This is a genomic window from Methylobacterium sp. FW102-HT35C08 (genome assembly GCF_058790235.1).
In genome coordinates this window covers 6,138,731-6,193,797 of sequence record NZ_JBYTCL010000002.1, presented here as the reverse complement: position 1 = coordinate 6,193,797, position 55,067 = coordinate 6,138,731, and the positions used below count along the sequence as shown (strand labels likewise).

At 68.9% G+C, this 55,067-nt stretch carries 55 protein-coding genes, 1 tRNA gene, 1 other RNA gene and 1 riboswitch (2 of these 58 running past the window's edge); of the genes, 30 read left to right on the top strand and 27 right to left on the bottom strand.

The annotated features are described in order from the left end of the window. The 3 genes from AC3WSN_RS29660 to AC3WSN_RS29650 all read left to right on the top strand — a co-directional run. Window positions 1-347, top strand: the 3' portion of a protein-coding gene (locus AC3WSN_RS29660; RefSeq protein WP_492542840.1) for a hypothetical protein. 28 nt of this gene lie to the left of the window's left edge; 347 of the gene's 375 nt are visible here — the last part of the coding sequence; its start codon lies beyond the left edge, outside the window; it ends in the stop codon at window positions 345-347. 137 nt (window positions 348-484) lie between these two features. Continuing rightward, window positions 485-934 (top strand): hypothetical protein, encoded by a 450-nt coding sequence (locus AC3WSN_RS29655; protein WP_192706750.1) that lies wholly within the window; start codon window positions 485-487, stop codon window positions 932-934. Window positions 935-983: 49 nt separating this feature from the next. Continuing rightward, entirely contained in the window at window positions 984-1,703 is a 720-nt protein-coding gene (locus tag AC3WSN_RS29650; RefSeq protein WP_492542838.1) for a glutathione S-transferase, read from the top strand. A 12-nt stretch (window positions 1,704-1,715) separates the two neighbouring features. Here AC3WSN_RS29650 and AC3WSN_RS29645 read toward each other — a convergent pair whose 3' ends face one another. Then, window positions 1,716-3,476: a bifunctional protein-serine/threonine kinase/phosphatase gene (locus tag AC3WSN_RS29645; protein WP_492542836.1), complete on the bottom strand. Its 1,761-nt coding sequence runs from the start codon at window positions 3,474-3,476 to the stop codon at window positions 1,716-1,718. Beyond that, on the bottom strand, window positions 3,473-5,011 hold the full coding sequence (locus tag AC3WSN_RS29640; protein WP_492542834.1) for a YifB family Mg chelatase-like AAA ATPase: 1,539 nt from the start codon (window positions 5,009-5,011) through the stop codon (window positions 3,473-3,475). The genes AC3WSN_RS29645 and AC3WSN_RS29640 overlap by 4 nt, the downstream gene beginning before the upstream one ends. A gap of 146 nt (window positions 5,012-5,157) precedes the next feature. Here AC3WSN_RS29640 and AC3WSN_RS29635 point away from each other — a divergent pair, with 146 nt between their 5' ends. The 4 genes from AC3WSN_RS29635 (at window position 5,158) to AC3WSN_RS29620 (ending at window position 7,876) form a co-directional block, all read left to right on the top strand. Next, a complete protein-coding gene (locus tag AC3WSN_RS29635; RefSeq protein WP_492542832.1) occupies window positions 5,158-5,418 on the top strand; it encodes a PepSY domain-containing protein in 261 nt (86 codons plus the stop codon). 52 nt (window positions 5,419-5,470) lie between these two features. Beyond that, an RNA gene (gene ffs, locus AC3WSN_RS29630) (signal recognition particle sRNA small type) lies at window positions 5,471-5,569 on the top strand. A gap of 36 nt (window positions 5,570-5,605) precedes the next feature. Continuing rightward, on the top strand, window positions 5,606-7,471 hold the full coding sequence (locus tag AC3WSN_RS29625; RefSeq protein WP_492542830.1) for a DNA polymerase III subunit gamma/tau: 1,866 nt from the start codon (window positions 5,606-5,608) through the stop codon (window positions 7,469-7,471). An 81-nt stretch (window positions 7,472-7,552) separates the two neighbouring features. Beyond that, window positions 7,553-7,876, top strand: coding sequence for a YbaB/EbfC family nucleoid-associated protein (locus AC3WSN_RS29620; RefSeq protein ID WP_192706745.1), 324 nt, complete (start codon window positions 7,553-7,555; stop codon window positions 7,874-7,876). 240 nt (window positions 7,877-8,116) lie between these two features. Here AC3WSN_RS29620 and AC3WSN_RS29615 read toward each other — a convergent pair whose 3' ends face one another. Then, entirely contained in the window at window positions 8,117-9,736 is a 1,620-nt protein-coding gene (locus AC3WSN_RS29615) for a phosphoenolpyruvate carboxykinase (RefSeq protein ID WP_492542828.1), read from the bottom strand. Window positions 9,737-10,139: 403 nt separating this feature from the next. Here AC3WSN_RS29615 and recR point away from each other — a divergent pair, with 403 nt between their 5' ends. From recR to truA, 4 genes are all read left to right on the top strand, one after another. Then, a complete protein-coding gene (recR, locus tag AC3WSN_RS29610; RefSeq protein ID WP_492542826.1) occupies window positions 10,140-10,745 on the top strand; it encodes a recombination mediator RecR in 606 nt (201 codons plus the stop codon). Between the two features lie 104 nt (window positions 10,746-10,849). Next, complete coding sequence (locus tag AC3WSN_RS29605) at window positions 10,850-11,365, top strand: peptide deformylase (RefSeq protein ID WP_192706742.1); 516 nt, start codon at window positions 10,850-10,852, stop codon at window positions 11,363-11,365. Between the two features lie 7 nt (window positions 11,366-11,372). Beyond that, a complete protein-coding gene (gene fmt / locus AC3WSN_RS29600) occupies window positions 11,373-12,302 on the top strand; it encodes a methionyl-tRNA formyltransferase (protein ID WP_492542825.1) in 930 nt (309 codons plus the stop codon). A 220-nt stretch (window positions 12,303-12,522) separates the two neighbouring features. Then, entirely contained in the window at window positions 12,523-13,284 is a 762-nt protein-coding gene (gene truA / locus AC3WSN_RS29595; RefSeq protein ID WP_492542823.1) for a tRNA pseudouridine(38-40) synthase TruA, read from the top strand. On the opposite strand, the gene dapE is transcribed toward truA, so the two are convergent. From dapE to AC3WSN_RS29580, 3 genes are all read right to left on the bottom strand, one after another. After that, window positions 13,266-14,444 (bottom strand): succinyl-diaminopimelate desuccinylase, encoded by a 1,179-nt coding sequence (gene dapE / locus AC3WSN_RS29590; protein WP_492542821.1) that lies wholly within the window; start codon window positions 14,442-14,444, stop codon window positions 13,266-13,268. The genes truA and dapE overlap by 19 nt on opposite strands. A gap of 80 nt (window positions 14,445-14,524) precedes the next feature. After that, entirely contained in the window at window positions 14,525-16,870 is a 2,346-nt protein-coding gene (locus tag AC3WSN_RS29585; RefSeq protein WP_492542819.1) for an amylo-alpha-1,6-glucosidase, read from the bottom strand. 148 nt (window positions 16,871-17,018) lie between these two features. Further along, entirely contained in the window at window positions 17,019-18,149 is a 1,131-nt protein-coding gene (locus AC3WSN_RS29580; RefSeq protein ID WP_492542817.1) for a glycosyltransferase family 4 protein, read from the bottom strand. 469 nt (window positions 18,150-18,618) lie between these two features. Here AC3WSN_RS29580 and rpmI point away from each other — a divergent pair, with 469 nt between their 5' ends. The 5 genes from rpmI (at window position 18,619) to AC3WSN_RS29555 (ending at window position 23,872) form a co-directional block, all read left to right on the top strand. Further along, complete coding sequence (gene rpmI / locus AC3WSN_RS29575; RefSeq protein WP_007561407.1) at window positions 18,619-18,822, top strand: 50S ribosomal protein L35; 204 nt, start codon at window positions 18,619-18,621, stop codon at window positions 18,820-18,822. A 51-nt stretch (window positions 18,823-18,873) separates the two neighbouring features. Continuing rightward, window positions 18,874-19,251 carry a 50S ribosomal protein L20 gene (rplT, locus tag AC3WSN_RS29570; RefSeq protein ID WP_192706736.1) on the top strand — a complete coding sequence of 126 codons (378 nt, stop codon included), beginning with the start codon at window positions 18,874-18,876 and terminating at the stop codon, window positions 19,249-19,251. Window positions 19,252-19,407: 156 nt separating this feature from the next. Then, window positions 19,408-20,490, top strand: coding sequence for a phenylalanine--tRNA ligase subunit alpha (gene pheS, locus AC3WSN_RS29565; protein ID WP_492542813.1), 1,083 nt, complete (start codon window positions 19,408-19,410; stop codon window positions 20,488-20,490). Window positions 20,491-20,560: 70 nt separating this feature from the next. Beyond that, on the top strand, window positions 20,561-22,981 hold the full coding sequence (gene pheT / locus AC3WSN_RS29560; protein WP_492542811.1) for a phenylalanine--tRNA ligase subunit beta: 2,421 nt from the start codon (window positions 20,561-20,563) through the stop codon (window positions 22,979-22,981). A gap of 9 nt (window positions 22,982-22,990) precedes the next feature. Continuing rightward, window positions 22,991-23,872 (top strand): DUF1186 domain-containing protein, encoded by an 882-nt coding sequence (locus AC3WSN_RS29555; protein WP_492542809.1) that lies wholly within the window; start codon window positions 22,991-22,993, stop codon window positions 23,870-23,872. Here the strand turns inward: AC3WSN_RS29555 and AC3WSN_RS29550 are convergent. The 3 genes from AC3WSN_RS29550 to AC3WSN_RS29540 form a co-directional block, all read right to left on the bottom strand. Beyond that, window positions 23,861-24,646, bottom strand: a complete 786-nt coding sequence (locus tag AC3WSN_RS29550) for a HesA/MoeB/ThiF family protein (protein WP_492542807.1) — start codon at window positions 24,644-24,646, stop codon at window positions 23,861-23,863. The genes AC3WSN_RS29555 and AC3WSN_RS29550 overlap by 12 nt on opposite strands. Window positions 24,647-24,750: 104 nt before the next feature. Next, window positions 24,751-25,272 (bottom strand): translation initiation factor IF-3, encoded by a 522-nt coding sequence (infC, locus tag AC3WSN_RS29545; RefSeq protein WP_238194347.1) that lies wholly within the window; start codon window positions 25,270-25,272, stop codon window positions 24,751-24,753. Window positions 25,273-25,646: 374 nt separating this feature from the next. After that, complete coding sequence (locus tag AC3WSN_RS29540; RefSeq protein WP_492542805.1) at window positions 25,647-26,897, bottom strand: glycosyltransferase family 4 protein; 1,251 nt, start codon at window positions 26,895-26,897, stop codon at window positions 25,647-25,649. A gap of 143 nt (window positions 26,898-27,040) precedes the next feature. Here AC3WSN_RS29540 and AC3WSN_RS29535 point away from each other — a divergent pair, with 143 nt between their 5' ends. After that, window positions 27,041-27,808 (top strand): alpha/beta hydrolase, encoded by a 768-nt coding sequence (locus AC3WSN_RS29535; protein WP_492543322.1) that lies wholly within the window; start codon window positions 27,041-27,043, stop codon window positions 27,806-27,808. Window positions 27,809-27,837: 29 nt separating this feature from the next. On the opposite strand, the gene AC3WSN_RS29530 is transcribed toward AC3WSN_RS29535, so the two are convergent. Both AC3WSN_RS29530 and AC3WSN_RS29525 read right to left on the bottom strand, forming a co-directional pair. Beyond that, window positions 27,838-28,122 (bottom strand): BQ00720 family protein, encoded by a 285-nt coding sequence (locus AC3WSN_RS29530; RefSeq protein ID WP_192706729.1) that lies wholly within the window; start codon window positions 28,120-28,122, stop codon window positions 27,838-27,840. 109 nt (window positions 28,123-28,231) lie between these two features. Next, window positions 28,232-28,660, bottom strand: a complete 429-nt coding sequence (locus tag AC3WSN_RS29525) for an Hsp20 family protein (protein WP_192706728.1) — start codon at window positions 28,658-28,660, stop codon at window positions 28,232-28,234. Between the two features lie 405 nt (window positions 28,661-29,065). On the opposite strand from AC3WSN_RS29525, the gene AC3WSN_RS29520 reads away from it, so the two are divergent. From AC3WSN_RS29520 to AC3WSN_RS29490, 7 genes are all read left to right on the top strand, one after another. Beyond that, window positions 29,066-29,557: a hypothetical protein gene (locus AC3WSN_RS29520; RefSeq protein WP_238194346.1), complete on the top strand. Its 492-nt coding sequence runs from the start codon at window positions 29,066-29,068 to the stop codon at window positions 29,555-29,557. Window positions 29,558-29,633: 76 nt separating this feature from the next. Then, on the top strand, window positions 29,634-30,110 hold the full coding sequence (locus AC3WSN_RS29515; RefSeq protein WP_492542802.1) for a Tat pathway signal protein: 477 nt from the start codon (window positions 29,634-29,636) through the stop codon (window positions 30,108-30,110). Between the two features lie 132 nt (window positions 30,111-30,242). Next, entirely contained in the window at window positions 30,243-30,932 is a 690-nt protein-coding gene (locus AC3WSN_RS29510; protein WP_192706725.1) for a MotA/TolQ/ExbB proton channel family protein, read from the top strand. Between the two features lie 55 nt (window positions 30,933-30,987). Beyond that, the gene (locus AC3WSN_RS29505; protein ID WP_192706724.1) at window positions 30,988-31,461 is read left to right on the top strand and encodes an ExbD/TolR family protein; all 474 of its coding nucleotides are present in this window, start codon (window positions 30,988-30,990) and stop codon (window positions 31,459-31,461) included. A gap of 4 nt (window positions 31,462-31,465) precedes the next feature. Further along, on the top strand, window positions 31,466-32,464 hold the full coding sequence (gene tolA, locus AC3WSN_RS29500) for a cell envelope integrity protein TolA (RefSeq protein ID WP_492542799.1): 999 nt from the start codon (window positions 31,466-31,468) through the stop codon (window positions 32,462-32,464). A gap of 294 nt (window positions 32,465-32,758) precedes the next feature. Beyond that, window positions 32,759-33,088 carry a hypothetical protein gene (locus tag AC3WSN_RS29495; RefSeq protein WP_192706722.1) on the top strand — a complete coding sequence of 110 codons (330 nt, stop codon included), beginning with the start codon at window positions 32,759-32,761 and terminating at the stop codon, window positions 33,086-33,088. Between the two features lie 6 nt (window positions 33,089-33,094). Then, window positions 33,095-33,361 carry a BrnA antitoxin family protein gene (locus tag AC3WSN_RS29490; protein ID WP_192706721.1) on the top strand — a complete coding sequence of 89 codons (267 nt, stop codon included), beginning with the start codon at window positions 33,095-33,097 and terminating at the stop codon, window positions 33,359-33,361. A 22-nt stretch (window positions 33,362-33,383) separates the two neighbouring features. Here the strand turns inward: AC3WSN_RS29490 and AC3WSN_RS29485 are convergent, their stop codons facing one another. The 3 genes from AC3WSN_RS29485 to AC3WSN_RS29475 are packed head-to-tail and all read right to left on the bottom strand — an operon-like array spanning window position 33,384 to window position 35,139. Beyond that, a complete protein-coding gene (locus tag AC3WSN_RS29485) occupies window positions 33,384-33,866 on the bottom strand; it encodes a YaiI/YqxD family protein (protein ID WP_192706720.1) in 483 nt (160 codons plus the stop codon). Beyond that, window positions 33,863-34,066, bottom strand: coding sequence for a hypothetical protein (locus AC3WSN_RS29480; protein ID WP_192706719.1), 204 nt, complete (start codon window positions 34,064-34,066; stop codon window positions 33,863-33,865). Before AC3WSN_RS29480 ends, AC3WSN_RS29485 begins: the two co-directional genes overlap by 4 nt. Beyond that, complete coding sequence (locus AC3WSN_RS29475) at window positions 34,066-35,139, bottom strand: adenylate/guanylate cyclase domain-containing protein (protein WP_192706718.1); 1,074 nt, start codon at window positions 35,137-35,139, stop codon at window positions 34,066-34,068. The genes AC3WSN_RS29480 and AC3WSN_RS29475 overlap by 1 nt, the downstream gene beginning before the upstream one ends. Before the next feature lie 279 nt (window positions 35,140-35,418). On the opposite strand from AC3WSN_RS29475, the gene AC3WSN_RS29470 reads away from it, so the two are divergent. Next, a complete protein-coding gene (locus AC3WSN_RS29470; protein ID WP_492542795.1) occupies window positions 35,419-36,258 on the top strand; it encodes an aldo/keto reductase in 840 nt (279 codons plus the stop codon). A gap of 13 nt (window positions 36,259-36,271) precedes the next feature. Here AC3WSN_RS29470 and AC3WSN_RS29465 read toward each other — a convergent pair whose 3' ends face one another. From AC3WSN_RS29465 to AC3WSN_RS29455, 3 genes are all read right to left on the bottom strand, one after another. Continuing rightward, window positions 36,272-37,822 carry a GGDEF domain-containing protein gene (locus AC3WSN_RS29465; RefSeq protein WP_492542793.1) on the bottom strand — a complete coding sequence of 517 codons (1,551 nt, stop codon included), beginning with the start codon at window positions 37,820-37,822 and terminating at the stop codon, window positions 36,272-36,274. Window positions 37,823-38,098: 276 nt separating this feature from the next. After that, window positions 38,099-40,273, bottom strand: a complete 2,175-nt coding sequence (locus tag AC3WSN_RS29460) for a transglycosylase domain-containing protein (protein WP_492542791.1) — start codon at window positions 40,271-40,273, stop codon at window positions 38,099-38,101. Window positions 40,274-40,413: 140 nt separating this feature from the next. Next, entirely contained in the window at window positions 40,414-40,800 is a 387-nt protein-coding gene (locus tag AC3WSN_RS29455; RefSeq protein WP_192706714.1) for an ATP-dependent helicase, read from the bottom strand. A gap of 210 nt (window positions 40,801-41,010) precedes the next feature. Here AC3WSN_RS29455 and AC3WSN_RS29450 point away from each other — a divergent pair, with 210 nt between their 5' ends. Continuing rightward, a complete protein-coding gene (locus AC3WSN_RS29450; RefSeq protein ID WP_373622292.1) occupies window positions 41,011-41,412 on the top strand; it encodes a hypothetical protein in 402 nt (133 codons plus the stop codon). Between the two features lie 157 nt (window positions 41,413-41,569). Beyond that, on the top strand, window positions 41,570-41,779 hold the full coding sequence (locus tag AC3WSN_RS29445) for a pilus assembly protein PilZ (RefSeq protein ID WP_373622290.1): 210 nt from the start codon (window positions 41,570-41,572) through the stop codon (window positions 41,777-41,779). 9 nt (window positions 41,780-41,788) lie between these two features. Here AC3WSN_RS29445 and AC3WSN_RS29440 read toward each other — a convergent pair whose 3' ends face one another. The 3 genes from AC3WSN_RS29440 to AC3WSN_RS29430 form a co-directional block, all read right to left on the bottom strand. After that, window positions 41,789-42,859, bottom strand: a complete 1,071-nt coding sequence (locus tag AC3WSN_RS29440; RefSeq protein ID WP_192706711.1) for an acyltransferase family protein — start codon at window positions 42,857-42,859, stop codon at window positions 41,789-41,791. Between the two features lie 107 nt (window positions 42,860-42,966). After that, on the bottom strand, window positions 42,967-43,341 hold the full coding sequence (locus AC3WSN_RS29435) for a restriction endonuclease (protein ID WP_192706710.1): 375 nt from the start codon (window positions 43,339-43,341) through the stop codon (window positions 42,967-42,969). A gap of 24 nt (window positions 43,342-43,365) precedes the next feature. Beyond that, window positions 43,366-44,196: an alpha/beta hydrolase gene (locus AC3WSN_RS29430; protein WP_492542788.1), complete on the bottom strand. Its 831-nt coding sequence runs from the start codon at window positions 44,194-44,196 to the stop codon at window positions 43,366-43,368. Between the two features lie 112 nt (window positions 44,197-44,308). Further along, a riboswitch (TPP riboswitch) is annotated at window positions 44,309-44,414 on the top strand. Between the two features lie 71 nt (window positions 44,415-44,485). On the opposite strand from AC3WSN_RS29430, the gene thiC reads away from it, so the two are divergent. After that, entirely contained in the window at window positions 44,486-46,372 is a 1,887-nt protein-coding gene (gene thiC, locus AC3WSN_RS29425; protein WP_492542786.1) for a phosphomethylpyrimidine synthase ThiC, read from the top strand. Between the two features lie 22 nt (window positions 46,373-46,394). On the opposite strand, the gene AC3WSN_RS29420 is transcribed toward thiC, so the two are convergent. Next, window positions 46,395-46,577: a hypothetical protein gene (locus AC3WSN_RS29420; protein ID WP_492542784.1), complete on the bottom strand. Its 183-nt coding sequence runs from the start codon at window positions 46,575-46,577 to the stop codon at window positions 46,395-46,397. 325 nt (window positions 46,578-46,902) lie between these two features. On the opposite strand from AC3WSN_RS29420, the gene AC3WSN_RS29415 reads away from it, so the two are divergent. Beyond that, window positions 46,903-47,241, top strand: coding sequence for a hypothetical protein (locus AC3WSN_RS29415; RefSeq protein ID WP_492542782.1), 339 nt, complete (start codon window positions 46,903-46,905; stop codon window positions 47,239-47,241). Between the two features lie 10 nt (window positions 47,242-47,251). Here AC3WSN_RS29415 and AC3WSN_RS29410 read toward each other — a convergent pair whose 3' ends face one another. Together AC3WSN_RS29410 and AC3WSN_RS29405 are read right to left on the bottom strand one after the other, a co-directional pair. Beyond that, complete coding sequence (locus AC3WSN_RS29410) at window positions 47,252-48,076, bottom strand: class II glutamine amidotransferase (RefSeq protein ID WP_192706706.1); 825 nt, start codon at window positions 48,074-48,076, stop codon at window positions 47,252-47,254. Window positions 48,077-48,197: 121 nt separating this feature from the next. Continuing rightward, a complete protein-coding gene (locus tag AC3WSN_RS29405) occupies window positions 48,198-49,967 on the bottom strand; it encodes an N-acetylglutaminylglutamine amidotransferase (protein ID WP_492543320.1) in 1,770 nt (589 codons plus the stop codon). A 232-nt stretch (window positions 49,968-50,199) separates the two neighbouring features. Here AC3WSN_RS29405 and AC3WSN_RS29400 point away from each other — a divergent pair. After that, window positions 50,200-50,274, top strand: a tRNA-Gly gene (locus tag AC3WSN_RS29400). Between the two features lie 77 nt (window positions 50,275-50,351). Here the strand turns inward: AC3WSN_RS29400 and AC3WSN_RS29395 are convergent. The 4 genes from AC3WSN_RS29395 to AC3WSN_RS29380 all read right to left on the bottom strand — a co-directional run. Then, window positions 50,352-51,377 carry a cytochrome P450 gene (locus AC3WSN_RS29395; RefSeq protein ID WP_492542780.1) on the bottom strand — a complete coding sequence of 342 codons (1,026 nt, stop codon included), beginning with the start codon at window positions 51,375-51,377 and terminating at the stop codon, window positions 50,352-50,354. 311 nt (window positions 51,378-51,688) lie between these two features. Beyond that, entirely contained in the window at window positions 51,689-52,825 is a 1,137-nt protein-coding gene (locus AC3WSN_RS29390) for a helix-turn-helix transcriptional regulator (protein WP_192706703.1), read from the bottom strand. A 155-nt stretch (window positions 52,826-52,980) separates the two neighbouring features. Further along, window positions 52,981-54,774: a di-heme-cytochrome C peroxidase gene (locus tag AC3WSN_RS29385; protein WP_492542778.1), complete on the bottom strand. Its 1,794-nt coding sequence runs from the start codon at window positions 54,772-54,774 to the stop codon at window positions 52,981-52,983. A 221-nt stretch (window positions 54,775-54,995) separates the two neighbouring features. Continuing rightward, a protein-coding gene (locus tag AC3WSN_RS29380; protein ID WP_492542776.1) for a glucose 1-dehydrogenase crosses the window boundary here: on the bottom strand, window positions 54,996-55,067 show its 3' portion. It continues 675 nt past the right edge of the window; 72 of the gene's 747 nt are visible here — the last part of the coding sequence; its start codon lies beyond the right edge, outside the window; it ends in the stop codon at window positions 54,996-54,998.

Here is a 55,067-nt window from a genome sequence, read left to right as displayed (position 1 = left end):
TTGTCGCCTGTACGGTTCCCGCCGCGGCCGCGTCGCGCAGGCCGCCGGTTCTGGACCGGTTCGACGGCACGTGGAGCGTCGAGATCATCACCGAGGCGGGCACGTGCGACCGGGCCTACCGCTACCCGATCCGAATCGAGCACGGCCGGGCCCGCTTCATCGGCGCCGCCTTCACGGTTCAGGGGAGCGTCGCCGGAAACGGCGCTGTCCGGGGCTCGATCTCGAACGGTATGGCCACGGCCGTCGTCAACGGACGCCTCGGCGCGAGCGGGTTCGGCGCCGGGACCTGGGTCGCCTCCGGATCCCTTGAATGCCGGGGCCGCTGGAATGCCGAACGCCGGGGCTGAGCTCCGGTCGGAAGCCGTCGCAAAACGGTCTGGATCTTGCCCGGAATCGGGCACGCCGAAAGACCGATCAGCCCCGTTCCCGACGCAATCATGAGGGAATGCTGAACGTGGTTCGGATACCCGACGAGGCCGCCCGCATGAAGTCTTCGATCCTCGCCTCCCTCACCGTCCTCGCTCTCGTCTCGACGGCGCAGGCGCGCCCGCACCGGCAGCCCGCGGCTCCGGCGGTGAACGCGGCGGAGGCCGAGAAGGTGCTGGCGCCGCTGCGGCAGGCCGCCACCGAGTGCTTCGCCGATACGGTGCTGTCGAACCCGAAGGCGACCGCCGAGGCGCGGGCGGGCCACTGGTACGAGGCCGTCGGCATCACGGGCTTCCTCTGCCGTCCCGAAGTCGCCGCAATGATCAAGGCCCATGATCGGCTCTACGGTGCGAAGACCGGGGAGCGTTACTTCAAGGGCGCCTACGCCAAGCATCTCGATCAGCAGCTCGCCGAGCGGCTCCAGCCGATGCTGGCCCACAAGGCCGTGGCCAGTGCCGAGCCGCCCGCCGAGAAGGCGGCCGCCGAGGACGCCGCGGCCGGCAACTGACGCGGGAACGGCCTCTTCGGGTACCGTCTTCGCCTGCGAGGAGGCGGCTGTGGCCTACGAGCTTCATTATTGGCCGATGATCCAGGGGCGCGGCGAGTTCGTCCGCCTCGCCCTGGAAGACGCTGGGGTCGACTACGTCGATGTCGCCCGGCAGGACGACGAGGCCGGCGGCATCGAACCGATGCTCGGCCGCCTTTCCGATCCGGCGAACGCGCGGCCGCCGTTCGCACCGCCGTTCCTGCGCGACGGGGACGTGGTCGTGGCTCAGACGGCCGCGATCCTGCTCTATCTCGGCCCGCGTCTCGGCCTCGTCGGCGCGTCGGAGCGCGACCGGATCTGGACGCACCAGCTTCAGCTCACCATCGCGGACGCCGTGGACGAGGCGCACGATACCCACCATCCGCTCGGGGTCGGCCTGTACTACGCCGAGCAGAAACCCGAAGCCCTGCGCCGGGCCAAGGGTTTCCGCGCGGAACGCATTCCCAAGTTCCTCCGCTATTTCGAGCGCGTGCTTGAGGCCAATAATGGCGGCGGGCTGGTCGGCTCCGATCTGTCCTACGCGGATCTGTCGCTGTTCCAGCTCGTCGAGGGACTGCGCTACGCCTTCCCGAAGTCGGCGGGCGCGGCCTTGCGCGACACACCCCGGGTCGTGCGCCTCCACGAGTCCGTGGCGCAGCGACCGCGGATCGCCGCCTATCTTGCCAGCGAGAGGCGGATCCCGTTCAACGAGGACGGCATCTTTCGCCGCTATCCCGAACTGGACGCCTGAGGAGGCGGCTCCTCACCGAGGCGGATGGGCGACGAGGATGCCGGCGAGGATCAGGGCCACGATCCCCAGCGTCAGCGACAGAAGTCGCCAGAACAGCAGCGGATCCCGCTCCAGCAACGATGTCCGTCTCCCGTCCAAGAAGCCCGGGTTGGGATACCTGAGATCCTGGATGAACTCCGAGAGGGCCTGATAGCGCCGGGCCGGATTCGGATGAACGGCCTTCCGCAGAGCGCCATCGACCCAGACCGGCAGCAGCGGGCGCGTCGTCAGGGCCGAGACGTAGCGGAGCCGGCGCTGCGCCGCCGGCGTACGCGCCCGGGGCACCGCATCGCCGTAGGGAAGCCGGCCGGTCAGCATCTGGTAGGCCATGACGCCGACCGCGAACACGTCGGACCCGGCCGTTGACGGCACGCCCAGGAAGCATTCCGGCGCCGTGTACTGCACCGTGCCGAGGATCTCGGCCGGGTCGATCCGCGGATCGCCCTCGACGACGCCGGCAACCTTCGTGGCACCGAAGTCGATGACCTGAACGGTCCCCGAGGCGTCGATCAGGACGTTGTCGGGCCGCAGGTCCTGATGGACCATCTCCCGCCGGTGAAAAGCCTGGACGCCCTTCGCGAGCTGCTCGACGAGGCTCCGCACGGCTTCGAGCTCGGGCGCGGCGTGATCGCGCATCCACTGCGTCAGGGTCTGACCCTGGACGTAGCGCATCACCGTGTAGAGGTGACTGCGGCGCCGGTTCTGCGGATGGGCCTGGAGGACGTGCGGATTGTCGATCCGGCGGGCGATCCACTCCTCCATGACGAACCGTTTGCGCTGGGCGGGATCGTCGCGCAGATCCAGCGACAGGACCTTCAGGGCGACACGTGCCCCGGTCTCCAGATCCGTCGCGAGGTAGACGCGGCTCCGGGGACCGGAATGGAGCGTGCGCAGGAGGCGGTAGCCGTCGAACTCGGCAGGCGGGTCGAGCAGGGGCGCCGGGTCGAGACCCTGAACATCCTCGAGGAGATCGACGGCTTCACCCGCCGGCACCGAATCGACCCGAACGATCTGGATCGTCAGGTTATCCGTGCTGCCGGCGGCGAGAGCCGCCTCGACGATGGCCCCAGCGGCCGCATCGAGGTTCTCCGCCGACGCGATCGCCGAGACCATATCGCGCGGCGTGACATGCTCGTGCACGCCGTCCGTGGTGAGCACGAAGGTGTCGCCCACGTCGATGCTGAGCGTGTGGTAATCGATCTCGACTCGGCCGTTCACGCCCAGAGCGCGACCGAGATAGGATTCCGCCGCGGAGACGATGACGCGGTGGTCCTCGGTGAGCTGCTCGAGGGATCGTCCCGCCAGACGCCAGATCCGGGCATCGCCGGCGTGGAAGAGATGCGCGGTGCGCGACTTCAGGATCAGGACATCGAAGGTCGTGACGTAGCCACGGTCGGCATCGTTCGGATCGAGGCCGCGCCGGGTCTGGGCGTGGAGCCAGGAATTGGCCGCCGCGATCACCTTCTGCGCCGAGTTTTTCACCGACCACGTATCGGGGGTCGCATAGTAGTCGCTGAGGAAACTCTTGATCGCGGTCTCGCTGGCCGCAGCCCCCGCCGCGCTGCTGCTGATCCCGTCGGCCAGCGCCACGGCGATGCCTTTCAGGCCGAGCTCCGGCTGCTGCGGCACGAGGGCGCCGTGGAAATCCTGATTGGCGTCCTTGTGGCCGGCGGTGCTGTGCTGGCCGATCGATACGGCCAGGTCCGAACCCGGATTGCTGGGGGCCGTACTCAAGCCGCGACCGCCGTGCCGTCGCCGCGGCCGCGATACGAGAGGGCCTCGGCCAGATGCAGCCGACGGACCTGCGTCTCGCCGTCGAGATCGGCGAGCGTCCGGGCGACACGCAACGTGCGATGGAAGCCGCGGGCGGAGAGCCGCATGCTCTCGGCCGCCTGCCGGATCAGCGCTGTCCCGTCGGCATCGGGGCCGGCGACCTCTTCGATCAGGTTCGCCGGGCAGGTGGCGTTGGTGGTGGCGGGCGACAAACCCCGGCCGGCATAGCGGGCACTTTGCAGGGCGCGCGCCGCAGCAACCCGGGCGGCGGCCTCGGGCGACCCTTCCGCGGGCGGCGACAGGATCAAGTCGGCCGCCGTCACTGCCGGGACCTCGATGCGCAGGTCGATCCGGTCGAGCAGCGGGCCCGAGATCCGCGCCTGATACTGCGCCATGCAGCGGTCGTTCGGGCCCCGCCGGCAGGCGCAGCCCGGCTCCAACCCCTGGCCGCAGCGGCACGGATTCATGGCCGCCACAAGCTGGAACCGGGCCGGATAGGTAACCCGGTGATTGGCGCGGGCGATCATCACCTCGCCGGTCTCCATGGGCTGACGCAGGCTGTCGAGGACCTGCGGGGCGAATTCGGGAAGCTCGTCCAGGAAAAGCACGCCGCCATGGGCGAGGGAGACCTCGCCCGGGCGCGCGCCGAGCCCGCCGCCGACCAGCGCGGCCATCGAGGCGGAATGGTGGGGCTGTCGAAACGGTCGGCGGTTCGAGAGCGCGCCGTCCTTCAATTCGCCCGCGACCGACTGGACCATGGAGATGTCGAGCAGCTCGCGGGGGCCGAGGGGCGGCAGGATCGAGGGCAGCCGGGCGGCGAGCATCGACTTGCCCGAGCCGGGCGGCCCGTTCATCAGCAGATTGTGGCCGCCCGCGGCGGCGATCTCGAGGGCGCGCTTGGCCCCCTCCTGTCCCTTGATGTCGATCAGGTCCGGCAAGGGTCCCGCGAGACCGGCCACCGAGGCCTCCGGGCGCGCCATGACCTGGCTGCCCTTGAAGTGATTGGCGAGCTGGATCAACGAGCGCGGGGCGAGCACGTCGAGGTCGCCGCCGGCCCAGGCCGCCTCCGGCCCGGTCGAAGCCGGGCAGATCAGGCCGAGGCCGCGCGCGCCCGCCGCGATGGCGGCCGGCAGCACGCCGTTCACCGCGGTGATGCTGCCGTCGAGGGCGAGCTCGCCCAGGACGCAGTAGCCGGCGAGAGCATCCGCCGGAATCGCGCCGATCGCCGCCATGACGCCCAGCGCGATCGGCAGGTCGTAATGCGAGCCCTCCTTGGGCAGATCCGCGGGGGCGAGATTGACGGTGATGCGCTTGGCCGGAAGCGCCAACCCCGAGGCGATCAGAGCGCCGCGCACCCGCTCGCGGGACTCGGCCACTGCCTTGTCGGGCAGACCCACCACCGTGAACACCACCGAGCCCGGGATGATCTGGACCTGCACGTCGACCGCGCGCGCCTCGATGCCCTCGAAGGCGACGGTGGCGACGCGCGTGACCATAGGTGAAGAATCCTCGACGCCGCAGGCTTGGGCGTCCCAGATCTGCGGGAGAATTGTAGGGGACTCAAGAGGATCCACAGCGCGAGGGAACCCCTCTGCTGCATTCCTGTTCACAGCCGACAACTCGTGATGGATTGGAGACTGCCTTGCGCCTCGCCACGCCACTTCTCGCGCTGACCTTCGCTCTCGGCCTCGCAACCGCGGCCCAAGCCGATGAGAAGCTTCCGCCCGACCAGCAGGCCAAGGTCGAGGCCATGCTGAAGCAGGAAGGCTTCACCAAGTGGAAGGAGATCGAGCTGGACGACGGCATGATCGAGGTGGATGACGCGATCGACGCCAGCGGCAAGCAGTTCGACCTGAAGCTCAATCCCAAGACCCTGGCGATCGTGAAGCGCAAGGCCGAGTAGGCGGCGTAGAGGCAGCGCTTGCGTTCGGGCCGAGGCCCGGCCATATAGCCGGCGGGGGGTTGGCGAGGGACGTTTCACTCGCCAACCGGGTCAGGTCCGGAAGGAAGCAGCCCTAACGAGACCGAGCGGGTCTTCGTCCAGCCTCCCACCTCATTCCCTGCGCGCGGCAGCCCGATTCTGACACGGCATGGACGCTTCGACCGGCACGCCTGACGACGAGCCGGGCCTGCCCGGGTTTCCAGCGCCCGCAGCCGCGGCGACGCCCTATCGGGTGCTCGCGCGAAAATACCGCCCCACCAATTTCGGCGACCTGATCGGCCAGGACGCGATGGTCCGGACTCTGGCCAACGGGTTCGCGGCCAACCGCATTCCGCAGGCCTGGATGCTCACCGGCGTCCGCGGGGTCGGCAAGACCACGACGGCGCGCATTCTCGCCCGCGGCCTCAACTACGCCCGCGCCGGCCAGCCGGATACCGGCCCGACCGTGGCGATGCCGGAACTCGGCCTCCACTGCGCGGCGATCATGGAATCCCGGCACATGGACGTGCTGGAGATGGATGCCGCCTCGCATACCGGCATCGACGACGTCCGGGCGATCATCGACGGCATCCGCTACGGGCCGGTCTCGGCGCGCTACAAGGTCTACATCGTCGACGAGGTCCACATGCTCTCCGAGAAGGCGTTCAATGCCTTCCTGAAGACGCTCGAGGAGCCGCCGCCGCACGCCAAGTTCGTCTTCGCCACCACCGAGATCCGCAAGGTGCCGGTGACGATCCTGTCCCGCTGCCAGCGCTTCGACCTGCGCCGGGTTGAGGCGCCGACGCTGCACGCCCATCTCGCCAAGGTCTGCGCGGCCGAGGGCGTCTCCGTCGAGGACGAGGCCCTGGGCGCGATCGTGCGCGCCGCGGAGGGCTCGGTGCGCGACGCGCTCTCGCTGCTGGATCAGGCGATCGCCCACGGCGCCGGCACGATCACCGCGCAGAGCGTGCGCGACATGCTGGGCCTCGCCGATCGCGCCCGGATCCTCGACCTGTTCGAGGCTGTGATGCGCGGGTCGGTCCCGGCCGCCTTCGCGGAGTTGCGGGCGCAGTACGATTCCGGCGCCGACCCGTCGGTCGTCCTCTCGGATCTCGCCGCCTTCACCCATCTCGTCACCCGGCTCAAGGCCGTGCCGGAGACCGCGTCGGATCCGACGCTGAGCGAGACCGAGCGCGTCCGCGGCGCCGAGTTTGCCGAGAAGCTCTCGATCCGTGCGCTGTCGCGGGCGTGGCAGATCCTGCTCAAGGCCATCCCGGAGGTACAGGCCGCCCCGCGCCCGCTCGCGGCGGCCGAGATGGCGATCGTGCGCCTCGCCTACGCGGCAGACCTGCCCACGCCGGACGAGGCCCTGCGGCAGCTGAAGGCCGAGGCGGCCGCCGCACCACAGGACGATCCGCCTGCGCCGTCGGGACGTCCGCCTCTGCCACCGATCCCCGATCTGCGCGGCGGCGGCTCTGCGGCTCTCGCGGCTTCACCCCGAACCGAACTGGCACAGCCCATTCCCGCGGCCGTGCCGACGGCGATGGCCGTCGTGGCCCCGCGGCCGGCAGCCGTGGCGCCGCCGACGCCGCGTCTCGGCCGTTTCGAGGATCTGATCGCGCTGGCCGATGCCAACCGGGACATCCTGCTCCGCACGGCGCTGGAGCGGGACATCCACCTCGTGCGATTCGAGGAGGGCCGCATCGAGTTCCGGCTCGCGTCCGGCGGGCGTCCGAGCCTCGCCACCGACCTCGCAGCCGCCATTGAGCGTTGGACCGGACGGCGCTGGGTCGTCGCCCTCTCGAAGGAGGAAGGTGCGCCGACACGCGATGCCGCGGCCCGTGCCGCCACCGAAACCCGCCGGGAGAACGCGGCCGCCGATCCGTTCGTGCGCGAAGTGCTCACCCGCTTTCCTGGAGCCGAAATCGTCGACGTGCGCGAGACTGCGCCCGAGGCTCTCCCCTCGGCCGAGCAGGAGATCCTCGGGGCGGGAGACGCCGCACCGGTGGACGAGGTCGAGGACGACGAAGCCTGAGGCCTCGGCCCGTCCGCCCATGGCGGGCGGCGGCCGGCATCCCCAGATCACACAACGACAAGGTAACGGGAAGAAAGCCGCATGCGCGACCTGATGGGCATCATGAAGCAGGCCCAGGCCATGCAGGAGAAGATGGCCAACCTGCAAACCGAGATGGACGGGATCGAGGTCACCGGCGCCTCGGGCGGCGGCTCCGTTCGGGTCACGATGACCGCCAAGGGCCAGATGAAGGGCGTCAGCATCGACCCGTCTCTGATGGTGGCGGACGAGCGCGAGATCCTTGAGGATCTGATCGTCGCCGCCTGCAACGACGCCCGCGGCAAGGCGGAGGCGACCATGCAGGAGCGCATGGCCGAGCTGACCAAGGGCCTGCCGCTGCCGCCGGGCATGAAGCTGCCGTTCTAGGGCTTGTCGACGCGGAGGGGTCTCCAGCCTGCGGGCCGATCATCTCCGCGCCCCGTCATCCCGGGGCCGCGCAGCGGAGTCCGGGATCCAGACCCGCCGACCTGCCAGACACGCACACCACCGGTGCGTCTGGATTCCGGGCTCGCCTGCGGCGCCCCGGGATGACGGGCTGTCTGGCCCGTGCGCGACCCCTTCGATCGGGCGATCACGGGCGGCCCGTCGGGCCGCCCGATCTCATTGTCAGGCTGCGATCGCCTGCGCGGTCGGCCCGGCGGCGCGCACGTCGGCGTCGACATGGGCCTCGAACCGCTTGAAGTTGTCATCGAACATCTTCACGAGGCGCGCCGCCGTCTCCACGAAGGCGCCCTTGTTGGCCCAGGTCTTCACCGGGGTCAGGATGTGCGGCTCGACGCCCGGAACCGAGACCGGCACCGCGAAGCCGAAATACGGATCACGGCGGAACTCGGCCTGTGCCAGCGAGCCGTCGAGGGCGGCGCTCAGCAGACGGCGCGTCACGCGGATCGGCATGCGCCGGCCGGTGCCGACGCCGCCGCCGGTCCAGCCGGTGTTGACGAGCCAGCAATCGACGCTGTGCTTGGCGATCAGATCGCGCAGCAGGTTGCCGTAGGTGCTCGGATGCCGCGGCATGAACGGCGCGCCGAAACAGGTCGAGAAGGTCGCCTCGGGCCCGGTCAGGCCGCGCTCGGTGCCGGCCACCTTGGCGGTGTAGCCCGAGAGGAAGTGGTACATCGCCTCGGCGCCGGTGAGCTTGGCGATCGGCGGCATCACCCCGAAGGCGTCACAGGTGAGCATCACGATGTTCTTCGGATGCCCGGCCCGGCCCGTGGCGCTCGCGTTGGCGATGAAGTCCAACGGGTAGGCGCAGCGGGTGTTCTCGGTGAGCGACGCGTCGTCGAAATCTGGCACGCGGGTGACCGGATCGATGATCACGTTCTCCATCACCGTGCCGAAACGCTCGGTGGTGGCGTAGATCTCCGGCTCGGCGTTGCGCGAGAGGCGGATGGTCTTGGCGTAGCAGCCGCCCTCGAAGTTGAAGATGCCGGAATGCGACCAGCCGTGCTCGTCATCGCCGAGCAGCTGGCGGGAGCTGTCGTTCGACAGCGTCGTCTTGCCGGTGCCCGACAGGCCGAAGAAGATCGCCGAGCCGCCCTCGGCGTCCAGCGCCGCGTTGGCCGAGCAGTGCATCGGCATCACGCCCTGGCCGGGCAGGATGTAGTTCAGGTAGGTGAAGACCGACTTCTTCATCTCGCCCGCGTAGGCGGAGCCGCCGATCAGCACGAGCTTCTTCGAGAAATCGATGGCGATCACCGTCTTCGACCGGCAACCGTGCCGGGCGGGATCCGCCTGGAAGCTCGGCAGGTCGATGATCGTCATATCCGGCACGTAGGACGCGATCTCGGAGCGGTCCGGCCGGATCAGCAGGTTGCGGATGAACAGCGAGTGCCACGCGAACTCGGTGAACACCCGCGCCTTGACCCGGTAGGCCGGATCGGCGCCGCCGTAGAGGTCCTGGGCAAACAGCTCCTTGCCCTCGGCATGCTTCAGGAAGTCCTGGCGCAGGGTCTCGAACTGCTCGGGCGTGATCGCGCCGTTGTTGTCCCACCAGACCTCGTTCTCGGTGCCGGCGTCGCGGACCACGAACTTGTCCTTGGGCGAGCGGCCGGTATGGCTGCCGGTGGTGGCGACGATCGCGCCGCCGCGGGCGAGTTGCGCCTCCTTGCGGGACAGCGCCTCCTCGTAGAGGCGCGGCGCCTCGAAGTTCCAGTGGACGGCCTTGAGGTCGCGGAAGCCGGCCGCCTCGGCGCCGTGGGCCGCGTTGTGATCACCGATGTTGGTCAAGATCGTATCTCCCGGGCCCCTGTTCGACCGTCGACGCGACTGAACCGGACGGGACCGCCGTCCGAATCCGACCGGGAGACGTCCGCGCGGTCGTACAGGTCCGCCGCGCGCAGGATCTCCGTTTCCCGGCTGCTTGCCGCCGCTGCAACGAGTAGGCGGCGAAGCTTCGCTGTCATTATGGGCTCCTCCAGGGGCCCGCAATGTGGACAAACAGGTTAGACCACAGTCGTGGACTCAGGAACCCAAGTCTGTAAGCCGTTTCGCACGTCGTGCAGCAGAACGGTACGGGCGGAGCGGCTCTGGAATACCCATATACCAGAGGTGCGTGCCTGAACCCTTGCGCGCCGCTTGGCGGCGTCTATGCCCGTCCGGACCTTAAGCCCCTCCTCGCCCAAGAGGCACGATGCCCCAAGCCGTCGCCGGCCCCGAGATCGAGCGCCTGATCCAGCTTCTCGCCCGCATGCCGGGCCTCGGACCCCGCTCGGCGCGGCGGGCTGCCCTCCAGCTCATCAAGAAGCGCGAAACTCTGCTCGGGCCGCTGGCCGACGCCATGCGGGTGGCGGCCGACCGCATCATCGTGTGCACGAGCTGCGGCAACGTCGATACCTCCGACCCCTGCACGATCTGCCGCGATGCCGAGCGCGACCCGACGACGCTCGTGGTGGTCGAAGACGTGTCCGATCTCTGGGCCCTGGAGCGCTCGGGCGCCGTGAAGGCGCGCTACCATGTGCTCGGCGGCGTCCTCTCGGCGCTCGACGGCGTGCGGCCGGAGCACCTGAACCTCGCAAGTCTGGTTGAGCGCGTGGCCCCGCCCGAGGTGACCGAGGTGATCCTGGCGCTCAACGCCACCGTCGACGGCCAGACCACCGCCCATTACGTGACCGAGTCGATCCGGCATTGCGGCGTGAAGGTCACGCGGCTCGCCCACGGCGTGCCGGTCGGCGGCGAGCTCGACTATCTCGACGAGGGCACCCTGTCGGCGGCAATCCGCAGCCGCACGGCGTTCTGAGGGGCGGGAAGCCGGCGTGAGCCGGTATTTGACCGGTCCACGACCGCATCCTATTCGACGCTGAGCCCGGACCCGTCCCGGCGCCTTCCCTGCCGGTTTCCGCCATGACCATCCGCCCGCTCGTCATCCTCCCCGATTCCGTCCTGCGCCAGAGTTCCGAACCGGTCGGTCCGATCACCGCCGAGATCCGCACCCTCGTCGCCGACATGTTCGACACGATGTACGACGCCCCCGGCGTCGGGCTCGCGGCAATCCAGATCGGCGTGGCGAAGCGCATCGTCACGATCGACACGTCGAAGGAGGAAGGCGTCCGCGACGCGCGGGTCTTCATCAATCCCGAGATCGTCTGGTCCTCGGAGGAGAAGCGGGTCTACGACGAGGGCTGCCTGTCGATCCCCGACTACTACGCCGAGGTCGAGCGGCCGGACCGGGTGCGCGTGAAGTTCCGCGACCTCGACGGCCAGGAGCAGGAGATTGAGGCCGACGGCCTGCTCTCGACCTGCATCCAGCACGAGATCGACCATCTCAACGGCGTGCTGTTCATCGACCACCTGTCGAAGCTGAAGCGCGACCGGGTGATCAAGAAGTTCACCAAGGCGGCCAAGCGCGACGCGGCCTGAGCCGGCCATGCGCGTCGTCTTCATGGGCACGCCGGACTTCGCGGTGCCGACGCTCGCCCGGCTCGCGCAGGACGGGCACGGAATCGTCGCGGTTTATACCCGCGCGCCCTCCAGGGCCGGCCGCGGCATGAGCCTGCGCCCCTCGCCGGTCCACGCGCTGGCCGACACGCTCGGCGTGCCGGTCCTGACGCCCGCGACGCTCCGCACGCCCGAAGCCGCCGAGACCTTCGCGGCCCACCAGGCCGACGTCGCCGTCGTCGTGGCCTACGGGATGCTCCTGCCGCAGGCGATCCTCGACGCGCCGAAGCACGGCTGCCTCAACCTGCACGGCTCATTGCTGCCGCGCTGGCGCGGCGCGGCGCCGATCCAGCGCGCCGTCATGGCCGGCGATGCCGAGAGCGGCGTCGGGGTGATGCGGATGGAGGCGGGCCTCGATACCGGCCCCGTGGCCCTGGAGGCCCGGCTCCCGATCGCCCCGGGCATGACGGCGGGTGCGCTGCACGACGCGCTGATGCCGGTCGGCGCCGATCTGATGGCGCAGGCCCTCGCCCGTCTCGACGCGGGCACGCTGACCTTCACGCCGCAGCCGGAGGACGGCATCGCCTACGCCCACAAGATCACGAACGACGAGGCGCGGATCGACTGGTCCCGGCCGGCGGCTGAGGTCGCCAACCGGATCAACGGGCTGTCGCCCTTCCCCGGCGCGTTCTTCGAGGTCGATCTCGGCAAGGGTCCCGAGCGCGTGAAGGTGCTGCGCGCCATCCCGGCCGCGGGCGCAGGCGAGGCGGGGACGTTGCGCGATGGCGAGGGAATTGTCGCGTGCGGCGACGGCGCCGTCCGGCTTCTGGAGCTGCGCCGCGCGGGAAAAGGCGGCAGTGCCGGCGGAGCGGAGTTCGTCCGGGGCGCCCGTCTCACGCCCGGCGCCCGCCTCGGCTGATGCGCGTAGCCCGGTCAAGGTCTTCTGCACTCGGTCCAACCTGTCATCGCGAGCGCAGCGAAGCGACCCAGGACAACGCACCCTGGCGAGGCTTGGCGCGACACTGGATGGCTTCGCTACGCTCGCAAAGACGATCGCGCGCACATCATTCCAAAGCTTTGTGTCATATCGCGAAATCGAACATCAGAGCGCCCTCGGTAGACCTTGAGGGAGCCGGCTGATGCCCCGCTACAAACTCGTCATCGAGTACGATGGCAGCCCGTTCTGCGGCTGGCAGCGGCAGGCCGAGGATCCCACGGTCCAGGGCGCGATCGAGGCGGCCGTCATGCGCTTCTCCGGCGAGGAAGTCCGGCTCACCTGCGCGGGCCGGACCGATGCCGGCGTGCACGCCATCCATCAGGTGGCCCATCTCGACCTCACCAAGGACTGGCGGACCGACACGGTGCGGGATGCCCTGAACGCTCATCTGCGGCCGCAGCCGGTGGCGATCCTGTCTGCCGAGATCGTGCCGGAGAGCTTCGACGCCCGCCACTCGGCGGTCCGCCGGCACTACCGCTACCGCATTCTCAACCGGCGCAGCCCGGCGGCGCTGACGCGAGCCCATGTCTGGCACGTGCCGTGGCCCCTCGACGCCGCTCGCATGCACGACGCCGCCCAGCGCCTCGTCGGCCGCCACGACTTCTCGGCCTTTCGGGCCGCGGAATGCCAGGCGAACAGCCCGATCCGCACGCTGGAGCAGCTCGACGTCGCCCGCGCGCCGATGGCACTCCACGACGAGATCGTGGTGGCGACCGCGGCGCGCTCGTTCCTGCACCATCAGGTACGGGCCATGGTCGGCACGCTGATGCTTGCGGGCTGCGGCCGCCTCTCCGCGGACGACGTGGCCGAGATCCTGGCCTCGGGCGAGAAGCGCCGGTGCGGACCGCTGGCCCCGGCCGCAGGGCTGACGTTCGTGGGCGTCGACTACGATGCGGGGAAATAGGCCTCGAGCACCCGCTCGTAGATCGCCGTCAGCCGCTCCAGATCGGCGACCGCCACGCATTCGTCGACCTGATGCATGGTCTCGCCGACGAGGCCGAACTCGATCACCGGGCAGGCATCCTTGATGAAGCGCGCGTCCGACGTGCCGCCGGTGGTGGAGAGCATCGGCGTCAGGCCGGTCTCGGCCCGGATCGCCTCCGCGACGAGCGTCACGAAGGCGTCTGGCCGCGTCAGGAAGGCCGGAGCATTCGAGGGCTGAAGGTCCAGGCTGAAGCGCACCGCGTTCCCGGCCGCCTGCTCCAGGCGCTGGCGGATCTCGGCGCCCAGGCTCTCGGCCGTCCAGTCGTCGTTGAAGCGGACATTGAAGGTCGCCCGGGCAGTCGCCGGGATCACGTTGGTGGCCGGGTTGCCGACGTCGATCGTCGTGAACTCGAGGTTCGAGGCGTCGAAATGCGCCGTCCCGCGGTCCAGCGGCTCGGCGACCAGCGCCGAGGCGAGGCGCAGCAGGCCCGGGATCGGGTTCTCGGCCTTGTGCGGGTAGGCGACGTGGCCCTGCCGCCCCAGCACGGTGAGCTTGCCGGTGAGCGACCCGCGCCGGCCGATCTTGATCATCTCGCCGAGCCGGCCCGGATTGGTTGGCTCGCCCAGGACGCAATGGTCGAATCGTTCGCCCCGTCGCCGCGCCCAATCGAGGAGCTTCACGGTGCCGTTGACCGCGGGGCCCTCCTCGTCGCCGGTGATCAGGAACGCGATGGAGCCGCCGAAATCGGCGCCGCGCCGTGCCAGGAAGGCGAGCGTGGCCGCGAGCATACAAGCGATGCCGCCCTTCATGTCGGCGGCGCCCCGGCCGTACAGCATCCCGTCGGCGACCGCGCCCGCGAAGGGGTCGTGGCGCCACGCGCCCTCACCCTCCGGCACGACGTCGGTGTGGCCGGCAAAGACGAGGCACGGACCGTCCCGCCCGATGCGCGCGTAGAGATTCGGCGTATCGGCGTATCCGGGCTCGGAGAAGACCGGCCGCTCGACGGCGAAGCCGGTGGGCTGGAGCGCGTCGGCGACCACGTCGAGGGCGCCGCGATCATCCGGCGTCACGGACGGGCAGCGGATCAGGGCCTGCGCGAGGCGCAGAGCCGCATCGGGGGCATGATGATCAGCCGGCATGGACCCGTCCTTGGCGGCGTGACATGCCGCGCGGCCCGCTTAACCCGAAGCGGGCCGCCCCGGAACTCCCGTCCCGAGCCCTACTTGGTGACCACGACCTGCACGTCGCCGTGGCGGCGCTGCACCGACACGGTGACGTCGTCGTCGTAGCGCTGGAAGCGGATATCCAGGCGCGAGCCGCCGAGCTTGACGTTGTAGAGGGTCACCCCGTCGAGGAACGCCGGAAGGATCGGGTTCTTGAGCCGGACACGATTGCGATCGTGGTCGAGTTCGAGACCGAGACAGGCCGCCAGGAACGCGAACGGCGCCGCTGCCGCCCAGGCCTGCGGGCTGCAAGCCACCGGATACGAAACCGGCCCGCGCTGCTTGCGGCGCATGAAGCCGCAGAACAGCTCCGGCAGCCGCTTCTGGTCCTGGTAGAGCGAGGTGTCGAACATCCCCTGGAAGATGCGCGCGGCCTCGTGCTTGCGGTCGTAGCGCGCGAGACCCATCGCGATCAGCGCGTTGTCGTGCGGCCAGATCGAGCCGTTGTGGTAGGACATCGGATTGTAGCGCGCCTCGCCCTTGGCGATCGTGCGCACGCCCCAGCCGTTGAAGCCGTCCTTGCACAGCAGCGTCTCGGCGACCCGGGCCGCCCGCTCCGGCTTGGCGATGCCGGTGAACAGGGCGTGGCCGGCATTGGACGAGCGCACCGCACACTGCTTTTTCGCACCGTCCAGGGCCAGCGCGTAGGTGCCGATCTCCTCGTTCCAGAACGCCGCGTCGAACTTTTCGCGGAGCGCGGCAGCTTCCAGCGTAAGGCGCTCGGCCATCGGGTCGTGCCCCAGCAGCGCCGCGAGCTTCGCCATGCCGTTCTTGGCCGCGTAGACGTAGCCCTGCACCTCGCACAGGGCGATCGGGCCCTTCGCAAGCTGACCGTCGGTGTGGAAGATCGAATCGTGGCTGTCCTTCCAGCCCTGGTTCTCCAGGCCCTTGTCGGTATCGCGGGCGTACTCGACGAAGCCGTCGCCGTCCCGGTCGCCGTAGCGGTCCATCCATTCCAGGGCGAGTTCCAGCGCCGGCCAGATGGCCCGGACGGTCTCGAGGTCGCCCGTGACCGCGTAGTACTCCCAGGCCAGCATCACGAAGAGCGGCGTGCCGTCGATGGTGCCGTAATAGTGTCGGAACGGCACTTCGCCGAGCATCGCCATCTCGCCGCGGCGGGTCTCGTGCAGGACCTTCCCGGGCTGGGCATCGGCCGCCGGATCGACCGCCTTGGCCTGGGTCGAGGCGAGATAGCGCAGCACGCCCCGGGCGAATTTCGGGTCGATCCAGAGCGCCATCATCGCCGTGATGATGCCGTCGCGCCCGAACACTGTGGAGTACCAGGGGATGCCGGCGAACGGGTAGATGCCCTCCGGGGTACGGGTCGCCAGCATGTACAGGTCGGCCGTGGCCCGGCACAGGCCCTCGTTGAACTGGTCGTTCGACGAGATGATCGTGGTGATCCCCCCCGTGAGCGCCCGGAGATCGCGCCGCGAGTCGCGATAGGCGCGGGCGAAGATCGTCCCCTCCCCGAGGTCCTTGAGCTCGCGCCGGGCGCCGCCGGCATTGGCCGCGAGCGTCAGCTTGGCGGCCGCATCCTCGCCGACCATCGAATCGGTCGGGGGCTTGGTGAAGGCCCGGTGCGCCTCGAAGGTCACGCGGATGAACAGGGAGGTCCGGCCGCCCGGCGGGAGCGACACGTCGAAGACCGCCTTGCCGGGCTCGATCGAATCGGGCTGCGGGCCGAAATGCAGTGCCGTCGTCCGGACGATCTCGTCGAGACCAACGTAGCGGAACTGCACCTCGCGGTCGCTCGCCACCAGGACGCCGCGCTTGCCGCGCGCCTGACGGTCGGTCCCGCGAACCTCGAAGAGGTCGCGGAAATCCGCGTCGAAGGTCACCGCGATGCGCAGGCGGCGGTGCTTCGAATCGAAGGAACGCAGGCCGATCCGGTCGTAGCAGGCGCCGCGGAACAGGAACTTGGTGCGCTCGATCGCGATCGTCTCGCGCGGGATCGAGGTTTCGTCGTGGGCGTCGATGCGGATGTCGGGCGTCGTCATGTCGACGCTCAGCGCGCCGTTATCGTCCTGCATCACCGAGGAGAGCATCAGCGGGCGCTGCCCCTCCACCGTGACCTCCAGGCGCGAGAGGTATCGCGTGTCCTGAAAATACAGCCCCTCCGGGCCGGGCTGAACGCCGATATCGCCGTAGGAATCGAGGACGCCGAACGCCTCGCCGAATTTCAGCGAGCGCAGGGGCCGCTCGACCAGGGAGGTCTGCGCCTCAATGTGATAGGTCGGCAGGACGTCGTCCGCGTCCTGGAATCCATGCGCCACGCTTCCGGCGCTCGCCGCGGTCCGGGCCTTCGCGTCGTGGGCCGCTGCCGTGTTGTCCGCCGCCATGCAGGGCATCTCCGGGTGCAAGTGAGAGGTGCGAATCGAGAGGGCTGCTGCACCCATTCGATGCAGCAGCCCTTGTTCACCCTACGGATGAGTCGCCTTTAAGACGCTAGGCCGAGCCGGACCCGCCTCGCAAGCCCGGTGCCGGGGTTCAGGCCGGCATGGCGGCGACCGGGATCGCCGGGCGCGCGGAGCCGTTGACCTCACCGTATTGCGGCTTGAAGCCGGACTTCGGCAGCTTGATCACGTCGGCGCCGCGGGCGAGCAGGTCCTCGTAGGCGGCGACGTACTTCTTGACCATGCACTCGGCGGTGAAGGCACTCTCGAAGTGGCGGCGCACGCCGGCGCGGCTCATGGCCTTGACCTTGGCGACCGCCGCCACGGCATCGTCCATGTTATCGCAGAGCACGCCGCCGACGCCGTCCTTGATCACCTCCGGCACAGAGCCGTTGCGGAACGCGATCACCGGGGTGCCGGCCGACATCGCCTCGATCATCACGAGACCGAAGGGCTCCGGCCAGTCGATCGGGAAGGCGAGCGCCAGGGCGTTGCCGAGGAAGTCCTTCTTCTGCTCCTCGTTGATCTCGCCGATGTACTCGACCAGCGGGTGATGAATCATCGGCTCGATGACCTCGTCCCAGTAATCCTGGTCGGCCTTGTCGACCTTGGCGGCGATCTTGAGGGGCGTCCCGGAGCGGATCGCCATCTCGATCGCGCGGTCGGGCCGCTTCTCTGGCGAGATCCGGCCGAGGAAGGCGAGATAGCCGCCCTTTGCGTCCGGGTAGTACGGGCAATTCTCGGCCGGCAGGCCGTGATGGATCGTCGCCAGCCAGTTGGAGGTCGGCGGCATCGGCAGGCGCTGATTGTCGGAGATCGAGACCAGCGGCATGCCCGTGAAGGTGCGGTAGACCGGCATGAAGTCCGGCACGTCGAGCCGACCGTGCATCGTGGTGATGCACTTGTGATTCAGATCCTCGAACATCGGATACTGAAGCAGGTCGATGTGGAAGTGCAGGATGTCGAACTCGTGCGCGCGGCGGTGCACCTGATGCAGCATCGCCAGGTGGCTGGCGGTGTGATCCCGGTACCCGAGCAGGCGCAACCCCTCCGGCGTGCAGGCGGCGAGCTTTGCAGACGTCTCGGAGTCACCGCTGGCGAACAGCGTGACTTCGTGGCCCTGGCGGACCAGTTCTTCTGTAATCCAGCTAACGACGCGCTCGGTGCCGCCGTAGAACTTCGGAGGGACGGCCTCCGACAACGGAGCGATCTGGGCAATGCGCACGAAGTGTCTCCTGGTTGGCCGAATTTGACGGGGGGTCTAACCCTGTTGGCCTGAGCGGGACATGAATGAAACGGACGGCCAAGGTTATGGTTCCTGGCGCTGCCCGCTGTCGCGCATCGTTTTGTGCAGCGCGCAAGCTGTCCCCGAATTCCCCCGAATCAGATGGGGTGGCGTGCGCGCCGACCCGCCCCGAAGCGGCCACAGCGACCGCGCCGTCATCCCGGGGCTGCGCAACAGGGCCCGGAATGACGGCACAGACCTTCATGGCCGTCTGAGTGCCCCGCCCGTCACGGCGCCCCACGGCCGTTGCCGCCGCGTCAGCTTTCTGTCATAAGCCGCCCCGCGTCGAACCGCCCGGCCGATAGGGCTGCCGTGGCGGCTCGTGCTGCTCCACCAGAAGCATCAGCGCGCGAACCTCATCCGATCCTCCCGGATCGGGCAGAGATCATTTCGCGCAACGGAGAGCCAAATGCCCAAGTTGAAGACGAAATCGGGCGCGAAGAAGCGCTTCAAGATCACCGGCACCGGCAAGGTGATGTATGCCCAGGCCGGCAAGCGCCACGGGATGATCAAGCGGACGACCAAGCAGATCCGCAACCTGCGCGGCACCACGACCCTGTTCGAGGGCGATGCCGCCAACGTGAAGAAGTACTTCCTGCCGAACGCGCGGTAAGTCCTTCAACACCCGTTGCCACTGTCTTTCGTCGAATCCAGGAGATAACCGATGGCCCGCGTCAAGCGCGGCGTGACCAGTCACGCGAAGCACAAGAAAGTTCTGAAGGCCGCCAAGGGCTATTACGGCCGGCGCAAGAATACGATCCGCATCGCCAAGCAGGCGGTCGAGAAGGGCATGCAGTATGCCTACCGCGACCGCAAGAACAAGAAGCGCACGTTCCGCGCCCTCTGGATCCAGCGCCTCAACGCGGCGGTCCGCGAGCACGGCCTGACCTACTCGCGCTTCATCGACGGTCTGGCCAAGTCCGGCATCATCGTCGACCGCAAGGCGCTGTCCGAGCTCGCGATCCACGAGCCGGCGAGCTTCGCCGCCGTCGTCGAGAAGGCGAAGGCCGCGCTGCCGCAGAACACCGCCAAGGCGGCCTGATCCAGGCCTGAGGCGAGACGGACAGAAGGCGCGGCTCCCCAGGGAGCCGCGCCTTCGTCGTTTACGAGGTCCCGCGCCCCGCGCTTGCGCCCGGGCGCCTAACGCGCGAGAGCACGGCCCGACGGCCGACTCCGCCAACCCTGCTCGAAGACAGCGATGACCGATCTCGACACCCTCGAACGCGATCTCCTGGCCCAGGTGGGCGCGGCGTCCGACGAGGCGGCCCTCGACGCGGTCCGCATCGCCGCGCTTGGCAAGAAGGGCAGCGTCTCGGATCTGCTGAAGACTCTCGGCGCGATGACGCCGGACGAGCGGAAGGAGCGCGGGCCCCTGATCAACGGCCTGCGCGACCGGGTCCAGGGCGCCGTCACGGCGCGCAAGACCGAACTCGCCGAGGCCGCCCTGGAGGCCCGCCTCGCCTCCGAGCGCGTCGACGTGACCCTGCCGGTCCGCGAGGCCCCTGAGGTGCGCGGCCGGATCCACCCGATCTCCCAGGTCATCGACGAGATCACCGCGATCTTCGCCGACATGGGCTTCGCAGTCGCCGAGGGTCCGGACATCGAGACGGACGAGCTGAACTTCACGGCCCTCAACTTCCCGCCCGGCCATCCGGCCCGCGAGATGCACGACACCTTCTTCCTGGCCCCCGACCGGGACGGGAAACGCAAGGTGCTGCGCACCCACACCTCGCCCGTTCAGGTGCGGACCATGCGGGCGCAGACGCCGCCGATCCGCGTGATCATCCCGGGGCGGACCTACCGGCACGATTCCGACCAGACCCACACGCCGATGTTCCACCAGGTCGAGGGACTGGTGATCGACACGAACGCCAACATCGCCAACCTGAAATGGGTGCTGGAGGAGTTCTGCAAGGCGTTCTTCGAGGTGGAGGGCGTAAAGATGCGCTTCCGCCCGTCGTTCTTCCCCTTCACCGAGCCCTCGGCGGAGGTCGACATCCAGTGCTCGCGCAAGGGCGGCGAGATCCGCTTCGGCGAGGGCGACGATTGGCTGGAGATCCTGGGCTGCGGGATGGTCCACCCGAACGTGCTGCGCAATTGCGGGCTCGACCCGGACGCCGTGCAGGGCTTCGCCTTCGGCGTCGGCATCGACCGCATCGCCATGCTGAAATACGGCATGCCGGACCTTCGGCCGTTCTTCGAGGCCGACGTCCGCTGGCTCGACCATTACGGCTTCCGCCCGCTCGACGTGCCGAGCCTCGTGGGCGGCCTCACCGGCTGAGCCGCCCCGGCGTCACCGCGATTCTGTTCCTCCGACGGTCGAGCCGATACCGGGCTCTCGAAGGTCCATCATGAAATTCACCCTCTCCTGGCTCAAGGACCACCTCGACACCGAGGCCTCCCTCGACACCGTTGCCGAGACGCTCACGCGGATCGGCCTGGAGGTGGAGGGCGTCGAGGACAGGGCCGCCGCGCTCAAGCCCTACGTGATCGCCCGGATTCTCACGGCCGAGCAGCACCCGAACGCCGACCGTCTCCGGGTCTGCACGGTCGACACCGGCGCGGGCGCGCCCGTGCAGGTGGTCTGCGGCGCCCCGAACGCCCGGGCCGACCTCGTCTCGGTCTTCGCGCCGCCCGGCACCTACGTCCCGGGCAAGAACATCACCCTGTCGGTGGGCACGATCCGCGGCGTCGAGAGTCTCGGCATGCTGTGCTCGGGCGCCGAGCTCGGGCTCGGCGACGACCATGACGGCATCCTGGAGCTCCCGACCGACGCGCCGGTCGGCCAGGCCTACGCCCTCTATGCCGGACTCGACGATCCGGTCGTCGAGATCAACCTGACGCCGAACCGGCCGGACTGCACCTCGGTCCACGGCATCGCCCGCGACCTCGCGGCCGCCGGCCTCGGCACGCTCAAGCGGGCGACGCTGCCGGGCGTGCGCGGTGAGGGTCCCTGCCCAGTCGAGGTCGAGCTGGACTTCGCGCCGGCCGACCGGCACCTCGCCCCACTCTTCGCCCTGCGCCTGGTGCGCGGCGTCAAGAACGGCCCGTCGCCGGCCTGGATGCAGGCACGCCTGCGCGCCATCGGCCTGCGCCCAATCAACAGTCTCGTCGACATCACCAACTACGTCACCTTCGATCGCGGCCGGCCGTTGCACGTCTTCGACGCCGCCAAGGTCGCCGGCACGCTGACCGTGCGGCGGGCACGCGACGGCGAGAGCCTGCGCGCCCTCGACGGCCGGACCCATGCGCTCACCGACGATACGGTGGTGATCGCCGACGCGAACGGCGTCGAATCCATCGCCGGCATCATGGGCGGCGAGGCGTCCGGCTGCGACGCCGGCACCACGGACGTGCTGATCGAATCGGCTCTGTGGGACCCGACCAACATCGCCCAGTCGGGCCGCCGCCTCGGCATCATCACCGACGCGCGCTACCGCTTCGAGCGAGGCGTCGATCCGGCCTTCACGCTCCCGGGCCTCGACCTCGCGACTCGGCTCGTGGTCGATCTCTGCGGCGGCACGCCGACCGAGGCGCGGATCGCCGGCGAAGCGGCCAAATCCGAGCGCAACATCGACTTCCCCTGGACCGAGGTCCGCCGCCTCGCCGGCCTGGACGTGCCGCGCGCCGAGATGCAGCAGATCCTCGAGACGCTGGGCTTCCACATCTCCGGCACCGGGGACCGGGTGACGGTGCTGCCCCCGTCCTGGCGGCCCGATGTCGAGGGCAAGGCCGACCTCGTCGAGGAGGTCGTCCGCATCGCCGGGCTCGACCGGATCGAGGCCAAGCCCCTCCCGCCGCTCGCCGGAATCGGCCGCCCGCTGCTCACCGTGATGCAGAAGCGGACCCGCCTGGCCAAGCGCGCCCTGGCGAGCCGCGGCCTCATGGAGGCGGTCACGTGGTCGTTCGTGCCGCACGACGACGCCGTCCTGTTCGGCGGCGGTGGGGCGGATCTCGTGTTGGCCAACCCGATCGCCTCGGAGCTGTCCGACATGCGGCCGAGCCTGGTGCCGGGCCTCCTGCGCGCGGCCCAGCGCAACGCCGACCGCGGCTACCCGGACGCCGCCCTGTTCGAAGTCGGCCAGTGCTTCGCCTCGGACGAGCCGGAGGGCCAGACCATCCGCGCGGCGGCGGTCCGCCGCGGCGGCGCGACCCTGGCCGGCGCCGGGCGGCACTGGGACGGCAAAGCCGCGACCGTCGACGCCTTCGACGCTAAGGCGGATGCCCTCGCCCTGCTCGGCAGCCTCGGCGTGCCGACGGGCGGCGTCCAGATCACGGCGGGCGGCCCGTCCTGGCTGCATCCCGGCCGCTCGGGCACGCTGCGCTTCGGCCCGAAGACCGAGATCGGCTGGTTCGGCGAGGTGCATCCGCGGACGCTGCAAGCCCTCGACCTGAAGGGGACCCTCGTGGCCTTCGAGATCGTCCTCGACGCCCTGCCCCTGCCCAAGCTCAAGCCCACCAAGGCCAAGGCCGCGCTGGCACTGTCGGAGTTCCAGCCGCTGTCGCGCGACTTCGCCTTCGTGGTCGGCCGCGACGTGCCGGCGGGCGACATCGTCAAGGCCGCCCAGAACGCCGAGCGCAAGCTCGTGACGGGCGTTGACGTTTTCGACCTCTACGAGGGGCCGGGCGTGCCGGACGGCGCCAAATCGGTGGCGATCGCGGTGCGCCTCCAGCCCTCCGAGCGGACCCTGACTGACGCGGAAATCGAGGCGGTGAGCGCCAAGATCGTCGCCGAGGTCACCCGCCGGACGGGCGCGACCCTCCGGGCCTGATGCATCGCCATGGACCGGATTGCCCTGCTCATCGCCGACCTCGCGGCGGCCGAATACCGGCCGAAGGCGGCGTTGCGGGAGGCCCTCAACCATCCGGCCGCCGTCGCGGAGGCGACGCTGCCGCTTCTGGAGGCGGCCGCCGACGGGCGCGAGCTGGCTCCGGAGGAGACGAACCTCCTGTTCTGGGGCTTGCACGTCATGGCCCACGCCCGGGACACGCGCGCCCTGGCGCCGCTCCTCAGGCTGCTCCGGCACGACGAGGAGACCCTGGACGCCGTGCTCGGCGATGCCGTCACGGCGACCCTCGCCAAGGTCGTGGCGAGCCTGTTCGACGGTGATCCGCAGCCGCTGTTCCGGCTGATCCTGGACAGCACGGTGGACGATCACGCGCGTATGGCGCTGATGTGCGCCTGCACCTTCCTGACGCTGGAGGGGCGGATCGACCGAGCCGCGATGCACGACCTGCTGGTCCGGTTCGACGATGCGCAGGCCGCCGTGGAGGACGGTCCCGCCTGGGTCGGCTGGGAAGAGACGATCGCGCATCTCGGCTTCCGGGACCTCGCGCCCCGCGCGGCGGCGGCCCGCGCCGACGGACGGCTGACCGACGAGGTCAGCGACGCCGACTGGTTCAAGGAGGCCCTGCGCAAGGCGGAGACCAAGCCGGACGACCGGGACCGGCTCGGTCCCTACCAGTACGGCTACCTCGACGATCCGGTCGAAGCCCTCGACTGGACCGAGGAAGGCGCAGGCGAGCCGCAGCGCAACCCGTTCAAGGATGTCGGCCGCAACGATCCGTGCCCCTGCGGCTCGGGCAAGAAGTTCAAGAAATGCTGCCTCGGCAAGGTGGAGGCGGAGGGGCCCTGGATGCCGCCGGAGCCGCTAGGCCGCTGACGCGGCCGTTCCGCTAAGCGGGTTCTCGGGATCCCAACTATAGCTTAGCGTCTCGAACCGCATGGCGCGGGCGTCGACCATCAGGAGGCGCCCGACGAGGGGCTCGCCGAAGCCCGCCACGGCGCGCAGCACCTCCATGGCCATCAGTGAGCCCATGACACCCGCGAGCGCGCCCAGCACGCCGGCCTCCGCGCAAGCGGGCACGCTTCCGGCCGGCGGCGGGTTCGGGAAGAGGCAGCGGTAGGTCGGGTTCGGAGCACCGTCCGGCCCGGTCTCGTGCGCCCGAATTGTGGTCAGCGTGCCGTCGAAGCGGCCCAGCGCCGCCGTGACCAGCGGGCGTCGCGCCCGGAAGCAGGCGTCCGAGACCGCGTAGCGCGTAGCGAAATTGTCGGACCCGTCCGCCACGAGGTCGTACCCGGCGATCAGATCGACGGCGTTGTCCGCATTGATCCGGAACGGATGCGGGACGACCGTCACGTGCGGGTTGAGGCGCGCCACCGCGTCGGCCGCGCTCTCGACCTTCGGCCGGTTGAGATCCGGGGTGCCGTGGATCACCTGCCGCTGTAGATTGGAGAGCGAGACCGTGTCGTCGTCGACGAGGCCGATCGTGCCGATTCCGGCCGCAGCGAGGTACTGGATCAGCGGCGCGCCGAGCCCGCCTGCCCCGATGACCAGGATCCGCGCGGCCTTGATCCGGGCCTGACCGGGACCGCCGACCTCGGCGAGGACGAGGTGGCGGGCGTAGCGTTCGATCTCATCGGAAGCGAGGGCCATAGGCTGCCCATAATCCGCGGCGCCGCCGATCGGAAGCGCTGAAAAAGACAACGCCGCCCCGGTGAAGAGGCGGCGTGGATCTCAAGTTCCTGGATTCGTGCCGCTCAGCGCGGCGCGAGAATCATGATCATCTGCCGGCCTTCGAGCATCGGCTCGCTCTCGACCTTGGCGATCTCGGCCGTCTCGTGCTTCACGCGCTCCAGGAGGCGCAGACCGATATCCTGGTGAGCCATCTCACGACCGCGGAAGCGCAGGGTCACCTTGACCTTGTCGCCCTCCTCGAAGAAGCGGTGCACCGACTTCATCTTGGTGTCGTAATCGTGCTTGTCGATGCCGGGGCGGAGCTTGATCTCCTTGACCTCGACCGTCTTCTGCCGCTTGCGCGCCTCGTTCTGCTTCTTCTGCTCGTTGAAGCGGAAGCGCCCGTAATCGAGCAGCTTGCAGACGGGCGGCACGGAGTTCGGCGCAATCTCCACGAGATCCAGGCCGACTTCCTCAGCCAGATTGAGGGCGTCGAAGAAGGGGACGACGCCGCGGTTCTGCCCGGTATCGTCAATCAGCTGCACTTCCCGCACCCCGCGAATGTCGCGGTTGGCGCGCGGCCCGTCCTTCTGCGGGGCCGGCATGGCTCTCATCGGTCTACGAATGGCTTAGGTCTCCTGCTGCAACGACGAAACGGCGGACCAGACGACCCCCGAGAGAATCTCCTGACCGCCAGCCGTTCCGGTCTCGTCCGGACATACTACGTTGGGGGAAGCGCGGCCAGAGTCAACGGCCTACCATGACAGCGCGCAATAATAACCGGCTGTGACGTCACGACCGGTGACCGCCGGTGGGGCGTCGCGGACGTTCGAGGCGCTCGCCTTCGTGTACTCTCAGATCAGTGCCGGGAGTGACGGCGTGGCGGTAACAGACGCTCTCCAAGATCGGAGATTTCGCTCGGCGGTCCGACTTATCGGTCCCCGCGCGTCGCGATTTCGCGCACAAGCCGACGCACCGCTTACCGGCCGCGCCCGAGCAGCTCCGCGTAGACCGCGAGCGTGTCGCCAGCCATCCGTTCGAGAGAAAAGTTGGCCTCGACATGCGCGCGGCTCCTGCGCGCCAGCGCATCACGGGCGCTTGCGCCGAGCGACAGGACTTCCGTGAGCGCCGCCGCCAGCGCAGCGGCATCTCCGGGGGGTACGCGCCAGCCGGTGCGCTGGCCGGCGGGTACGTCCGGCGGGGCCAGAACCGTTTCCGGGACGGCTCCGAGATCCGAGACGACCACCGGCGCCCCGAGCGCCTGCGCCTCGACGGCGGAGCGCCCGAAGGCTTCGGGCTCGACGGACGGGACGGCGACCACCGAGGCGGCCCGGTAGGCCGCCGGCATGTCGGTGCAATGGCCGACCCTGCGGACGAGACCGCCCAGATTTCGGGCCGCGATCAGCGCATCGAGCTCGCGCTCGTAGGCGGCGCGGCCCTGCGGGTCGCCGGCCAGCACGACGGCGATGTCCGGGACGCCGCGGTCGCGCATCTGCGCAACCGCCTCGATCAGGACGCGATGCCCCTTCCAGGCGGTCAACCGGGCCGCCAAGAGGATCACCCGCTCGTGCGGTGCTACGTTCCAGGCGCGGCGCAGCGCCTCGACGCGGGCCGTCCCGACGGCCACCGGGTTGAAGGTGGCCAGGTCCGTTCCGCGATGGATGACCCGGACGCGATCGCCGGCCTGCTCGGCGTGGAGTTGGTTGATCAGCGCCGCCGTGTAATGCGAATTGGCGATCACGGCATCGCCGCGGGCCATGACGGAATTGTACAGCACCTTAACACCGGTCCGGCCGGAATAGCTGCCGTGATAGGTGGTGACGAAGGGCAGCCCAAGGCGACGCGCCGCACCCAGCGCGACCCAGGCCGGAGCCCGCGAGCGGGCATGGATGATCTGTACCCGCTCCCGGCGGCAGAGCGCCATGAGCCGCAGCACGTTCACGGCCATCCCAATCGGGTTCTTCGACGCCGCGGGGAACTGGTGCCAGTGCCCACCCTTCGCCTGCAGCTCTCCGATCAGCCGGCCGCCCTCAGTAGCGACCAGGGCGCGCGCGCCGACGGCCGCCAGGGCAGCCGCGACGTCGACGGTCGTCCGCTCCGCGCCGCCGGCGTCCAGTTCCGGGATGATCTGCAGGATCCGCGCTCCGGCGAGGACGCCGACCTCCGTCGGAAAGCCCGACAGACCCCGGCCCTCGTCGCCCATTCGCGGTCCCTCGGCGAGGACGCGCATGCCCCCGGCCGGTATCTGCCAAATGCTCGCTGCCATTGCTCCAGCATCAACGCCGCGCTTTACGGTCCGGTAAACGGAGATTGAAACCGACTCGGTCAAGGAAGGACTTCGTCCGCTCCCAGACGGAGTTATCGGAGAATACGATGACCGAAACCGACCCCGCATTCATCACCGTCGGTACCGGCAGCGCCATGCGCCGCATCGCGGTCCGCGTGCGCGACGGCGCGGGGCCGCCGGTCGTCTGGCTCGGCGGTTTTCGTTCGGACATGACCGCCACGAAGGCGACAGCCCTCGATGAATGGTCAAATCAGGCCGGGCGCAAGCTGGTTCGATTCGACTATGCCGCCCACGGAGCCTCGAGCGGCACCTTCGCGGATTGCACCATCTCGTCGTGGCTCAAGGACGCGCAGGCTGTGCTCGCGGCCTATGTCGATGCGCCGCCGATCCTGGTCGGCTCGTCGATGGGCGGCTGGATCGCCTGCCTCGCGGCGCGCGAACGCGCGGCACAGGGCGCGAAGACGGCCGGGATGGTGCTGATCGCACCCGCCTTGGACTTCACCGAGGATCTGATCTGGGATCGCCTGAGCGAAGCCGCCCGCATGATGCTGGTTCGGGATGGCGTCCTGCGGCGGCCCAGCGATTACGCGCCGGAACCGGACCCCATCACCCTGAATCTCATCGAGGATGGCCGCCGGAACTGCCTGCTCGATCGGCCGCTCGATCCCGCCTGCCCGATCCATATCCTCCAGGGCATGCGCGACACCGATGTGCCCTATACGCACGCCCTCAAGATCCTGGGGCGGCTGCCGGCAGAAGGCACGGTTGCCACGCTGATCGCCGACGGCGACCACCGCCTATCGCGGCCGCAGGACATTGCGCGGCTCATCGCGGCGGTGGCCGAAATCGGCTGATCCGGACCCTCATCGGGTCTGCACGCGGGTCAGTGGAGGCTGACAGGCTGCAGGTCGTGCGCGAAGGCGTTGGCCAGCACGACATCCCGCGAGTCGGCGAGCATGATCGGCGCGCCGCTCGCCGAGAGAAGGGCGAACAGATCCAGGCCGGGTGTCAGTTCCGGGGCCTGGGGGAAGAAGCGACGCACCTCGTCGGACCGGATCGGCCGAACGTAGGCGATGTGCCCCTCGCCCAGCGCGGCGAGATCGGCCGGCTGGAAATCGGCCGGGTCGAGATCGGCGGGGGTCAGGGGCGACGGGTTCAGGTCAGTCATCAATGCCCTCCTGGGTGGCAGAGCGTCCACCGTCGGTCCGAGAGGCACCGGCGGCTCAGGCCTGATGTGGGGATTGTCGCCGGCCAATCAATCGGACGGTCGATCTGTCTCAGCCGCGGGAGCCGATATCGATCTTCCGCACGATGCGGTCGGGCTCCGGACGTACGAGGTCGATGGACAAAAGGCCGTTGGCAAGGTCTGCCCCCAGAACCTCCATGCCGTCGGCCAGGAGAAAGGCCCGCTGGAACTGGCGCGCCGCGATGCCGCGATGGAGGAAATGGCGCTCGCGCTCGTCCACCTGCCGACCGCGAACCACCAGCTGGCTCTCCTCCAGCATCACGTCGAGCTGCTCCCGGGTGAACCCGGCCACGGCCAGCGTGATGCGCAGGCGCTCGGGCTCGCTCTCCGTGCGGGGCAGACGCTCGATATTGTAGGGCGGATAGCCATCGTTGGCGGCCTTGGAAACCCGGTCGAGCGCCTGCTCGATCTCGTCGAAGCCGAGCAGGAACGGGTGCCCGAAGGGCGAGGATCGGGTCATCGCGGCCGTCATCCAGAGAGCGAGGCCTCCGCACTCCGGGACTTGCCGCGCCCCGGGGAACGTTGAGCACCTCGGCGATAGGGAGCCCGCACGGGGCAGCGCTCCGCCGGGCAGGACGCCTCGGCAAGGCAGAGATATGGCCGAGGCCTTGCGAGCCATCAAGGGAGGCCGACCTTTTGTCGGTCAAGCGGCCGGAATGGCAGCAACTAGGAGATTTAGGCACATCTAATTGGGAAGCTTAGGCAATATCCGAAACGGCCACGCTTTCCGGTAACAGTTTGGAACTACTCTGATTTTCTCGCCAGGCCTTGATCCCAGCGGCGCTGATGGATACTGCCGCGGCTGATCACCGTCCGTCGTACACGGATCTCCTGCAACGCCCTGCCACGCGAGGCATCGAAGCCCATGAGCGCGCCCTCGACCCCGGCGGATCATGCGGTGATGCGGCGCGTCGCGGACGTGTGCGGCGATGAGGCCGACATCCTGGCGTTGTCGGTGGCCCGCTTCGTGGCCGCCGGCTACATGACCAGCGATGTGGCCTGCTGGAATGCCGCCTTCGACGGGGCCGAGCAGCTGCTCGGCCCCGCGGAGGGCTGCCGGTTCGTCGCCTGCGTGGTGGCGATCATCCGTGCGCTGCGGGCGGAGCGGGATGACGATTGGTCGTTCATGCCGGCGAGCTGCTGCCGGGTGACCGGGCATGAATGCGCGTTGGTGAACCTGATCAACCGGGGACGACAGCGGCTCTGGGCGGATCTCGAGGAGGCAGCGGCGGCGATCACCGGGCGTGAGACCGCGCCGCGCCTCGTCGCAGCGGTCCGTGCGGCGGTCGGACCGCTGGATGCGGCGGCCGAGCGCCTCGCGCCGGCAGCCCGGCCAGGCGGCGTGGTCCTGCATTGAGCTGCTTCTCGTTGAAGGACACCGGTCGGGCGGCGTGCCGCGTGGCTGGGCTGAAGAGGAAGAGGAAATCCGTTCGGTGCTTGCCTTGAGCATTCCCCTGTACCGTCGCCGTATCGGGCGCATCGCCCTCGACACGGCCGCCTGCTTCGCGCTCTCGGCGCTCCTCGTCGTCTCGGCGCTCGCACAGGACGCGTCCGAGAAGGCGGCGCCGCTCAAGCTTCAGCTCAACAAGGTCGAGACGGCCGGTGAGGCCTGCCGGATCACCATGGTGATCGACAACACCAAAGGCACCGCCCTGAAGTCCTACAAGGTCGACCTCTTCGCCTTCGACACGGAAGGCGTCGCGCAAAAGCGTGTGGCCGTTGAACTCGGACCGCTTCCACCCCGCAAGACCACCGTGAAGATCTTCGATTTCCCCGGCATCGCCTGCAACAAGGTCGGCCGGATCCTCCTCAACGACGTTCTGGCTTGCGACGGCGGCGATTCCGCCCGCGAAGCTTGCCTCGAACGAACCGAGACAGAGACCAAGGCCGGCCTCCCCTTCGACCGCTGATGCGGGCGGCTTGAGGGACGACGAGACCAAACCGCCCTGCAGCGCGCGCCGCCGGGCGGCGAGCGGCTTTCGCCGCACAATGCGACGGATGCGGCACGAGACCGCGTGAGATCAGAACGCCAGGAGCCCGCGATGGACCCGACACAAGCCCCGATCGAGGCGGCCCACGACTTCTCGTTCCTCGGCCTGTTCCTTCAGGCCGACCCGATCGTGAAGGGTGTGATGATCCTTCTGGTGATCGCCTCGATCGCTTGCTGGACCGTCGTGTTCGAGAAGGTGATCCGCCTTTCCGCCGCCCGGCGTCAGGCGAAGGCCTTCGCGACGCTGGTGCGCTCCGGTGGGAGCCTGGACGGCGACCACCGGGGCATCGCGGGCCACGTGGTGAAGGCCGCGATCGATGCATGGCGCGATCAGGACTCGTCCGAGACCCGCGCGGAGCGGCGCGAGCGGATCGAGCGGGCCATGAAGGGCGCACTCACCCTCGAAGTGAAGCGCCTGCGGACCGGCCTGTCGCTGCTGGCGACCTCAGGCTCGACGGCGCCGTTCGTGGGTCTGTTCGGCACGGTCTGGGGCATCATGAACTCGTTCTCGTCGATCGCCCGCAGCCAGGACACGTCGCTCGCCGTGGTCGCGCCGGGCATCGCGGAGGCGCTGTTCGCGACCGCGATCGGCCTGGTCGTCGCGATCCCGGCCGTGATGGCCTACAACAAGCTGTCGGCTGACATCGGCGGCGTCCAGAGCACCTTCGGATCCTACATCTCTGTGCTCGGGAACCGCCTCGCGCGCGACCGCGCCGGCGCCCACCGCGCCGCCGCCGAGTAACCCCTCCGCGCGCCTGCCCGTACGGGCCGAACGTAACCGAACCGGAGACGCCCCGATGGCGATGGGATCCATTCGCGCGAGCGACGACGACGATCTCGACGACGCGCCGATGTCCGACATCAACGTGACCCCGATGGTCGACGTGATGCTCGTCCTGCTGATCATCTTCATGGTCGCCGCCCCGCTGATGACCACCGGGGTGCCGGTTCAGCTGCCGAAGACGGCGGCTCCCAAGGTGGCGCAGTCGAAGAAGCCGCAGGAGGTCACCGTCGATAAGGACGGCAATCCGTCGATCGCCAAGGAGGTGTTCACGATGGACAGCATCGTGCCGCGCCTGCGTGAGATGGCGGCCGCCGACAAGGACCAGGTCATCCTGGTCCGCGGCGACCGCGACGTCCCCTACGGCAAGGTCATGGAGGTCATGGGCCTCGTCGGCCAAGCCGGCTTCACCAAGGTGTCGCTGATCGCCCAATCGCCGGGCGGAGCGGCCCCCGCGGCCCCGGCCGCGCCCGCAGGGACTGCCCGCTGACCCGATGAGCACCTTTACGTCGACGGATCTGCCGGCCGGTCTCGGCGAGCGCCGCCCGTCCGGGCTGGTCGCCGCCTTCCTCGTCGCCCTGATCCTGCATGCCCTGGTGCTGGCCGCGGTCATGTTCCTCCGGCTCTCGCCGCCTGCCCCTCCCGGTGAGCAACAGATCACCGTCGACTTGGCACCGGTCATGACCGACGCGGCAACCGAAGCCCCGGCGGAGCAGCAGATGAGCCAGGCCGCGCCACCGGAGACGAAGCCGGTCGAGCTGCCGCCCGACGAGGCGGTACAGCCGCCGCCGCCCGCCGAGATGGCGGAAGTGAAGCCTGAGGAGGCCCCGGCCGTCGAACCGCCGCCTGCCGCCGAGCCGGTGGAAGCCCAGAACCAGGTCATCACCTCGACCTCCGAGGCGGCCGAGCCGCTGGCTGCACCCCCGACCGAGGTCGCCAAGACCGAGGAGCCGCCCAAGCCGAAGCCCGATCCCGCCAAGCTCAAGGCCGAGCGCGAGGCGAAGCTGCGGAAGATCCGCGAGGAGAAGATCCGCGAGCAGAAGCGCGAGGAGGCCCGGCAGGAGCGGCTCGAGGAGATCCGTGAAGCGAAGGCGAAGGCCGCGCGCGAGGCGAAGGCGCGTCAAGCCAAGGCTCAGCAGGGCGCCGAAGCCCGCGACTCGGCCTCGGCATCGCGCCAGAACGCGGCCGGCCGTGCGGCGGCCGGAAACGATCCGAGCGCGCTGCGCCAATGGACGGGCGCGATCAGTTCGGCGATCCACGGGCGCATGAATGCGGGTGCCGCCAACGGCACGAGCGGCGGAACGGCGGTGATCCGGTTCACGGTCATGCGCTCAGGCCAGGTTACGGGAGCCGGTCTCGCGCGATCCAGCGGGGTTGGTCAGATCGATAGCGCCGCACTCTCGGCCGTTCGCGGCTCTCTGCCGCCGGCACCGCCCGGCGTGACCCAGTCGAGCCTGTCGGTGTCGATTCCTCTCAACTTCCGCGTGCGCTAAACTCTCCCGCACAACGCTGCGCGAGCGTGATCCGGCTCGTTGGACTGCGTAGGACTTCCACTGGCGCGGCGAATAGTGTGCGCTGACGTACCGAACGTGCCTCGCAGATTCGCCATCCGACCGACGAGCGTGCTAAGGCTTTCGTGACCTCGCTCCTGTGCGCGTCCGATGACGCTGCGCGGGAGCGATCAATCCGGCCTTGCCCCTCCCCCCTCGAACAGGCCGGACCCGCCCAGTCACCGTCTCGCGCAGCAGGTGCGGCCGGGAACACTGAGCCGGGGCGAAAGGGATAGGATGAGCGACGAGACCGAGTTCGACCTCGACGAGGCGAATGCCATTCGCGACGCGGAAGCCGAAGCGAAGACGCGTGCGGAGAACCGCATCGAGCGGGCGGAGCGCGCCGAGCGCATGGCCCGCGAAGGTGCCCAGGCCATGGCGGAGCACCACGCGGCCATCAAGGCGGTCGACGAGCGGACGGTACGGTTGCGCTCCCTTCGGCTCGCCAGGGAGGCCGCGGACGCGCAGGCGAAAGCCGCCGAGATGGAAGCCAAGGCGGCCGCCAAGAGTGCAGGTAAAGGCGGAGCCAAGAAGGCAGCGCCGAAGAAGACGGCCGCGAAGGATTAGAGGCCGATGGCCGACGATCGCAACCGCCGCCGCTTCACCGATCCCCGCGCGGCGGCCGAAGCCGCCTTCCGGGCCGCCACGACACCGAAGCCGTCCGCACCGCCGCCGCAGCCGGTTTCGCGGCCGGCCGCAGCCCCCGCCGCGATCCCGGGTGCGCGGGAGGTCGTCAGCCTCCGCCTCGACAGCACCGTCCTCGCGCATTTCCAGAAGGATGGGCCGGGCTGGCAGGACCGCATCAACGAGGCGCTGAAGGCACTCGTCGCCGGCGCCTAGGATCGCCGACGGTTATCCACCGTCAGCCGCCGGTCGGACGCTGCCGGAGAATCCGGTTCACCGCCTGATCGAGCGCCGACAGGAACGCCGACCGATCGGCGCGCGAGAACGGTTTCGGCCCGCCGGTGATAGCGCCCGCCTCGCGCAGGGATTGCATCAGATCCCGGGTCGCGAGCGCCATGCCGATCGAGGCCTCGCTGAACGGCTTGCCGGTGAAGGCGAGGACCGTCGCACCGGCTTTCACGCAACGCGCGGCGAGCGGCACGTCGGCGGTCAGCACGATGCTGCCCGGACCGGCCCGCGCGGCAATCCAGTCGTCGGCGGCGTCGAGTTCGGAGCCGACGACGACGCGCACGATCCAGGGCTCGCGCGGCAGGTTCAGCACGCTGTTGGCAACGACGTGGACCGTCAGGCCGTAACGCGCGGCCACCCGGTACGTCTCGTCCTTTACCGGACAGGCGTCGCCGTCGAGGTAGATCGGCGGAGTCGCTCTTTCCGCGCTCATGAACGCGGCACGAGCTTCGAGACGAAGCCTGCCAGGATCAGCAGGACTCCGAGGGCGAATTGCCCGTGCTCGATGTCGCCGCCGACCGAGAGCACGATGGCGCGACCGAACACCATCAGCCCGATCAGCGGCAGCCCGAAGCGCAGGGCCATCTTCACGGTGATCAGAAGCGTCGAACGCCTCGCGCCGGCTTGGGTCATCAGCGGGCGGCCACCGCACGACGTGCGGCCAAGTCCTCGACCGGTACGGTCTCGGCGAGGCCCCGCTCCAGAGTCGCCACGGCCAGCGGCGCGCCGCGGCCACGCAGGGCATGGGCCCCGAGTGAGCGCGCCCGCACGCCCGCCGGCAGGCGCGGAAGCCGCCCGAGAAGATCCTGCGAGATCAGGATACCGACGCCCAGTGGGCGGCACAGGGCTTCGATCCGGGACGTCACGTTCACGGCGTCTCCGAAATAGGCGATCTTGTGGCGATCGACGCCCACTTCGGCCGTGACCACGGAGCCGCCGTGCAGGGCCGCCCGGAGCTGGGGCACCGTCCCGAACCGGGCTTTCCAGGCCGCGGCATCCGCCTCGATCCGATCGAGCACGTCGAACAGACACGTGACGCACCGCGCATCCTTGAGCCCCCGGGCCATCGGCCAGGTCACCATGGCGAGATCCCCGACATAGTCGTCGACGGATCCGCCATTGCGCCGCACCGGCTCGGCCAGGGTCGCGAAAACGGCACCGAGATATTCCTGCGCTCTCAGATCGCCGTGGGCCTCGGCGAAGGCCGTCGACCCGACCACGTCGAGGAACAGGAAGACCCGTTCCTCCGCCACCGGCTTGTGGTAGCGGCCGATCATGAAGTTCACGAACACCTCGCCGCCGATGAGGTCGCGCATCCGGATCACGAACACGAGGAGGCCGGACACGGCCAGCGCGTAGGCGAGGACGCGCGCCGTCATGCGGGTCGCGGTGGCCAGATCGTCGGGCGTGAGGGCGAAGGACCAGACCACCAGCCCACCGATGGCGTTGCCCGCCATGATCATCAGCACATAGGCGAGTTCGGCGGCCGGCACGTAGAGCCATGCCGGGAAGCGCCGGATCCGCGCCTGCAGCCCGGCCAGGATCAGGCCACGATCGAAGGCCAGCACCGTCGCGCCGGTGCAGAGCCCGTAGGTGAACCCCGCGAGCGGCGACGCTCCCGCCGCGAAGATGACGTTGTAGAGAAGTCCGGCGCCCGCGGAGGCCAGAAGGATCAGCGCCCAGAACATCCGGTGGGCCGGCAGCATCGGCGCATCTCCAGCATGGCCTACCGATGGACCGCGCCTCGAACCACGCTCCGCGCGGACGCGGGACCAGCAGACGCGGCAGACCCTCGTCGCCCGATTTCAGGCCATGGCCTAAAGTTTAGCGCCGCGGGCATCACCCAGCCATTGCTCAACGCCCCAAGATGGCGCGAGTAAGGCGTGCCGGACGATGAGCGGCAGGGATACTGCACGCCGAGCGGGGCCCGTCAGCCATGAGGCGCGTCCCGTAAATCAGGTCGCGGCAGGGAAGGGAGCGCTGCCATGTACGCCAGAAGCTTCGGTGCGACACGTGTCCCGGTTTCGGTGATCGGCCAGGGCACGTGGCACATCGACAGCGCGGATCGCGCGGATGCGGTCCGCGCTCTGCGGGCCGGCATCGATGCCGGCATGACCCATATCGACACCGCCGAGATGTATGGCGACGCCGAAGCGATCGTCGCCGAGGCGGTCGCGGATTGCCGCGAGGAGGTCTTCCTTGTCTCGAAGGTGGTGCCCGGCAATGCCACCCGCCGGGGTGTCGTGCGCGCCTGCGAAGCCTCGCTCCGCCGCCTGAGAACCGACCGGCTCGATAGCTACCTGTTGCATTGGCCGGGGCAGCACCCGCTCGCGGAGACGATCGCCGGATTTGAGGATCTGCGCCGGGCGGGGAAGATCCTCTCGTGGGGCTTGAGCAACTTCGATGTCGACGACCTCGATCGGGCGCTCGCCATCGCCGGCCCGGACCGGATCGCCTGCAACCAGGTCCTGTATCATCTGAACGAGCGGGCGATCGAGCACGCGGTGCTGCCCTGGTGCGAGACCCACGGTGTCGCGATGGTCGGCTACTCGCCCTTCGGCAGCGGCGAGTTCCCCGATCCCGCAAGCGTCGGCGGGCAGGTTCTGGAGGGCATTGCACGCGCGCACGGGACGACGCCCTACGCCGTGGCCCTCGCCTTCCTGACGCGGAGCCCCGGGACGTTCACGATCCCGAAAACGAGCCGCACCAGCCGGGCGGTCGAGAATGCCGGCGCGGCGGACCTGCATCTTGGGCCGGCCGAGATCGCCATGATCGATGCGCACTTCCCGCGTGGCCCGCGCCCCCGGATGCTGCCGATGCTCTGACCGTCCCCGAGCCTCAGGCACACCGCGCGCGCGAGACCAATTCCTCGGCAGCAGCAGCGCGCACCCGATTGCGGCCCGCCTTCTTGGCCGCGTACAGCGCCGCATCCGCCGCCATGAACAGCGTATCGGGCGCACCGCCGGAGCCAGGATCGGCACTCGCGACGCCGATGCTGACGGTGGCGACGCCGCCGACCTCCGGGGCGTGGGCGATCTGCAGGTTGACCACCGCTCTGCGTACCCGTTCGGCCACGTCATAAGCCGCTGCCGCGTCGAGCCCCGGCAGAAGCACCACGAACTCCTCACCCCCGATCCGGAAGCAGAGCCCATCGATCGGATGCGTCCGCCGCAGGCAATCGGCGATCACTTTCAGGACTTCGTCACCGCGGTGATGGCCGAACCGGTCGTTGAACTGCTTGAAGTGGTCCGCATCCACGATCATCAGCGCCAGGGGCGCATCGGATCGGACCGCACGCGTCCACTCCGCAGCGACGTGCTCGTCGTAGCTGCGCCGGTTCGGAAGACCCGTCAGGCCATCCGTCCGCGCCAGGACGGCGAGCGCGGCGTTGGCCTGCTGCGTGGAGGCTTCCGCGAGCGCCCGACGTCCGACCTCCCGATGCAGCAGGATCGTCAGGCTGAAGGTCAGGACGTTCAGGCAGAGGATCAGGACAGCGATGATCGCAGCCTTGTAGATCCAGAGCGCGCGAATGCTCTCGACGCTTGTGGCCACCGTCACGATCAGCGGAAGATCGTGGAGGTTGGAAAACGCGTAGAGCCGCGCCTCTCCGTCGAGACTCGATCGACCCAGAAACTCGCCCTGCTGATGCGTCCTATAGATCTGGTAGCCGGGGCTGCTTCCGATATTCCGGCCGAGCGCCGCCGGGCGTTCCGGCGCCCGCATCAGCAGCGTCCCGTCTCTGTGAAAGATGTTGATGATGAGACCGTCGTCGAAGCGCAGACGGTCGAACAGCCGCTGGAAGTGAACCAGGACGATCGACCCCGTCACGATACCGGCGAAGGCACCTTCCGGCGTCTCGATTCGACGGCTCATGCGGATGATCTGGCGCCCCGTCATGCGGGAACGGGTCGGACCCGTCAGAAGCAGACCCGCCTGCGGATCGGAACGAAGGGTCTCAAACTCGGGCAGATCGCTCAGATTGAGTTGAGGCGACAGGTTCGGGTCGCTCGTCATTCGGATGTGGCCGTCGACGTCCGTGACGGCGATCGGACCCAGGCCCGACTGCAGAGGCGAGACATTGAACAGGGCTAACCGCCTGAGTTCGGGCTCCAGGGCGGCGATATCCGGCCGGCTCGCCAGACGGGCCGCGTCACGCAGCGACTGATCGTAGGTCCGGATGCTGTGGCCGACCCCCTCCTCGATCACCGCCAGCAGGTTGGCGCCGTTGCGCCGGGCGCCGTGCCAAGCGATGTCGCGCAGGTCGATACACAGATAGGCGCCGAGCAAGGTCAGACAGACGAGCAGGCTCGCGCCGGCCGCGGCGATCAGGCGTGTGGCCCGATCAGCGAGATGCGCACGCAGGGCTATAGCAGCCGATCGCAGGATCATGACCGTCGCGTCACCACGGCTACAGTCGAACGCGCGCTCGCGGTCGCGGTCGCTGAACTTATAATTGACGCGAATACTCGCCCAGGAAGATTGACAAAGACATGACCGAAAAGATTAGCGATCGGTGAACCGGCGTGTCGAACCGCGGCCTGTCAGACGCACCGCGCGTGCACGCTCGGCCCTCTTGGCACGCGGGCCTCGGATCCCGCATGCCTCCGTTCGCCTCATCGCTCTCCGAGACCCGCTTCGGCCCCGGCACCCAAGGACGACCGCTCCTCAGTCACCGATGCCGAACAGCTTCTCGATGAAGTTGCGGTCGTCCTTCTGAGCCCGGCGTGCCGGCGCGGCCGGACGCGGCGCCGGCGCCTCCGGCTCGCCGAAGATCTGGCCGAGTATGCCGGCCGGTGAGCCCGGCGCGGCGCTCGCCACCGAAGCGGTCGTCTCCGGCGCCCTGCGCCAGCGGTTGATGTTGGGCAGCGGAACCGGATTCTGGCCCTTGAGCGCCTGGGTCATGTAGGTCTTCCAGACCTCGGCCGGCAGATTCCCGCCGGTCACCTTCTTGGTCAGCTCGCCGTCGTCATTGCCGAGCCAGACCCCGGTCACGAGGCTCCCCGAGAAGCCGATGAACCAGGCATCGCGGTAATCCTGGGTGGTGCCGCTCTTGCCGGCGAGGTCCCAGCCCGGGATATCAGCCTTCTTGGCGGTGCCGCTGACGAAGGTCTCGTGCATCATCGCGTTCATCATGCCGTCGGCATCGGCGCTGATGACCCGACCGAGCCCGCTGTCGGCACGCTTGTAGAGCACCTTGCCGTCCTGACCCTTCACGCTGGTGACCACGTAGGGGATCACGCCTGTGCCGCCGTTGGCGAAGGCGCCGTAGGCTCCGACCATCTCCAGCAGCGTCACTTCCGACGTGCCGAGGGCAATCGACCCATTGGCCTGGAGCGGCGACGTGATCCCGAGCCGTTGCGCGGTCTGCACCACCGCCTTCGGGCCGACTTCCTGACCGAGACGCACCGCGACGGTGTTCAGTGATTGCGCCAGCGCCGTCCGCAGGGTCACCGGACCCTCGTAGCGGTGCGAGTAGTTCTCCGGCGCCCAGTTGCCGATGCGGATCGGGGCGTCGTCCCGCACGGTGTCGGGCGTCGCCCCGTGCTCCACCGCGGTGAGATAGACGAAAGGCTTGAACGACGAGCCGGGCTGCCGCTTCGCGGTGGTCGCGCGGTTGAACTGGCTCTGAGCGTAGTCGCGGCCGCCGATCAGCGCGCGGATCGCGCCGTCGGGCCGCATCGAGACCATGGCGCCCTGGCCCACGTTGAAACGCGCACCCTTGGCGTTGAGCTCGTCGGTGAGTGCGCGTTCGGCAGCGGCCTGGAGGCCCGTATCGACGGTGGTCTGCACGGTGATGTCGGTGTCGAACTTGCCGACGTAATCGTCGAGTACGTCCATCACGAGGTCCGCGACGTAGTTGGCCGAGCCGCCGCCGCGGGCGTTCGCGGGCTTCGCCGGCTGGGCGAGCGCCACCTTGACGTCCTGCGGCGACGCGAAGGCGAGCTCCTGCATGGCGGCGAGCACCTGGGCGGCGCGCGCCTGGGCGGCGGGCAGGTTGCGGTTCGGGGCGAGCCGCGAGGGTGCCTGCACGAGGCCGCCGAGCATGGCGGCCTGCGCGAGGCTCACCTCCTTGGCGGGCTTGCCGAAATACCGCTGCGCCGCGGCCTCGACGCCGTAGGCGCCGGCGCCGAAATAGACGCGGTTCAGATACAGCTCGAGGATCTCGTCCTTGGTGTATTTGTGCTCCAGCCACAGGGCGAGGATCGCCTCCTGGATCTTGCGCGAGGCGGTGCGCTCCTGGGTCAGGAACAGGTTCTTGGCGAGCTGTTGCGTCAGGGTCGATCCGCCCTGTGCCACGCCGCGCCGGGTTAGGTTCTGGCCGATGGCGCGCAGGATGCCGACCGGGTCGACACCGAAATGCTGGTAGAAGCGCCGATCCTCGATCGCCACGAAGGCGCGGGGCAGATAGGGCGGCAGCTCCTTGATCGAGACCACGCGGCCGCCCGTCTCGCCGCGGTTGGCCAGCAGCGAGCCGTCGCTCGCCAGGATGGCGATGTTGGGCGGGCGCTTGGGCACCGCGAGCTGGTCGATCGGAGGCAGCTGGGACGCGTGGTAGGCGATGAGCCCGGCCAGCCCGATCACGGCCCAGAGGCCGAGCACGACGGTGCCGTAGACGATCCGGCCGAGCCACGAGCGGCGACGCCGGGCGCCACCCGAACGCTTCGGTCGCCCGCCCGTCTTGGCCGGCTGCCGCGCCGTGCCGCCCGATCGCTTCGCCACGCGCTCTCCTGACCCGGGACGGTCCTCCCGGGACAGGCGCAGATCGAGTTCGCCGCGATCCCTCACGCGCCCTTCGGACACATCGAAGTTCGGCTCAATCCTGCCTCGACCCTTGGCCATGCATCCCGTCTTCGCATTGATCCGAACCGACGCGCGGGTCTCGTGCGACGCGTGACGGTTTCCGCACGCTAAATGCGGCCGTTTAAGGGGCCGTTATCGATGCGGTCCGCACGCGCTCCAGGCTTCGACCCGGAAGAGCGTCAGGATCCCGGCGCCTGGTCGGTGGGGGGCGTCACTCCGAGCACATGCCGGGACTCGGCAAGAAGCACGTCGTGGCGCACGGCTTGCGGACCCGAATCCGGCGTCTCGCGGCCGAGGCGGGCGATGCGAGACAGGAAGAGCCGCCGGCGCAGACCGAGCCATCCGATGCTCTTGGCAAGTGCATGAAGGACCAGGCGGACGGCCTCCGTCCGCTCCCGCTCCTGCACGAGTTCGGTCTTGAGGTGCTCCTCGCGCTGGAGTGCGGCCTCAAGTTCGTGCCGCAGGTCCGCGCTGGCCAGCGCGTCGTTGCGTGCGGCCGTGAGTTGGATCCGGCATTCCTGCAGCGCGCTGAGCAGCAGAAGCTCCTGCGCGGACGCATCTCTCATCAAGGCCTCCTGCGGCGCCGCCTTCGTAACGCGCGATGTCGTCAGAACATGCGAATGTCGGTGGCTGCCGGCGACGGCATAGCGAGCGCCGCCGCTGGCCGGAAGCCGGCTTCCGGATTATTCGGCAGCGTGACCACGAACCAGGGGGGAATCAGGGACGTGCGCCATCGGATCGTTGTGGCCTTCGGAGCCTTATCGCTGGGATCGGCCGTGCTGCACCTCACGCCGGCGCAGGCCTACCAGCTCGACACCGTGAACCTGATCGGCTGCGCCCAGGACGGCGGGGTCTGCCGGATGCCCTACCCGACCAACGTGTATTACGGCGTGCCGGGCCGGACCAACGGTCGCCCGTTCCCGCAGGGCGGCATGGTTCCGTGCAACACGCAGACCTTCGGCGACCCGGCTCCAGGCCAGGCGAAGAGCTGCTGGTACGCGCCGCGGATCACCGCGGGCGGCGGTACCGATCGGAGACGGATCGACGAGGACGACGAGCCGCGCCGCGACACCTATCGCTACGGTCGCGACTACGATCGCCCACCGGCACGCCGCCCGTACGACGAGGATTACGGACCTGCGCGGCGCCGCTACCGGGACGATCCGGACGAGGATTGATCTGCGGCACCGCAACTCGGCCTTCGCGCGCACCCGGCCTGTTAACCGCCGGTCGGCAACATGATGCAGCGCGGAGCCCGGCTTCGCGGGCTGACGTGATCGGTGGGAGGCCATGACGGAGAATCGCCGCAGCGTTTTCCGGAAGAACGCCTTCACGATGGGCAGCCTGCTGCTCGAACGCGGCGCAGTCGGCTGCCTGGTCTGGGACATCACCGAGACGGGCGCGCAGATCGAAGTCGAGGGCGACCACGTCGTTCCGGCCAAGTTCCTGTTGCGCCTGACCGAAGGTGGTGACCCGCGGCCGGTCGCCGTGGCATGGCGGCGAGGCCGCCGGATCGGCCTGACCTTCGCGCCTGTCGAAGGCTGAGCCCGCGCCTCAGCCCGGTTGCAGAGCGGGCACGGATCGGCCGCTGGCCGTGGCGAGGCGAAAGCGCCGGGGTCGCACGAACAGAAAATCGAATGGCGTGCCGCGCACGAGCCGCTCGAGGATCAAGGGCATCAGCACCGCCATCGCGATGACGATCAGGCTCGCCGCGCCGATATCGGCGATCCAACCGCTGCGCACGAGAAGCTCCCGCGTCGCGGCCATCGGCAGCGAGAAGGCGAGATAGATCACGATCGAGCGCTGGCCGCAGGTCCTGATCGCCTCGGCGACCGGACCTCCCAACCGGACGATCAGCGCAGCGGTCACGACGATCGCCAGCGCCCCTGCCGCGCCCAGCGCAAGACTCACGAGCGGCAGGCTGGCCAAGGTCGGGTGATCCGGGTTGCTCCATGGGCTCAGTGCCAGCCACCCTTCCAGGCCAGCCCAAACGGCGAGGCCACACAGGGCGAGACCGATCCGGCGGCGCGCGGTATCGGCCAGCGCGAAGATCCGACCCGCAAACAGATACCCGGCGAGGAAGTAGACATACCGGGCGCAGAACTCGTCGATGAGCGTCGAGTCGGTGCGGATGTCGGCGATCTGCAGCAGGGCAGCACCCGTCAGCAGCAGACCCGCGGGAACCTGACGGAGCGCCTTGGTTACGACCGAGAACACCGCCAGCAGATAGATGAACCACAGGCTTGAATAGGGTTCGATCAGTGAATGGGCGAGATGCGCCGCGAAGGCCGTCGGCCCGCCGTCGCCCACGATCTTCCCGTACCGCGCGGCCGACTGGATCACGAGCCACAGCAGGTAGAAATAGGCGAAGTGAACGACGCGGCGGTCGGAGAACAGGCGCCAGTCACGGTCGATCACCCGGCCCATGAACAGGCCGGACAGGAGGAAGAAGTCCGGAATCCGAAACGGCTTCGCGAAGGCCACGACCGGATGCAGAAAACCTTCGCCGCCCATGGCGTCGCCGGTGCCGGTCACCGCATGCATCATGACCACGAGGAGGATGCATATGCCTTTGGCGACATCGACCCAGGCGAGCCGATCGCGCGCATCTCCGGTTCCGGCCATCGTCCCGTCCTTGCAGTCGATGCGATCCTGTACCCGGAACGGTTGACGACAAGGCTCTGCGCCGGCGCGCGCTGTCGACGTGGCGAACGCGCGGTAAATGCCGCCCGTCAGTGCTTGCGCCGTGCTGCGCGCCGGTCACGGGTTGTGCGGGTTGCGGCGTGGAAATCATCGGGCTTGCCGCGGACCCAGGTCAGGAACCGGGCGATCTCCGGATCGGCCCTGAGAGCCTCCACATCGGCGAGGCGCTTGGCGATCTCGGCCTCGCTGTAGCGGGCATGGATGGCCGAGTGGCAGATCTGGTGAAGCCGCACCGTGCCCCGGTGCGTCCCGCCTTTCAGCTTCGGGGTCAGGTGGTGGAGGCTGGAGCGAGCGCCGGGCGGGATCGACCGCTCACAGAGCGGGCAGACCGGATGCGCGCGCGCGGCCGTCCCCGGCGCATCGGGGTCATCGGCGCTCCAGCGCCGTGAGCGCCGTCCGACCACGCACATCCTCCCTCGTTCGACCTGTTACCGCTCCGATTGCGCCGCCGGCGCGCAGCCACGCGCGAGGCGGCTCCGGAACAGCGCCTCGGCCTCGCGATCGCCGACCCCCAGGATGGAGACGTGGTCGCCCGGAACGAGCTCGATCCGGGCTCGCGGCCCGGCTGCCGCCGCCAGGGCGACCGCAAGCTTGGCCGGCACCACAGGATCGTCGCGGCCCTGAACAATCAGCATAGGCGCCGCCCCGGTGCGGATGCGCAGGTCCGAACGATAGGTGTCGCGCAGGAGCCAGGTCGGGGCCAGCGGGACATGCAGCCGCACGGCATGGGTCATCGAGTCGAACGGCGCCTCCAGATACAAGCCGAGCGGCGCTGTGCGCGCACCGACCGCGACCGCGACGGCAGCGCCCAGGGAATGGCCGTGAAGCAGGATCGGCGCACCCGGCGCCCGAGCGGCCGCCGCCGCGACCGCCGCCATCCCGTCGCGGATCAGCCCCGTCTCGCTCGGGTGTCCGGTCGAGCCCGGATAGCCGCGATAGGCGGGGGCCAGGATGCCCCAGCCGCCGCGATGCCAGGGACCGTCGGTGAAGCGGGCGCCCTGCGGCTCCGGCCGCGAGCCGTTGCCGTGGAAACTGACGACCACGCCGCAGCCCGGCTGCGGCGGCTTCCACAGCGCGTGCAGCGTCTCGCCGTCCTCGGTGACGAGGGTGATCGCGGCCACACCCGGAACCGGCTCTCCGGCGGACGGTGGCCTATAGGCGCCCGGATAGAGGAGCCGGCTCTGGTTGAGGCCGAGCACGACCAGGGCCAGGCCGTAGAAGAGAATGGCCGCGAGAGCCAAGCCGATCAGGAGACGCATATCCGCTGGCTGGAGAGCACGGCACTCGCCGAGGCGCGCGACGGGCCGGGAGGATCTGTTGTCTACGGGTTGCACCCAGCATTGACAAAGCCGCCCGAGAGCCCGAGTCTTGAATCGTTCCGAGGGGGGCCCTGCAGGGGGCTGAGATTGGGCACGCTGCCCTGACCCTTGAACCTGATCCGGCTCATACCGGCGGAGGGACGGGAACCTGCGGTCGCGCGTCGCGCGGCCGGCTCTCATCTCAGCCATCGCGTGGACCGGACCGCTCCAGAACGAGGAGAGGCCCACGATGAACGCACCCGTTCTCCCCAAGGACGTGAAAGGCAGCCCCGAGGCCGTGACCACCGGTCCGGTCACCGGATCGCGCAAGGTCTATGCGAGCCCGGCTGGCCGGCCGGACATCCGCGTGCCCTACCGCGAGATTGTCCTCTCCGATCCCAAGGAGGAACCGGTGCGGGTCTACGACCCGTCGGGCCCCTACACCGAGACGGATGCGCGCATCGACCTCAACGCCGGCCTGCCGGGCGTGCGCGAGCCCTGGATCGCCGGTCGCGGCTACGCGGCGGTCGCGCCGCGGGCGGTGAAGCCCGAGGATAACGGCTTCGCGGGCGACAAGCTCGTGGCCGCCTGCCCCGCCGAACGGATCATCCGCAAGGCCGCGCCGGGCCAGATGGTGACGCAGTACGAATTCGCCCGCGCGGGGATCATCACCGAGGAGATGATTTACGTCGCCCATCGCGAGAATGTCTGCCGCGAGAAGATGCTCGAGGGCGCGGAGGCCGCGCTCGCCGACGGCCAGAGCTTCGGCGCCTCGGTTCCGCCCTTCATCACACCCGAATTCGTGCGGGACGAGATAGCCCGCGGCCGGGCGATCATCCCGGCCAACATCAACCACACCGAGTTGGAGCCGATGGCGATCGGCCGGAACTTCCTGGTCAAGATCAACGCAAATATCGGCAACTCGGCGGTGACGTCCTCGGCCGCCGACGAGGTCGAGAAGCTCGTCTGGTCGATCCGCTGGGGCGCCGACACGGTCATGGACCTGTCCACCGGCCGCAACATCCACAACATCCGCTCGTGGATCATTCGCAACAGCCCGGTCCCGATCGGCACGGTGCCGATCTACCAGGCGCTGGAAAAGGTCGGCGGCGACCCGCTCAAGCTCGACTGGGAGGTGTTCAAGGACACGCTCATCGAGCAGGCCGAGCAGGGCATCGACTACTTCACCATCCATGCCGGCGTGCGGCTCGCGCACGTGCCGCTGACCGCGCGGCGCGTCACCGGCATCGTCTCGCGCGGCGGCTCGATCATGGCGCGCTGGTGCCTCGCCGGGCACCGGGAATCGTTCCTCTACGAGCGGTTCGACGAGATCTGCGACATCATGCGGGCCTACGACGTGTCGTTCTCGCTGGGCGACGGCCTGCGCCCGGGCTCGATCGCCGACGCCAACGACGCCGCGCAGTTCGGCGAGCTGGAGACGCTGGGCGAGCTGACCAAGGTCGCCTGGGACAAGGGCTGCCAAGTGATGATCGAGGGCCCCGGCCACGTGCCGATGCACAAGATCAAGGTCAACATGGAGAAGCAGCTGAAGGAGTGCGGCGAGGCGCCGTTCTACACCCTCGGCCCGCTGACCACCGACATCGCCCCCGGCTACGACCACATCACCTCGGGCATCGGCGCCGCGATGATCGGCTGGTTCGGCACCGCGATGCTCTGCTACGTCACCCCGAAGGAGCATCTCGGCCTGCCCGACCGGGACGACGTGAAGACCGGCGTTATCACCTACAAGATCGCCGCCCACGCCGCCGACCTCGCCAAGGGTCACCCGGCCGCGCAGCTGCGCGACGACGCGCTCAGCCGCGCTCGGTTCGACTTCCGCTGGGAGGATCAGTTCAACCTGGGCCTCGATCCGGATACGGCCCGGCGCTACCACGACGAGACCTTGCCGAAGGACGCCCACAAGGTCGCGCATTTCTGCTCGATGTGCGGGCCGAAATTCTGCTCGATGAAGATCACGCAGGATCTGCGCGCCGAGGTGCTGGCGATGGAGGAGGCCGGCGAGGTCGTGGGCGCGTCGCCCGCGATGTCCAAGGCCGAGGCCGAGGCCGGCATGCGGGCGAAGTCGCAGGAATTCCTGGCCGAAGGCGGCAAGCTCTACGTCGACGCCGCCGAGTGAGACGGCGGCACGCCCGGGCCGTTCAGGATTCGGGCGTGCCGCAGCCCCGCCCCGGCGTGCCGCCGTCCGGGGCCTCGATATCGAGGGTGGCCTTCGGGCGGGCACTATAGGCATCGTGCAGCGCCGCGAGCATCAGATCCGCGGCGGTGCAGACGTTCGGCTGAGCCCCAGCTCCGCGATCCAGGCGCAGTTGTCCTCGGACCATCCTGAACGAAGCGGAGGGCCCCGGGGCGGGCGCGCTCATCCGCAGGCGATTCCCATCTGGCGCAGCCCGGCGGCACCCGACGCGGCTTCGCAGAGCATCTGCGCATCCCGGTCTTGGAAGATGCAGGGACGTAGCGCTGCGACTGCCCGTGCAACGCGACGACTTTGAAACGGATGCAGTTCGGATTTATGGCGTGGCGGTAACGGGATGTTCATCGCATCTCCGAACCCCCACAGCCGTCCCGTGGACTGTCAGCCGCCCTTAACCGATGATTAGGCAGGTCGCCGGTTCAATCCTCCGATCACAGGATCGCAGGAGACTGGTCATGGAGATCCGCCCGTTAACGACCACGCCATCGGGGCCGCAGGGCCTCGACGCCCTCGGAGCCACGGCTGCCGCCGCCGTGACCCAGAAGGCGCCTGAACCTGAGACCAATGCCGCGCCGCTCGAACCCGCGGTGACGCTCGATATCGGCACCAGTGGCGGCAAGGCGCGCTACATTCAGGACCCGGACACCAGCACGATCGTCTTCCAGGTGCTCGATCCCTCGTCCGGTACCGTGATCGACCAGCTCCCGAGCGAGACCGCTCTGCGCAATCGCGCCTACGATTCCGCGCACGGGACGCGCAACTCCCAGCCCGGCAGCCTGTCGCGCGTGGCCTGAAGCTGCCGGGTCAGGCCCGAAGGCGGCGGAGGCGGTCGTCCGAGGCGGTGTTCCGCAGGCCGAACGACGCCAGCGGAAGGATCTCCACGGGCTGATTGCGCCGGGCGATCAGGACGCTGTTCTCCGAGACGGACGTCCACGTGCCGTGGTCGCGATCGAGCGGCTCGGACGCGACGACGACGCCGCCGTCGGATGCGCGGTAGTAGAGGGAGTTGGCCTTGTCGTTGGCTGCGTAACGGAACGCGTAGAGATCGCGTCCATCCGCGAGAGCGGCCGTGAACCGGAACGGATGTTCGCCCACCAACTCGGTGAGGTGCACGAGTGCGCGCGTCGTGGCCTCCACGGGATCGCGGCGCGGTCCGGACCCCATCAGGCCGCAGCCGAGCAGGCCGAGGAAGATCGCCTCGGAATCCGTCGTGCCGGCACGGGACGGGTAGAGCTCGTCGGGGATCATCGCCTCGACCGGCCGCCGCAGGCGGCTCCAGTCGCCGATATAGCCGTTGTGCATGAACAGCCACGGCCCGCACGCGAAGGGATGGCAGTTCGGCCGGGTGATCGGCGTGCCGGTCGCCGCCCGCACATGCGCGAAGAACAGGTGCGAGTGCAGGTGACGGCACAGGTAGCGCAGGTTGTCGTCAGACCAGGCGGGCTGCACCTCGCGATAGCGACCCGGCTCGGGATGATCCCCGTACCAGCCCAGCCCGAAGCCGTCGCCGTTGGTCGCTGCGGTCGATTCCAGCGCCTGGATGCTTTGCGAGACCAAGCTGTGGGACGGCTCGGTGACGTAATGCTCCAGCGGGATGGTGCGTCCCGCATAGGCGATCCAGCGGCACATCGACGGGGTCCTCCGGGTGCGTGTCGCGAAGCTGATCCGGGACGATCGTGGACAAAGCGCGGCACCTTGAGCGCCGCGTCGATCACAATCATTCGCGAGAACCGTGCCGCGACGGTCAGCCTCAGACGCCGTGGGTCTGCAGCCAGCTCTCCAGAAGGGCGACCTGCCAGAGCTTGGAATTGCCTTTGGGTGTCAGCGTGCCGTCCGGATCGGCGAGCAGGTGGTCGACGTAGGCGCGGTTGAAGATGCCGCGTGCCCGCGCCTCTGGCCTGTCTAGAACGTCGCGGACGAAGTTTAGGAAGGGGCCGCGGATGTGCTTCAGTGCGGGAACCGGGAAGTAGCCCTTCTTCCGATCGATGACTTCGGCGGGAACGACCGCGCGGGCAGCCTCCTTGAGGATGTACTTGCCGCCGTCGCGGACCTTCAGCTCTGCCGGGATGCGCGCCGCCAGCTCGACGAGGTCGTGGTCCAGGAACGGGACGCGCGCTTCGAGACCGCAGGCCATGGTCATGTTGTCGACCCGCTTCACCGGGTCATCGACCATCATGATCTGCTGGTCGAGCTGCAGCGTCTTGTCGATGGCGCTGGCGCTTTTTGAGTCCGCGAAGAACGCTTCGAGATACGCGGTGCTGTAGTCGCCATTCAGCAGGTCCGGCGCCAGCGCCTCGCGCATCTCGTCATGGTCGCGATCGAAATACGCCCTGGCATAATCCGAGACCGGATCCGCTGAGCCCATCAGCTTCGGATACCAATGGTAGCCGCCGAACACCTCGTCGGCACCTTGGCCGCTCTGGATCACCGTGACGTGTTTGGCGACCTCCTGCGACAGCAGCAGGAACGCAACCGCGTCGTGGCTCATCTGCGGCTCGGCCATGGCGGCGATCGCCGTGGGCAGCGCCTCCAGAGTGCGCGAACCGTCCACGGCGAGCTTGGTGTGGTCGGTCTCGAAGGTGCGGGCGATGATGTCCGAGTACTTAAACTCATCACCCTCGACGCCGTTCACGGCGTCGAACCCGACCGAGAAGGTTTTCAGCCCGGTCTGGCCGTTGCGGGCCAGGAGCGCGACGAGGAGCGAGCTGTCGAGCCCGCCCGACAGGAGGACGCCGGTGGGTACGTCGGCGACCTGCCGGCGCTCCACCGCGGCGCCGAGGGTCTCGAGGACGGCGTCGCGCCAATCGGCCTCGGTCATGCCGCGATCCGCCTCGCGCGGGCCGATCGTGACCGTCCAGTAGGTCTCCTCGTGCCGGGTGCCGTCCTTCTCCAGGGTCAGGATCGTCGCCGGCGCGAGCTTGCGGACACCCTTGAGGATGGTCAGCGGCGCCGGCACGCCCGCGTGCCAGCTCATGTAATGGTGGAGCGCCGCCGGATCGATCGCCGTATCGACGTCGCCGGCCGCGAGCAGGGCCGGGAGTGACGAGGCGAAGCGGAAGCGACCCGTCACCGCGCTGTAATAGAGGGGTTTGACCCCGAGCCGATCACGCGCGAGCACGACGCGTCCGGAGTCGCGCTCCAGGACGGCGAAGGCAAACATGCCGTAGAACCGCTCGACGCAGGTTGGTCCCCAGGCGTGATAGGCCTTGAGCACGACCTCGGTGTCGCTCGTCGAGAAGAAGACGTAGCCTTTCGCCTCCAGCTCGGCGCGCAGCGCGCGAAAATTGTAGATGCAGCCGTTGAAGACGATCGCCAGTCCGAGGCCCGGATCGACCATCGGCTGCTGACCGGCCTCGGACAGGTCGATGATCTTCAGCCGGCGGTGGCCGAAGACGACGCGGCCGGAGCCGAACAGGCCCTCGCCATCCGGGCCGCGCGCGCGCAGGCAGCCCACCATGGCCTGGACGGCAGCGGGATCGGCCGGTCCATCGAAGCTGATCTCACCGCAGATCCCGCACATCTTCGCTGTGGGCCCTCGTTCCGGCGGCATGACCGCTCCAACGGAGCGAAACGGCCAGCGCGGCGCGACGTTCCTTGAACGACGCGGGATCGAACACCCGCATGGGTGGCCGGAGGCAGGGTCAAGCGTTTGACGCCGTCGCCGTCCGGCTGCTAGACCATGGCCGTGCATGAGCGCAGGGGTCGCGCGCGGACCGTCGGTTCCGCCCTGATGATCCGTGACGTCCATGTGGGCGGGCGTAGTTCAGTGGTAGAACGTCAGCTTCCCAAGCTGAATGTCGTCGGTTCGATCCCGATCGCCCGCTCCAGCACACCTTTCCGGTAGGATTACAGCCCGTTTGGTGCCGTCGGCTGCGAACGCTGGGGGACATCCGTACCGCTCGATTCAAGCGGCTTTGGGAGCGCCTGCCGGCTTCTGCGCGTAGGTGATCTTGTAGGCTGTCGGGAACGGCGTGCCGCCGTCCTCGACCGCGCCGTCCGCCTGCAGGCCATCCCGAAGAAGGATTCGGCGGACGATTTCCGGAATCATCGCTCCCGCCACGTAGCGGCCCAGGCATTCGTGATGCCCGAAACCGAAATGCAGGAACGCATGATCGGGTCGGGTCGAATCGAACCGCTCGGGATCGGGCACCCAGTCCGGGTCGAACATCGCCGACAGGCTCAAAGGCAGCACGACCTGGCCCTTCCGGATGCGGGTCTCGCATGCGCTGTCGCGCCCGAGCACGTGATCGGCCTCGGCCTGACGGAACATGAAGGCGACGATCGGTGCGAAGCGCAGGGCTTCCCACACATAGCCATCGAAGGTGGCGGGACTGTCGGCAGCCGCGCGCGCGGCCGCGTGAATGTCGGGGCGCCGAAGGATCTCCGCGAGGGCGTTCACCACCGCCTCCGCGGTCGTCTCGATCGCGCCGATGAGAAGGCCGCCCACATTGATGACCACCCGGTCCATGCCGAAACCGCTCGCCGCCGGAAGATTCAGCCGGAGGAGCCGGGTGAGGATATCGTCGGGTACGGGAGTGCCCGCCTTGAGGGCGGCGAGTCTTGCCGGGATCAGTGACGCGAAAGCGGCGCGCATCTCCTCGCGGGCCCGTTGCGCGGCGCCCTGGACGGCCTCGGCATCGGACCGATCGTCGAAGGGAAGATTGTTGAACTGGTCCAGCTGGTTCGCGTAGGACCAGCGCAGCAGGTCGTCGTCCGGGGCCGGTAAGCCGAAATAGCTCTGCACGATCCGCAACGGGACCAGGCGCGAGATCGAGGCGACCACGTCGAGCGACCCGCCTCCCGCGTCGAGGGCGGCATCGGTGATCGCGCCGGACTGCTCACGGATAGCCGGAAGATCCTCCCACGACAGCATGGCGCGCATCACCGCCTTGTCGCGATAATTCACGTCTGTGCCGTCGAGGGCCAGCATGAACTGACCCATCTTGGGCTTGTAGAGCGCCACCGAGAAGATTGTCGGCAGGGACAGGATCTCCGCAATCTCGGCGCGGCGGGCGGCAAGGACGACCGCGCCACAGTCCAGCACCGGCCGCCGCTGACGCAACTGCGCGAAGAACGCTCGCGGTGCGCGTCGGATCCAATCCCGGGCGAGCGGCCAGCGCTCGGCGACGGGCAGGGCTTCGAGGCTGTCGAGGCAGGGGGCATCACGGTCGGCTGGGCGCATGGACCTCTTCCAATCTGTTGCGATCCGGCCCGGACGGCCACGCGCTGCGGCGCGGGCCGTCAGTTGAGCGAGATGTCCAGGCCTTCGCGCAGGCGCGCGACGAGCTCGCCCTGCCGGTGCGTTTCGGTTTTCGCGAAGAGGGCGCGCAGCTGCGTGCGCACGGTCGAGATCGCGATGCCGCGCTCCCGGGCATGGGCGTCGAGCGAGCGCCCCGATGCGACCGCGTGGGCGAGGATCGCCTCGGCAGACGTCAGGCCAAACAGGCTCTGAAGACGGACCGCGCCATCCTGGCTCTTGTTGCCGCCGCTGCGGATCACGACGGCCAGCTCGGCCTTGACCCGCGTTCCCGTTCCGGACGGCCGCTTCGACAGCGGATGCAGCGACACGCGAAACGGGGTGCCGCTCTCGGCACAGGTGATCGCGATGTGCTCGGCCTGTGTGATCTTCACGTGGCCGGTCGCCGCCGCGAGGGCCTCGCTGGCCGCTTGCGCGATCCGCCGGGAGCACTGGCCGTCCCTGAGCGCGAGGCTGCCCCTGTCCAGGGACAGGCCGGTGCGTGACTTCGCGAGCTCCTCGGCGGCGCGGTTGGCGTGCGCGACCCGCAGGCGCGAATCGGTCAGGATCACGGCAGCGTCGAGAAGGTCGAGCGCGGCGGCGAGATCGGAGGAGCGCTCGGAGGCCTGGCGCATCAGGGCATAGAACTCGAAGGCCCGGCGCAGGTGCGGCACCAGCATCGCCAAGCGCCGCGCCTCAACGGATCGGAAAGGCCCCGCCTCCTCGTCGCGCATGGCGGCGAGCGTCGCCATGACGTCGGCCTCCTTGGCGAAGTAGCTCACGAGGCTGTGCTCGATACCGAAAGGCCGCACGACCTCCTTGAAGAGAGCCGTCTCGCGGAACTGGACCGGGTCGACACCCTCCTCCGCCCGGATGACCTTGCCCTGGTTCGACAGGATGTAGGGCAGCCGGGGATCCTCCGTGGCGTGCCGGTAGAGGAACGTGCGGTACTGCGTGCGGTCGAAACCCGACACCGCCCACATCGGCTTGCGGCTCCCGTCGAGACTGAACACCGCGAGCTGGCCGACGCGCCCACCGACGAAGTTCGTGAGATCTCCCAGGAGGGCCGACCATTCCTCAGGCTGGCCGACACGGTCGTAGATGGATCCGACCAAGTGCGAGTAGGCCTCAACGTCCTGCATCGTGGGGCTCCAAAGTTGGCAGCGGGCGTGCGTGCGCGTCGTTTCCCTTTTCGATCAGTATCGGCGGAGCATGGGCGACACCAGACACCAATTAATTCCGATCATACTCCGATCGAACATTTCAGTTCCAACAGAGGGTTAGACGTATTATCGACTTACAAGGTCCGCAGATACTCCAGAAGTTGCCGTCGCTGCGCGTCGTCGAGCCGGTCCGTCCCGTACGCGGGTCCCTCGTGCCCACGGTTCGAGTTTCCCGGCAACGTCGTGTCGAACAGGAACGGGCCGACATCCGAGCGGAAGCCGAGGCGGGCCTCGTCCACTTCCCGGCTTCCGACACGGAAGGTCTTGGAACGTCGTTCCGAGGGAAGCAGAAGTTCGTACAGGTTCGGCACCGAGCCGTTGTGCAGGAACGGTCCCGTCGCCCAGATCCCGTCGAGCGGGCGCGCCTTGTAGGCGAGGAGATCGCGGTCCTTGCGCCTGTCGAGGAAATCAGCGACCGCGCCTTTACCGCCGGCTGTCGAGACGTCGTTGAGGAGAGGGTTGCCGGACCTGATCGTGGAGGCACCCCGCTTGAGCAGGCGGTCGATGACAACGCCCTGATCGGCGCGGATCCGGGTCAGATCCGGAGCCTTATCGATCGGCGCCAGGATCGCGCCCGCGACGATCGCGGCGACAAGGTCGAGGCTGCGCGTTTCGGCGGGTAGCGGCGGCGTTGTCGCCAGAAACGGCATGCGGACACCCTCAAGGATGCCGGTCTTGGCCCGCCGGTTCGCGGCGTTCTCCGCCATCTTGGGATCGGTGCCGATTTCGGCGAGCGGCGTCATGACGACGGTTTGGGCGCGGTTGGATCCCTTCGCGGCGATCGCATGGCAGGACAGACAGAGCTGATCGTAGAGGGTCTTGCCGGCGACGGCGTCGCGCTTCTGGGCCTCGGTGCGCGGCGCGATCCGGTCCGGCCAGACAGGCGCGGTCAGAGCGCCCAGCTGATTCTCGATCCGCAGCAGGTTGAGCCGGTCCGCCGAGGTCTCGAACCAGAGCGGCGGCAGGGTTGGCTCGCGGATATCGGCGTAGGCGAAGACACCGAGCACTTCGCCGACGTTGCGGCCGAGGCGCTCGACGGCGAGCTTGTTCGGCGCGGAGCCGTTCCACTGCACCTTATCGTGCCAGGACGTGTCCCACAGGAACGGATAGCTGACGGGTGCATCGGGCTTGGCGATGTTGCGCCGGTCGTGCAGATCCAGGCCTGTCGCCCGGTTGAAGATCATCCCGAACGCGTCGAGGCGCGCCGGCCCCCAGGGCACCGCCGCGCGGCTCGTCTCCATATAGTCCGAGAAATCCTTGGCGAAGCTGTCGAGGCTCTTGCGCAGGCGGGCCCGGTCGGCCTCCGCTGCGCCCGGGTCGTGTGCAGACAGCTCCGGCGGGAGGACGCGGCCTGCGAAGCGCTCGAACCGGTCCGGCTCGCTCGCGGTCAGGGTTAGGGCCCGGCCGAGTTCCTCGATGAAGGCGAACATGTCCGCGTTCGTCGGCCCGCCATCGATTTGGATCGTCTGCCCGCGCAACTCGACGCGGTTCACGTGGCAGGCGGCGCAGGTCATGCCGACCCATTCGCCGCGGTCGTCGACATCCTTCACGAAGCCGATGGGGAGGCCGGTGCGGACGGAGCCGGGCGCACCGTCATAGGGATTCGGCAGGTATCCGAAGCGCGCGAGACTGTCGGCCACGAACAGGCGGCCGCCCTCCGCACGCTCCAGGGACATGAACCACGCGTAGGGCATGATCTGCGAGCCCTGGCTCGCCGTGTAGAACCACGCCCGATCCTGGGCGCTCCAAGACTGATTGAGGAAGTGCGGCGCCGGCCCCGGCTGCTCCGCGCCCGCCGGTGTCGCCGGTCGTGCCGTCAGCACGAGCAGCGTGGCGAACGCAACGCCTGCGATCCTGGATCGAGTCACGATCGCATCTCGGGCATGGCCTGGACCTGCCGCCTCTCAGGTTGCTTCGAAAATTGATTAGACGTCGGTCAATTCAGATGCCTCCCCCGAATGGAGGATAAACAGACTGGGAATTCAAGCGCGAAACAAACTTCCAGTGACAACGAACACTGGATTGGCAACCCGATCTTGCCCGGCGCGCCAGCGCTTGAGGCGGCCCGCGCGCCGATCACCGCCGCGCGTCAGCGCACCCCGCCGCCGACGTTGATGTCTTCACCCGTCACCCAGCGGGCGTCGTCGGACGCGAGGAACGC

Excerpts from the sequence above, each read along its gene's own strand:
- AC3WSN_RS29390 (WP_192706703.1), bottom strand. The coding sequence starts at position 52,825 with ATGCAGGACGTTGAGGCCTACTCGCACTTGGTCGGATCCATCTACGAC.
- AC3WSN_RS29445 (WP_373622290.1), top strand. The coding sequence starts at position 41,570 with ATGGGCAGCCTGCTGCTCGAACGCGGCGCAGTCGGCTGCCTGGTCTGG.
- AC3WSN_RS29395 (WP_492542780.1), bottom strand. The coding sequence starts at position 51,377 with ATGCTGGCCCTCGACGGCACAGACGTGAATTATCGCGACAAGGCGGTG.
- AC3WSN_RS29625 (WP_492542830.1), top strand. The coding sequence starts at position 5,606 with ATGGACGCTTCGACCGGCACGCCTGACGACGAGCCGGGCCTGCCCGGG.
- AC3WSN_RS29460 (WP_492542791.1), bottom strand. The coding sequence starts at position 40,273 with ATGGCCAAGGGTCGAGGCAGGATTGAGCCGAACTTCGATGTGTCCGAA.
- AC3WSN_RS29540 (WP_492542805.1), bottom strand. The coding sequence starts at position 26,897 with ATGCGCGTCCTCGCCGAGGGACCGCGAATGGGCGACGAGGGCCGGGGT.
- AC3WSN_RS29475 (WP_192706718.1), bottom strand. The coding sequence starts at position 35,139 with ATGCTGCCGGCCCACCGGATGTTCTGGGCGCTGATCCTTCTGGCCTCC.
- AC3WSN_RS29605 (WP_192706742.1), top strand. The coding sequence starts at position 10,850 with ATGACCATCCGCCCGCTCGTCATCCTCCCCGATTCCGTCCTGCGCCAG.
- AC3WSN_RS29440 (WP_192706711.1), bottom strand. The coding sequence starts at position 42,859 with ATGGCCGGAACCGGAGATGCGCGCGATCGGCTCGCCTGGGTCGATGTC.
- AC3WSN_RS29485 (WP_192706720.1), bottom strand. The coding sequence starts at position 33,866 with ATGAGCGCGGAAAGAGCGACTCCGCCGATCTACCTCGACGGCGACGCC.
- dapE (WP_492542821.1), bottom strand. The coding sequence starts at position 14,444 with ATGCCGGCTGATCATCATGCCCCCGATGCGGCTCTGCGCCTCGCGCAG.
- rpmI (WP_007561407.1), top strand. The coding sequence starts at position 18,619 with ATGCCCAAGTTGAAGACGAAATCGGGCGCGAAGAAGCGCTTCAAGATC.
- AC3WSN_RS29510 (WP_192706725.1), top strand. The coding sequence starts at position 30,243 with ATGGACCCGACACAAGCCCCGATCGAGGCGGCCCACGACTTCTCGTTC.
- AC3WSN_RS29505 (WP_192706724.1), top strand. The coding sequence starts at position 30,988 with ATGGCGATGGGATCCATTCGCGCGAGCGACGACGACGATCTCGACGAC.
- AC3WSN_RS29620 (WP_192706745.1), top strand. The coding sequence starts at position 7,553 with ATGCGCGACCTGATGGGCATCATGAAGCAGGCCCAGGCCATGCAGGAG.
- AC3WSN_RS29555 (WP_492542809.1), top strand. The coding sequence starts at position 22,991 with ATGGACCGGATTGCCCTGCTCATCGCCGACCTCGCGGCGGCCGAATAC.
- AC3WSN_RS29420 (WP_492542784.1), bottom strand. The coding sequence starts at position 46,577 with ATGGTCCGAGGACAACTGCGCCTGGATCGCGGAGCTGGGGCTCAGCCG.
- AC3WSN_RS29530 (WP_192706729.1), bottom strand. The coding sequence starts at position 28,122 with ATGACTGACCTGAACCCGTCGCCCCTGACCCCCGCCGATCTCGACCCG.
- recR (WP_492542826.1), top strand. The coding sequence starts at position 10,140 with ATGCCCCAAGCCGTCGCCGGCCCCGAGATCGAGCGCCTGATCCAGCTT.
- thiC (WP_492542786.1), top strand. The coding sequence starts at position 44,486 with ATGAACGCACCCGTTCTCCCCAAGGACGTGAAAGGCAGCCCCGAGGCC.
- AC3WSN_RS29655 (WP_192706750.1), top strand. The coding sequence starts at position 485 with ATGAAGTCTTCGATCCTCGCCTCCCTCACCGTCCTCGCTCTCGTCTCG.
- AC3WSN_RS29455 (WP_192706714.1), bottom strand. The coding sequence starts at position 40,800 with ATGAGAGATGCGTCCGCGCAGGAGCTTCTGCTGCTCAGCGCGCTGCAG.
- AC3WSN_RS29535 (WP_492543322.1), top strand. The coding sequence starts at position 27,041 with ATGACCGAAACCGACCCCGCATTCATCACCGTCGGTACCGGCAGCGCC.
- pheT (WP_492542811.1), top strand. The coding sequence starts at position 20,561 with ATGAAATTCACCCTCTCCTGGCTCAAGGACCACCTCGACACCGAGGCC.
- AC3WSN_RS29495 (WP_192706722.1), top strand. The coding sequence starts at position 32,759 with ATGAGCGACGAGACCGAGTTCGACCTCGACGAGGCGAATGCCATTCGC.
- AC3WSN_RS29410 (WP_192706706.1), bottom strand. The coding sequence starts at position 48,076 with ATGTGCCGCTGGATCGCCTATGCGGGACGCACCATCCCGCTGGAGCAT.
- rplT (WP_192706736.1), top strand. The coding sequence starts at position 18,874 with ATGGCCCGCGTCAAGCGCGGCGTGACCAGTCACGCGAAGCACAAGAAA.
- AC3WSN_RS29470 (WP_492542795.1), top strand. The coding sequence starts at position 35,419 with ATGTACGCCAGAAGCTTCGGTGCGACACGTGTCCCGGTTTCGGTGATC.
- AC3WSN_RS29415 (WP_492542782.1), top strand. The coding sequence starts at position 46,903 with ATGGAGATCCGCCCGTTAACGACCACGCCATCGGGGCCGCAGGGCCTC.
- AC3WSN_RS29525 (WP_192706728.1), bottom strand. The coding sequence starts at position 28,660 with ATGACCCGATCCTCGCCCTTCGGGCACCCGTTCCTGCTCGGCTTCGAC.
- AC3WSN_RS29430 (WP_492542788.1), bottom strand. The coding sequence starts at position 44,196 with ATGCGTCTCCTGATCGGCTTGGCTCTCGCGGCCATTCTCTTCTACGGC.
- AC3WSN_RS29480 (WP_192706719.1), bottom strand. The coding sequence starts at position 34,066 with ATGACCCAAGCCGGCGCGAGGCGTTCGACGCTTCTGATCACCGTGAAG.
- AC3WSN_RS29520 (WP_238194346.1), top strand. The coding sequence starts at position 29,066 with ATGAGCGCGCCCTCGACCCCGGCGGATCATGCGGTGATGCGGCGCGTC.
- AC3WSN_RS29405 (WP_492543320.1), bottom strand. The coding sequence starts at position 49,967 with ATGTGCGGGATCTGCGGTGAGATCAGCTTCGATGGACCGGCCGATCCC.
- infC (WP_238194347.1), bottom strand. The coding sequence starts at position 25,272 with ATGCCGGCCCCGCAGAAGGACGGGCCGCGCGCCAACCGCGACATTCGC.
- tolA (WP_492542799.1), top strand. The coding sequence starts at position 31,466 with ATGAGCACCTTTACGTCGACGGATCTGCCGGCCGGTCTCGGCGAGCGC.
- AC3WSN_RS29640 (WP_492542834.1), bottom strand. The coding sequence starts at position 5,011 with ATGGTCACGCGCGTCGCCACCGTCGCCTTCGAGGGCATCGAGGCGCGC.
- pheS (WP_492542813.1), top strand. The coding sequence starts at position 19,408 with ATGACCGATCTCGACACCCTCGAACGCGATCTCCTGGCCCAGGTGGGC.
- fmt (WP_492542825.1), top strand. The coding sequence starts at position 11,373 with ATGCGCGTCGTCTTCATGGGCACGCCGGACTTCGCGGTGCCGACGCTC.
- truA (WP_492542823.1), top strand. The coding sequence starts at position 12,523 with ATGCCCCGCTACAAACTCGTCATCGAGTACGATGGCAGCCCGTTCTGC.
- AC3WSN_RS29585 (WP_492542819.1), bottom strand. The coding sequence starts at position 16,870 with ATGGCGGCGGACAACACGGCAGCGGCCCACGACGCGAAGGCCCGGACC.
- AC3WSN_RS29465 (WP_492542793.1), bottom strand. The coding sequence starts at position 37,822 with ATGATCCTGCGATCGGCTGCTATAGCCCTGCGTGCGCATCTCGCTGAT.
- AC3WSN_RS29550 (WP_492542807.1), bottom strand. The coding sequence starts at position 24,646 with ATGGCCCTCGCTTCCGATGAGATCGAACGCTACGCCCGCCACCTCGTC.
- AC3WSN_RS29490 (WP_192706721.1), top strand. The coding sequence starts at position 33,095 with ATGGCCGACGATCGCAACCGCCGCCGCTTCACCGATCCCCGCGCGGCG.